This is a genomic window from Vibrio sp. TRT 1302 (assembly GCF_050113875.1).
In the GTDB taxonomy this organism is placed as follows: domain Bacteria; phylum Pseudomonadota; class Gammaproteobacteria; order Enterobacterales; family Vibrionaceae; genus Vibrio.
Genome location: NZ_JBNJOF010000001.1, coordinates 461,372 through 519,042, shown reverse-complemented (window position 1 = coordinate 519,042; position 57,671 = coordinate 461,372). Strand labels below are relative to the sequence as shown.

At 45.8% G+C, this 57,671-nt stretch carries 51 protein-coding genes, 1 tRNA gene and 2 pseudogenes (2 of these 54 running past the window's edge); 35 read left to right on the top strand and 19 right to left on the bottom strand.

Annotated features, from left to right (window positions below; all coding sequences use genetic code 11):
* Positions 1-995 carry the final stretch of a trimethylamine-N-oxide reductase TorA gene (gene torA / locus ACQEXP_RS02430; protein ID WP_269377199.1) on the top strand. 1,468 nt of this gene lie to the left of the window's left edge, so the window shows 995 of its 2,463 coding nt (coding positions 1,469-2,463); its start codon lies beyond the left edge, outside the window; its stop codon occupies positions 993-995.
* Positions 996-1,058: 63 nt separating this feature from the next.
* Here the strand turns inward: torA and ACQEXP_RS02425 are convergent, their stop codons facing one another.
* Positions 1,059-1,805, bottom strand: coding sequence for a substrate-binding periplasmic protein (locus ACQEXP_RS02425; protein ID WP_426967936.1), 747 nt, complete (start codon positions 1,803-1,805; stop codon positions 1,059-1,061).
* A gap of 373 nt (positions 1,806-2,178) precedes the next feature.
* Here ACQEXP_RS02425 and ACQEXP_RS02420 point away from each other — a divergent pair, with 373 nt between their 5' ends.
* Positions 2,179-3,189 carry a porin gene (locus ACQEXP_RS02420; RefSeq protein WP_426967934.1) on the top strand — a complete coding sequence of 337 codons (1,011 nt, stop codon included), beginning with the start codon at positions 2,179-2,181 and terminating at the stop codon, positions 3,187-3,189.
* A gap of 133 nt (positions 3,190-3,322) precedes the next feature.
* Here ACQEXP_RS02420 and ACQEXP_RS02415 read toward each other — a convergent pair whose 3' ends face one another.
* The gene (locus ACQEXP_RS02415; protein ID WP_426967932.1) at positions 3,323-4,201 is read right to left on the bottom strand and encodes a sulfotransferase family protein; all 879 of its coding nucleotides are present in this window, start codon (positions 4,199-4,201) and stop codon (positions 3,323-3,325) included.
* Positions 4,202-4,451: 250 nt separating this feature from the next.
* Here ACQEXP_RS02415 and ACQEXP_RS02410 point away from each other — a divergent pair, with 250 nt between their 5' ends.
* The 18 genes from ACQEXP_RS02410 to ACQEXP_RS02325 all read left to right on the top strand — a co-directional run bounded on the left by ACQEXP_RS02410 (position 4,452) and on the right by ACQEXP_RS02325 (position 21,538).
* Positions 4,452-6,191, top strand: a complete 1,740-nt coding sequence (locus ACQEXP_RS02410) for a glycoside hydrolase family 36 protein (RefSeq protein WP_426967930.1) — start codon at positions 4,452-4,454, stop codon at positions 6,189-6,191.
* Positions 6,192-6,248: 57 nt separating this feature from the next.
* Entirely contained in the window at positions 6,249-6,770 is a 522-nt protein-coding gene (ruvC, locus tag ACQEXP_RS02405) for a crossover junction endodeoxyribonuclease RuvC (RefSeq protein ID WP_269377204.1), read from the top strand.
* 136 nt (positions 6,771-6,906) lie between these two features.
* A complete protein-coding gene (locus ACQEXP_RS02400; RefSeq protein ID WP_426967929.1) occupies positions 6,907-8,358 on the top strand; it encodes a methyl-accepting chemotaxis protein in 1,452 nt (483 codons plus the stop codon).
* Positions 8,359-8,435: 77 nt separating this feature from the next.
* Entirely contained in the window at positions 8,436-9,053 is a 618-nt protein-coding gene (ruvA, locus tag ACQEXP_RS02395) for a Holliday junction branch migration protein RuvA (protein WP_426967927.1), read from the top strand.
* Between the two features lie 12 nt (positions 9,054-9,065).
* Entirely contained in the window at positions 9,066-10,070 is a 1,005-nt protein-coding gene (gene ruvB / locus ACQEXP_RS02390) for a Holliday junction branch migration DNA helicase RuvB (RefSeq protein WP_269377207.1), read from the top strand.
* A 458-nt stretch (positions 10,071-10,528) separates the two neighbouring features.
* Positions 10,529-12,115, top strand: coding sequence for a cytochrome ubiquinol oxidase subunit I (gene cydA / locus ACQEXP_RS02385; protein WP_269377208.1), 1,587 nt, complete (start codon positions 10,529-10,531; stop codon positions 12,113-12,115).
* Positions 12,116-12,130: 15 nt separating this feature from the next.
* On the top strand, positions 12,131-13,267 hold the full coding sequence (gene cydB / locus ACQEXP_RS02380; RefSeq protein WP_426967925.1) for a cytochrome d ubiquinol oxidase subunit II: 1,137 nt from the start codon (positions 12,131-12,133) through the stop codon (positions 13,265-13,267).
* 12 nt (positions 13,268-13,279) lie between these two features.
* Positions 13,280-13,387 carry a cytochrome bd-I oxidase subunit CydX gene (cydX, locus tag ACQEXP_RS02375; RefSeq protein ID WP_000270284.1) on the top strand — a complete coding sequence of 36 codons (108 nt, stop codon included), beginning with the start codon at positions 13,280-13,282 and terminating at the stop codon, positions 13,385-13,387.
* A complete protein-coding gene (gene ybgE / locus ACQEXP_RS02370) occupies positions 13,380-13,682 on the top strand; it encodes a cyd operon protein YbgE (RefSeq protein WP_426967923.1) in 303 nt (100 codons plus the stop codon). Before cydX ends, ybgE begins: the two co-directional genes overlap by 8 nt.
* 168 nt (positions 13,683-13,850) lie before the next feature.
* Positions 13,851-14,270, top strand: a complete 420-nt coding sequence (gene ybgC / locus ACQEXP_RS02365; protein WP_269377212.1) for a tol-pal system-associated acyl-CoA thioesterase — start codon at positions 13,851-13,853, stop codon at positions 14,268-14,270.
* The gene (gene tolQ / locus ACQEXP_RS02360; RefSeq protein ID WP_269377213.1) at positions 14,260-14,955 is read left to right on the top strand and encodes a protein TolQ; all 696 of its coding nucleotides are present in this window, start codon (positions 14,260-14,262) and stop codon (positions 14,953-14,955) included. Before ybgC ends, tolQ begins: the two co-directional genes overlap by 11 nt.
* A gap of 5 nt (positions 14,956-14,960) precedes the next feature.
* Entirely contained in the window at positions 14,961-15,404 is a 444-nt protein-coding gene (locus ACQEXP_RS02355) for an ExbD/TolR family protein (RefSeq protein WP_269377214.1), read from the top strand.
* A gap of 12 nt (positions 15,405-15,416) precedes the next feature.
* Positions 15,417-16,484: a cell envelope integrity protein TolA gene (gene tolA / locus ACQEXP_RS02350; protein WP_269377351.1), complete on the top strand. Its 1,068-nt coding sequence runs from the start codon at positions 15,417-15,419 to the stop codon at positions 16,482-16,484.
* A 52-nt stretch (positions 16,485-16,536) separates the two neighbouring features.
* A complete protein-coding gene (tolB, locus tag ACQEXP_RS02345; protein WP_419723650.1) occupies positions 16,537-17,850 on the top strand; it encodes a Tol-Pal system beta propeller repeat protein TolB in 1,314 nt (437 codons plus the stop codon).
* A 34-nt stretch (positions 17,851-17,884) separates the two neighbouring features.
* Entirely contained in the window at positions 17,885-18,412 is a 528-nt protein-coding gene (pal, locus tag ACQEXP_RS02340; RefSeq protein ID WP_269377217.1) for a peptidoglycan-associated lipoprotein Pal, read from the top strand.
* Between the two features lie 14 nt (positions 18,413-18,426).
* Entirely contained in the window at positions 18,427-19,200 is a 774-nt protein-coding gene (ybgF, locus tag ACQEXP_RS02335) for a tol-pal system protein YbgF (RefSeq protein ID WP_426967920.1), read from the top strand.
* Between the two features lie 136 nt (positions 19,201-19,336).
* A complete protein-coding gene (gene nadA / locus ACQEXP_RS02330) occupies positions 19,337-20,398 on the top strand; it encodes a quinolinate synthase NadA (protein ID WP_426967918.1) in 1,062 nt (353 codons plus the stop codon).
* Between the two features lie 105 nt (positions 20,399-20,503).
* The gene (locus tag ACQEXP_RS02325; RefSeq protein WP_426967916.1) at positions 20,504-21,538 is read left to right on the top strand and encodes a potassium channel family protein; all 1,035 of its coding nucleotides are present in this window, start codon (positions 20,504-20,506) and stop codon (positions 21,536-21,538) included.
* Positions 21,539-21,582: 44 nt separating this feature from the next.
* Here ACQEXP_RS02325 and ACQEXP_RS02320 read toward each other — a convergent pair whose 3' ends face one another.
* The gene (locus tag ACQEXP_RS02320; RefSeq protein ID WP_269377223.1) at positions 21,583-22,152 is read right to left on the bottom strand and encodes a UPF0149 family protein; all 570 of its coding nucleotides are present in this window, start codon (positions 22,150-22,152) and stop codon (positions 21,583-21,585) included.
* A gap of 127 nt (positions 22,153-22,279) precedes the next feature.
* Between ACQEXP_RS02320 and ACQEXP_RS02315 the strand changes: the two genes are divergently transcribed.
* Positions 22,280-24,712: an ATP-binding protein gene (locus tag ACQEXP_RS02315; RefSeq protein ID WP_426967914.1), complete on the top strand. Its 2,433-nt coding sequence runs from the start codon at positions 22,280-22,282 to the stop codon at positions 24,710-24,712.
* A gap of 228 nt (positions 24,713-24,940) precedes the next feature.
* Positions 24,941-25,390 (top strand): L-alanine exporter AlaE, encoded by a 450-nt coding sequence (locus ACQEXP_RS02310; protein ID WP_269377225.1) that lies wholly within the window; start codon positions 24,941-24,943, stop codon positions 25,388-25,390.
* Positions 25,391-25,436: 46 nt separating this feature from the next.
* Here ACQEXP_RS02310 and ACQEXP_RS02305 read toward each other — a convergent pair whose 3' ends face one another.
* Both ACQEXP_RS02305 and ACQEXP_RS02300 read right to left on the bottom strand, forming a co-directional pair.
* Positions 25,437-25,850 carry a hypothetical protein gene (locus ACQEXP_RS02305; protein ID WP_426967912.1) on the bottom strand — a complete coding sequence of 138 codons (414 nt, stop codon included), beginning with the start codon at positions 25,848-25,850 and terminating at the stop codon, positions 25,437-25,439.
* Positions 25,847-26,986: a PAAR domain-containing protein gene (locus tag ACQEXP_RS02300; RefSeq protein ID WP_426967910.1), complete on the bottom strand. Its 1,140-nt coding sequence runs from the start codon at positions 26,984-26,986 to the stop codon at positions 25,847-25,849. The genes ACQEXP_RS02305 and ACQEXP_RS02300 overlap by 4 nt, the downstream gene beginning before the upstream one ends.
* A gap of 477 nt (positions 26,987-27,463) precedes the next feature.
* Between ACQEXP_RS02300 and ACQEXP_RS02295 the strand changes: the two genes are divergently transcribed.
* Positions 27,464-27,551 (top strand) — tRNA-Ser (locus ACQEXP_RS02295).
* Positions 27,552-27,599: 48 nt separating this feature from the next.
* Here the strand turns inward: ACQEXP_RS02295 and ACQEXP_RS02290 are convergent.
* Entirely contained in the window at positions 27,600-28,562 is a 963-nt protein-coding gene (locus tag ACQEXP_RS02290) for a nuclease-related domain-containing protein (RefSeq protein ID WP_426967908.1), read from the bottom strand.
* A 250-nt stretch (positions 28,563-28,812) separates the two neighbouring features.
* Between ACQEXP_RS02290 and ACQEXP_RS02285 the strand changes: the two genes are divergently transcribed.
* The 4 genes from ACQEXP_RS02285 to ACQEXP_RS02270 are packed head-to-tail and all read left to right on the top strand — an operon-like array spanning position 28,813 to position 33,702.
* Positions 28,813-30,522: a methyltransferase domain-containing protein gene (locus ACQEXP_RS02285; RefSeq protein ID WP_426967906.1), complete on the top strand. Its 1,710-nt coding sequence runs from the start codon at positions 28,813-28,815 to the stop codon at positions 30,520-30,522.
* 40 nt (positions 30,523-30,562) lie between these two features.
* Positions 30,563-31,402 carry an HNH endonuclease gene (locus ACQEXP_RS02280; RefSeq protein WP_426967904.1) on the top strand — a complete coding sequence of 280 codons (840 nt, stop codon included), beginning with the start codon at positions 30,563-30,565 and terminating at the stop codon, positions 31,400-31,402.
* Positions 31,399-31,800 carry a (deoxy)nucleoside triphosphate pyrophosphohydrolase gene (locus tag ACQEXP_RS02275; protein ID WP_426967902.1) on the top strand — a complete coding sequence of 134 codons (402 nt, stop codon included), beginning with the start codon at positions 31,399-31,401 and terminating at the stop codon, positions 31,798-31,800. Before ACQEXP_RS02280 ends, ACQEXP_RS02275 begins: the two co-directional genes overlap by 4 nt.
* Before the next feature lie 12 nt (positions 31,801-31,812).
* Entirely contained in the window at positions 31,813-33,702 is a 1,890-nt protein-coding gene (locus tag ACQEXP_RS02270) for a DNA/RNA helicase domain-containing protein (protein WP_426967900.1), read from the top strand.
* Positions 33,703-34,101: 399 nt separating this feature from the next.
* Here ACQEXP_RS02270 and ACQEXP_RS02265 read toward each other — a convergent pair whose 3' ends face one another.
* Positions 34,102-35,295 carry an MFS transporter gene (locus ACQEXP_RS02265; RefSeq protein ID WP_426967898.1) on the bottom strand — a complete coding sequence of 398 codons (1,194 nt, stop codon included), beginning with the start codon at positions 35,293-35,295 and terminating at the stop codon, positions 34,102-34,104.
* 74 nt (positions 35,296-35,369) lie between these two features.
* Positions 35,370-36,038: an SDR family oxidoreductase gene (locus ACQEXP_RS02260; protein ID WP_426967896.1), complete on the bottom strand. Its 669-nt coding sequence runs from the start codon at positions 36,036-36,038 to the stop codon at positions 35,370-35,372.
* Positions 36,039-36,156: 118 nt separating this feature from the next.
* Here ACQEXP_RS02260 and ACQEXP_RS02255 point away from each other — a divergent pair, with 118 nt between their 5' ends.
* Both ACQEXP_RS02255 and ACQEXP_RS02250 read left to right on the top strand, forming a co-directional pair.
* The gene (locus ACQEXP_RS02255) at positions 36,157-37,080 is read left to right on the top strand and encodes a LysR family transcriptional regulator (RefSeq protein WP_269377238.1); all 924 of its coding nucleotides are present in this window, start codon (positions 36,157-36,159) and stop codon (positions 37,078-37,080) included.
* Positions 37,081-37,304: 224 nt separating this feature from the next.
* The gene (locus ACQEXP_RS02250) at positions 37,305-39,041 is read left to right on the top strand and encodes a methyl-accepting chemotaxis protein (protein WP_426967894.1); all 1,737 of its coding nucleotides are present in this window, start codon (positions 37,305-37,307) and stop codon (positions 39,039-39,041) included.
* A 66-nt stretch (positions 39,042-39,107) separates the two neighbouring features.
* Here the strand turns inward: ACQEXP_RS02250 and ACQEXP_RS02245 are convergent, their stop codons facing one another.
* From ACQEXP_RS02245 to ACQEXP_RS02225, 5 genes are all read right to left on the bottom strand, one after another.
* Positions 39,108-40,727 (bottom strand): methyl-accepting chemotaxis protein, encoded by a 1,620-nt coding sequence (locus tag ACQEXP_RS02245; protein WP_426967892.1) that lies wholly within the window; start codon positions 40,725-40,727, stop codon positions 39,108-39,110.
* A gap of 259 nt (positions 40,728-40,986) precedes the next feature.
* On the bottom strand, positions 40,987-42,387 hold the full coding sequence (locus ACQEXP_RS02240) for a fructose-specific PTS transporter subunit EIIC (protein ID WP_426967890.1): 1,401 nt from the start codon (positions 42,385-42,387) through the stop codon (positions 40,987-40,989).
* Positions 42,388-42,399: 12 nt separating this feature from the next.
* On the bottom strand, positions 42,400-42,840 hold the full coding sequence (locus ACQEXP_RS02235) for a PTS sugar transporter subunit IIA (RefSeq protein WP_269377243.1): 441 nt from the start codon (positions 42,838-42,840) through the stop codon (positions 42,400-42,402).
* A 257-nt stretch (positions 42,841-43,097) separates the two neighbouring features.
* Positions 43,098-44,315: a mannose-6-phosphate isomerase, class I gene (gene manA / locus ACQEXP_RS02230; RefSeq protein ID WP_426967888.1), complete on the bottom strand. Its 1,218-nt coding sequence runs from the start codon at positions 44,313-44,315 to the stop codon at positions 43,098-43,100.
* Between the two features lie 66 nt (positions 44,316-44,381).
* The gene (locus tag ACQEXP_RS02225; protein WP_426967886.1) at positions 44,382-46,283 is read right to left on the bottom strand and encodes a PTS fructose transporter subunit IIABC; all 1,902 of its coding nucleotides are present in this window, start codon (positions 46,281-46,283) and stop codon (positions 44,382-44,384) included.
* Positions 46,284-46,650: 367 nt separating this feature from the next.
* Between ACQEXP_RS02225 and ACQEXP_RS02220 the strand changes: the two genes are divergently transcribed.
* Complete coding sequence (locus ACQEXP_RS02220) at positions 46,651-47,490, top strand: AraC family transcriptional regulator (protein ID WP_331415937.1); 840 nt, start codon at positions 46,651-46,653, stop codon at positions 47,488-47,490.
* A gap of 3 nt (positions 47,491-47,493) precedes the next feature.
* Here the strand turns inward: ACQEXP_RS02220 and ACQEXP_RS02215 are convergent, their stop codons facing one another.
* Complete coding sequence (locus ACQEXP_RS02215) at positions 47,494-48,276, bottom strand: PTS sugar transporter subunit IIA (RefSeq protein ID WP_426967884.1); 783 nt, start codon at positions 48,274-48,276, stop codon at positions 47,494-47,496.
* 8 nt (positions 48,277-48,284) lie between these two features.
* Positions 48,285-48,587, bottom strand: coding sequence for a PTS fructose transporter subunit IIB (locus ACQEXP_RS02210; protein WP_138970272.1), 303 nt, complete (start codon positions 48,585-48,587; stop codon positions 48,285-48,287).
* 200 nt (positions 48,588-48,787) lie between these two features.
* On the opposite strand from ACQEXP_RS02210, the pseudogene ACQEXP_RS02205 reads away from it, so the two are divergent.
* A pseudogene (locus tag ACQEXP_RS02205) lies at positions 48,788-49,229 on the top strand (PTS sugar transporter subunit IIA); the annotation flags it as partial.
* A 74-nt stretch (positions 49,230-49,303) separates the two neighbouring features.
* Positions 49,304-50,656: pseudogene (locus tag ACQEXP_RS02200) on the top strand (fructose-specific PTS transporter subunit EIIC); the annotation flags it as partial.
* A gap of 67 nt (positions 50,657-50,723) precedes the next feature.
* Here ACQEXP_RS02200 and ACQEXP_RS02195 read toward each other — a convergent pair.
* The 3 genes from ACQEXP_RS02195 to ACQEXP_RS02185 are packed head-to-tail and all read right to left on the bottom strand — an operon-like array spanning position 50,724 to position 52,363.
* Positions 50,724-51,131, bottom strand: coding sequence for a PPC domain-containing DNA-binding protein (locus ACQEXP_RS02195; RefSeq protein WP_426967882.1), 408 nt, complete (start codon positions 51,129-51,131; stop codon positions 50,724-50,726).
* A gap of 9 nt (positions 51,132-51,140) precedes the next feature.
* The gene (locus tag ACQEXP_RS02190; RefSeq protein WP_426967880.1) at positions 51,141-51,455 is read right to left on the bottom strand and encodes a DUF1496 domain-containing protein; all 315 of its coding nucleotides are present in this window, start codon (positions 51,453-51,455) and stop codon (positions 51,141-51,143) included.
* Entirely contained in the window at positions 51,452-52,363 is a 912-nt protein-coding gene (locus ACQEXP_RS02185; protein ID WP_426967878.1) for a 1-aminocyclopropane-1-carboxylate deaminase/D-cysteine desulfhydrase, read from the bottom strand. Before ACQEXP_RS02185 ends, ACQEXP_RS02190 begins: the two co-directional genes overlap by 4 nt.
* 492 nt (positions 52,364-52,855) lie before the next feature.
* Between ACQEXP_RS02185 and ACQEXP_RS02180 the strand changes: the two genes are divergently transcribed.
* The 3 genes from ACQEXP_RS02180 to fabV all read left to right on the top strand — a co-directional run bounded on the left by ACQEXP_RS02180 (position 52,856) and on the right by fabV (position 57,240).
* Complete coding sequence (locus ACQEXP_RS02180; RefSeq protein WP_171052106.1) at positions 52,856-53,482, top strand: TetR/AcrR family transcriptional regulator; 627 nt, start codon at positions 52,856-52,858, stop codon at positions 53,480-53,482.
* 60 nt (positions 53,483-53,542) lie between these two features.
* Positions 53,543-55,834, top strand: coding sequence for an acyl-CoA dehydrogenase (locus ACQEXP_RS02175; protein ID WP_269377253.1), 2,292 nt, complete (start codon positions 53,543-53,545; stop codon positions 55,832-55,834).
* Positions 55,835-56,037: 203 nt separating this feature from the next.
* Complete coding sequence (gene fabV, locus ACQEXP_RS02170; protein ID WP_269377254.1) at positions 56,038-57,240, top strand: enoyl-ACP reductase FabV; 1,203 nt, start codon at positions 56,038-56,040, stop codon at positions 57,238-57,240.
* Positions 57,241-57,308: 68 nt separating this feature from the next.
* Here fabV and xthA read toward each other — a convergent pair whose 3' ends face one another.
* On the bottom strand, positions 57,309-57,671 hold the final stretch of the coding sequence (xthA, locus tag ACQEXP_RS02165) for an exodeoxyribonuclease III (RefSeq protein WP_426967875.1). 444 nt of this gene lie beyond the right edge of the window; only the last 363 of its 807 coding nucleotides appear in the window; the start codon falls outside the window, past its right edge — the gene reads right to left on this strand; the stop codon is at positions 57,309-57,311.

The window sequence follows — 57,671 nt, the reverse complement described above, 5'->3', positions numbered from 1 at the left end:
AAAAGCTTCAAACTGTGGTCACGATTGAGTTTGCTTGGACAGCAACGTGTCGTTTCTCAGATATCGTACTGCCTGCTTGTACGCAGTGGGAACGTAACGACATCGACGTGTACGGTTCTTACTCAAGCAAAGGTCTGATTGCTATGCACCGCTTAGTGGATCCTCTGTTCCAATCTAAGCCTGACTTCCAAATCATGAGTGAGCTGACTCAACGTTTTGGTCGCCGTGACGAGTACACTCGTGGCATGAGCGAAATGGAGTGGATTGAGAGCCTTTACAACGATTGTCGTGATGCCAACAAAGGTAAGTTCGAAATGCCAGAATTTGCAGAGTTCTGGGAGAAGAGCGTACTAGACTTTGGTGAAGGCCAGCCTTGGGTTCGCCACGCAGACTTCCGTAAAGATCCGGAGATTAACCCGCTAGGTACTCCATCAGGTTTCCTAGAGATTACTTCTCGTAAGATCGGTCGTTACGGCTATGAACACTGTCAAGAGCACCCAATGTGGTTCGAGAAGACAGAGCGTTCTCACGGTGGTCCTGGTTCAGACAAACACCCGTACTGGCTACAATCGTGTCACCCAGATAAGCGTCTTCACTCTCAGATGTGTGAATCGGAAGAGTTCCGTGCGACTTACGCGGTTCAAGGCCGTGAACCTATCTACATCAACCCTGCTGATGCGAAAGCAAAAGGCATTAAAGATGGCGATTTAGTTCGTGTATTCAACGACCGTGGCCAACTTTTAGCGGGTGCAGTTGTTACAGATAGCTACCCTCGTGGTGTTGTTCGTATCGAAGAAGGTGCTTGGTATGGTCCTCTGAACGAGAAAGAGGGCGCAATCTGTACTTACGGCGATCCAAACACATTGACTATGGACATCGGCTCATCTGAGCTTGCTCAGGCAACATCTGCGAACACATGTATCGTAGACTTTGAGAAGTTCACTGGCAAAGTACCGCCAGTAACCTCATTCGGTGGTCCAATCGAAGTGGCTTAATCACGTCGAACAGATAAAAATACCAGCCAATAGGCTGGTATTTTTTTGCTCGTTTTTTGACATTTAACGTTTATTGTTCAGCCCATAGCGTGTTTTTAGGCTCTGTAATTCTTGTGCGGCCTGTCGGTCGAAGTATTTGTTTAGTGCCTCGACAATTTGTTCTGCTTGTGGGTGGCTCTTGCGTACCGCAGCGTACAAGGGCGTCGAGTCGAGGTAAACGTCGCTAAAAGCGAGTTGTTCTCTATCTATCCCCATTTCTTTAATCGTCCATTCTCCTACCACTTCATCGGTAACCAAAGCATCAGCTCTTTCAGTGAGGACAAGGCGAATGCTGTTCGGAAGGTCGATCGATATAACTGGCTCCATTTGGTCATACTCAAGTAGATTTCCCGCATAGGCGTAACCGTTAATCAGAGCAACGCGCTTATCTTTAAAGCTCTCTAAGGACTTGAACTTGAAGTTGCTCTTTCGCAACGAAACAACGGCCATTTGGCTATACATGTAAGGCTGCGTAAACAGAAAGGTCTTTTCTCGCTCCTCCGTTTTCCATATTGCGATAATGACGTCGTTTTTGCCTTTGATGGTCTCTTTGAGAATTCTTGCCCAAGGCTTCTCGGTAAATTGAACTTTGTAACCTGAAGAGGTGAGAGCCGTAACGACCATGTCATGGGCGATGCCTTTGCCGATGGGAGAATCCATGATAAACGGAGGCCAAGCTGTTTGGGCTGCATGTAAGGTTTCTGCAGCAGTGGAGCTTGCCCATAGACTCAATGTGATGCAAACGGTGAGCTTAAGACGGCTTGTAAACAAAAGGGTTACTCTTTATTGACTGTACTTTTGAGTTTAGTCGACACGTGTGAAGCGAAAGAGTTTTTCTTGATTGTCTCATTGGCTGAGAAAATGAATTAATTATTTTTGAACTTTACTAACCCATTAGTTTTTAAAATGTTTAGATAAAAACTTACAATTATTGTGATCTTTATCTAAATTTATCGCCGTTAATGACTAAAAGGTGCACTATTTTTAGCTTTTGTTAGATTTTTAACGATTGCGCATTATGATTTCTTAGTTCTTTTTCGATTGTTTTATTTGTTAATTATCAGCAGGGCGAATAGTTTCTGCCATCAGAGCGAGCAGATGGTGTATGACGCTCATAAATAAAAATATATAGGAACAAATAAAAATGAAAAAGACAGTATTAGCAGTAGCACTTTCTCTTGTTGCTGGTTCAGCGTTCGCTAACGATGTAAACCAAGATGTATCTGAGCGTGCACGTGAATCAATTATCGACCTTATCCTATCTGGTGACGAGTTCTCTGTAGGTGGTCAAGTGGCAGTTGGTGGTTATTACCAAGAAGGTCGTTACGAGAAAGACGAGAATGGTAACAAAACTGATAAAAAGCAAGAATTCTATAACGGTGGCGTAACGGGTTTTGACCTATTCGTAAACTACCAGAAAGGTAACGTTCTTGGTCAATTCGCGGGTGAATTTGACCTAGCTGATGACTATTCTTCTATGGACGCAAACTTCACTGTGATCGACGCTTGGGTTGGTTACAAGACTGGTTTTGGTGTTGCGACTATCGGTTACGCAAATGATTCTGCGCTAGATGCAGTTGACGGTGCAGCAGACCTAACAATTGAATTCGGCGCTTCAGCTTCTGATGCTTCAGATGTAAACCAAGTGGTTAAGTTTGAAGGTATCAAAGAAGGCTTCAAATACGCGATTTCTTACTACGGTGACCGCGAAGCAGACGCGACTGGCCAAAAAGGTTTCAACGGTTACGTTGGTTACCAAAATGACAAGTTCCAAGTTAACGCTGGTTACGAAAACAACGACGAGAAAAACAGCAAAGACGGCATCGAGCAAATCATGCTAGTTAATGGTGTGGTTAACTTTGGTGATATCGCGATTGGTGCAAACGTTGCTCAACATGAAAAATTCAACGGCGACGACTCAATGCTGTACAGCGCATCTGCTGGCTACACTATGGATAAACTGTACCTAGCAATCGGCTACGCACACCAAGAAGGTTACGCTGCGAATGACTTCGATACGCAGTACACTAACTTCGGTGCGTCTTACCAAATCACTAACAAGCTTTCTACGCTAGTAGATTTCAAAGTTGACCTAACTGACGAAAACGGCAACGATGATCTAGAAGCGTTCTTCAAAGTTGCTTACGACTTCTAATCAAGTTTAGGCTCTTATTTTTACGGCCTGCATTGCAGGCCGTTTGTTATAAAGCAGGAAGCTTTGCGCAATAATCCACTGCCTTTTTGCCCTCCGGAGATGGAGGGCTGTTTCGTTTCTACCGATAAAATAGTTAGCTTGGACACCATTGCCGTACTTTGTTTGTTAGCGCGAGATTTTGGCATGTTTGCTGATTGCGATTAATCACCTGACAGGTATTGAGTCTCTGCGCGACACGACTGTCATTGCTTAAATGACAGAAGCCTAAAATCTTACGGGTGGTATAGACGGGATTGGCGATAAAGTCTTCATAATGGATCGTTAGCGCATTGACCCCACAATATTCCATTTCCCTTCGGGTCGTTTCCAATACCTTATTAAGTTGAAAAGCAGTACCTGCAACGGGATCGTGACGGATCTGTTGGTACGTTTTTAACTCCTCACTTGAGTAAGCCCCTTCCCACCATAGCTGTTTGGCTCCCTGTTGCTGCCAAAAAGGCACATTCAGCAGTGAATTCACTGTTGCACAAGGATCTCTCACGACGTTGATAAAATACGCATCGGGAAACAGGCTGTGCAGATATTCAATTCGTCCAGGGCCGGTCAATTTCAAGCCGAGACGAGGCTTTCCTTGCAGCATCAGCAACCGGGCGAAGGCACGATGAATATTTTGTCTCTCACGACTTGTAGCGCGTTTGTTGATAAGAAAGTTGCGGCTAAAATCGATGTCTGATCGAGTCTGTTTTTGCCAGAAAGACCAAGCTTCCGCGGGACGTGGAATTAAATGGTTGAATGGCATTGTCTTATTCAATTGGGCTTTAACACCATGAATAAGCCAATAGTCGTTATTAACGCATCGAGACAGTAGCGCCAATACAGGAAGTGATGGATACCACTCTGTGTAGTTACTTGGCCCGCCGAGTTGTCGATGCGCTAGAACAACTTCAGAGATAATGGTTGAGCCCGAGCGACCAGGGCCAATAAATATAATTGGGTTCGCAATTGATTTCATGAGCCTGTCCTAAAAGTGATCTGTTTTCCATATCAAGCAAGTGTTAGACCATAGAATTAATCTCGTTATATCAGTTAGATATGTAAAATTTATTGCTGTGTTTTTAAAATGCATATCAATTTGAAACTTGGACTGAAGCGATAAAAATCCGAAACGTGATGAGAGTACGCTTTTGTACTGTTGATGAAATGGACAATAAAATAGGCGAGTGCTGTAATGGACGGGTTCCAGTTTTCTTCAGAGTATTGATATGGCCCAGCAGTTAGAACTTGCCAATGGTCGCAAAGTCCTAGTCCCAAGTTACCAAATTCAAATCACCCAAAATCAAAATCAGCTTTCATTCTCTTTCCAGGGTCTGAGCAATGACAAGTTTGATGAACGGTTCTTACTGTGCCAGACGGAATTCAATTTTGAGCGCAGCGCTGTATTGCTGGGGGATGGCTTTCAAATGCTGGCGCAAACCACGGGGACAGTGGATGAGCCAATCGACATTGGGCGTTGTCCTGATAATAGCCTGAGCTACCGTATCTACCCGAGCAGTGCCAATAAACGTTATTACAACTATTTGGTGATTGAAGATTCTCAGGGCTACAACTTGTTTGGCTTTACGTCATGCCACCGCTTTGCGGGCTATTTTGAGATTGAAGAGTCTGAATGCGGTCTGATGATCAATGCGTATTTGGATGGAGAAAACACTTATCCACTGGATTGGGCGACCAACCAGTTAGAGTCTCTTGTCTGCTTACAAGGCGAGTCACTGTCTCGTCTATATAGTGACTTTACTGATTTGATTGCACAGCATCACACACCAAGGGCTGGCGTGACAAAACCTTCGCCTATCGGCTGGTGTTCTTGGTATGCCTATTATGCGGAAGTGAACCAACAAAATATCTACGACAATCTAGAAAAGATGCAGGGCAAACTTGGTCAACTAGATTACGTTTTGCTTGATGATGGGTATCAGGCTTTTATGGGAGATTGGCTAACCCCTTCTGACAAGTTTCCGTCGGGAATTAAAAACGTTATTGCTCGGATTAAATCGGCTGGGAAAAAACCAGCAATCTGGTTAGCGCCTTTTATTGCTCAGCCAGAGTCAGAGGTTTTCAAAAACCACCCTGATTGGTTTGTACGTCATCAAGATAATAGCCTGCTCAAAGCCGATGATGTAACCTATGCTGGTTGGCGATGTACGCCTTGGTACATTCTCGATACGACTCACCCAGAGGTTCAGGCTCACTTGACCCATGTTGTTAAAGTGATGAGAGAAGAATGGGGAGTGGAACTGTTTAAGCTTGATGCAAACTATTGGGGCACGCTCAAAGGCAAAAGAAGCCAGAGCGGAGTAACTGGCGTGGAAGCCTATCGTCTTGGGATGGAAGCGATCGCAGAAGGTGTGGGTGATGGTTTGATCTTAGGCTGCAATGCGCCGATGTGGCCATCTATTGGTCTGGTGGACGCGATGCGGGTCTCTGATGATGTTGAGAGGAACGAACGTCGCTTCGAACAGATCGCCAAAGAGACTTTCTATCGCAGTTGGCAGCACCGTAAGCTTTGGCAGTGCGATCCAGATTGTGCCACGTTTGTTTCTCTTGCTAATCAAGCCGCAGAAAGACAAAGTTACGAGTTCCACCGTGACGTTTTACTCGCCTCTGGCGGCCTATTACTATCAGGCGATCCGTTAACCGAACTGACCCCTTTTGCTCAACGTTCGTTAAGTAAACTGATGCTAAGGCACAAACACTGTCAGGAAGCGGCGCGCTTTACTGCGTTAAATCTCCATCACGCTTATTTACCTCTGACAGATAGAAACGAATTACACTGTCTGTTTAATTATCAGCAAGCGGCACGTGACATCACTCTAACGGCGGATCAACCTGTCTATTGGTACGACTACTGGAGCGGAGAGAAGTTGGTGGTAGAGCCAACCCCCGTCATTGAAGTGAGTCTTGAGTCAGGCTTATCAAGCCGAGCGATAATTACCTCGATATAGCACAAAGAGTGCTTTAACATGTGTCACTGAACAAAAAAACATATCGATTAGGTATCAATGTCAGTAATACTTGGTATTGACCCTGGCTCTCGAATCACGGGATACGGGGTCATACGTCAAAATGGTCGCCACCTCCAATATCTTGGTAGTGGATGTATACGCACCTCAGAAAAAGAACTTCCGGGGCGATTGAAGCAGATTTACGCCGGAGTTTCAGAAATCATCACTCAGTTTCAACCGGACGTTTTTGCCATTGAGCAAGTCTTTATGGCACGAAACGCTGATTCAGCATTAAAGCTTGGTCAAGCTCGTGGTAGCGCTATTGTGGCTGCGGTTAATGCTGAACTGCCCGTTTATGAATACGCGGCAAGATTGATCAAACAAGCGGTGACAGGAACGGGCGGGGCAGACAAAGAGCAGGTTCAGCATATGGTACAACAGATGTTGAAGTTACCTGGTCGTCCGCAAGCCGATGCTGCCGATGCTTTGGGCGTGGCAATTTGTCATGCCAATACCAATAAAACCCTGATTGCGATGGCAGGAAAGGCAAGCAGTGCCCGTCGAGGTCGTTATCGATAGACCTCGCACTGAGTGATGGTCATTGCATTAAAACTGAGACATATCGAGCAGTTCTGATTATTCGATTTGTTATCAAAATGTTGCGTCAATATAGTGGTCAGAGGTCTAATAAGTATTCGATCAGGGAAGATTGAACATGAACCCCACTTTACTGTGGCGTCGCATCTGCATGCCAAATGAAACTCAATGGAACAAAGCTCAACAACGCCAAGCTGATACGCTGGCACTTTTCACCTTTATTGCCTTTCTTGTCGGGCTATACAGTCTGTTCAAATGGTCAAAGCATGGCCATGATAGCCTGATTACGACCTCGTTGTTGCTGATCGGATTTGAATTGACCGCCGCCTTATGCCTACGATTTTTCAAGCATCCGATAATGGCTTTAAACCTCGGTTTTGTGGGTATGGCGATACATGCGCTCAATATCATCTATCAGAGTGGTGGGGTGGTCGATTCATCACAAACCTATTGGGTACCTCTGCTTATCGTGGCGTTCTTCCTCTCTGGTACACGGGTTATGGCCGTGACCTGGAGTGGTGTTGTTATTCTGCTTTCCGCAATCATGACTTACATGCACGTATCTGGTCAGGCGTTTCCAGTGCTGGAGCTGAGCGCATCGGCGCAGAGAGTTGAAATCTGGTCTGGTACGGTATTACCACTCGTGGTTATCTGCATTGCACAGGCATTTACGGCGAGTCAACGAGACAAAGCGATAGAGATTGCGGAGCGAGCAAAAGGCGACAGTGAAGCGATTGCACAACAGGCTTTGCTTGGTGAAAAAAATCTAAGCCATGTCCTCGAACAGGCAAACCAAAATTCTCTCCAGCTTAAAGATGTGTCCAAAGTACTTGAAGAACAGTCGGTCACTTTAGACGAGCAAGTGTCGAGTCTAAACATCAATTGTGAATCCCAAGCCAGCGCTGCGGAGCAGATGAGTGAACAAGTTCATCAACTGGCAGATGGTATTGAAGATTCAACCCGCTTTGTGGATGAGTTGCGACAGCGCAGCGATGCGGTGCATCAACAGGCTCAAACGAGCTCGCAGCTGCTAGAAGACTCCACGGCAGCAATCAGCCAGATTATCGGTAGTCACGAACAAATTATGAAGGTGGCGGATCTGATCACTTCTGTTGCAGAGCAAACCAATCTTTTGGCGTTAAATGCAGCCATAGAAGCAGCTAGGGCAGGGGAACAGGGGCGAGGCTTTGCGGTGGTGGCCGAACAGGTACGAGAACTTTCGGCAAAGAGCAGCCATTCTGCTGTTGAAATCAGAAACCTTCTCGACCGAAGTGAACAAGAGGTCAAACACGGTCAAGACGTTGTTAATTCCAGCGCTGAAAAGATGAAGCAGATGATCGAACAAGTGTCGGCGATATCTCAGGACGTAAAAGGGCTGGCGAGCAATATGGCAAATCAAATGCTGGCACTCAAGGAGCTTGATCAAGTCAGCAGTGAGGTCGCCAATAGCGTGGTTGCGACTAAATCCATTTCGGCGAGTGTGGCGCAAAATGGTGCCGAGCTCAACCTACAGGTCGATGCAGTCCGCACACTGACCTCTCAACTTGATCAAGTTGTCTCAAAAATCTAGTCAATGATGATAAAGGACTGGATGTCTATCCAGTTCTTTATTATCCTGTCGCAAATTCATTTCTAAGAGTATCCACTGTGATTGGACGTCTGCGCGGCATTCTAATTGAAAAACAACCACCTGAATTATTGATTGAAGTTAATGGTATTGGCTACGAAGTTCAGATGCCGATGAGCTGTTTCTATGAGCTACCAAATGTTGGTGAAGAAGCCATCATCTATACTCACTTCGTGGTACGTGAAGATGCGCAGCTACTCTACGGTTTTAATACAGTCAAAGAACGTGCGTTGTTTAGAGAAGTGATTAAAGCAAATGGCGTTGGTCCTAAACTGGGTCTGGGCATATTATCGGGCATGACGGCGAGCCAGTTTGTTGCCAGCGTCGAAAGAGAAGATATCTCGACACTGGTGAAGCTACCTGGGGTGGGTAAAAAGACAGCTGAGCGACTTGTGGTTGAGATGAAAGACCGTCTCAAGGGATGGAGTGCTGGTGATCTCTTTACACCTTACACTGATGCTGCACCAATTGACTCAGTGCCAGACGCTGCTCAGTCGAGCGTAGAAGAAGAGGCGATCAGTGCACTGCTCGCGCTGGGGTACAAACCCGTTCAAGCCTCAAAAGTGGTTTCTCAGGTAATGAAACCAGAGATGAGCAGTGAGCAATTGATTCGTGAAGCCCTGAAGTCGATGGTTTAAAAGGTATCAGTCATGATTGAAGCGGATCGCTTAATAGCACCAGACAATACGATCTACAAAGAAGAAGATGTTATCGACCGTGCGATACGCCCTAAGAAGTTAGAGGACTACAAAGGGCAAGATCACGTCCGTAACCAGATGGAAATCTTCATTAAAGCGGCTCAGTTGAGAAATGAAGCACTGGATCATCTGCTGATATTTGGTCCTCCAGGTTTGGGTAAGACGACCTTGGCGAATATTGTCGCGAATGAAATGAACGTAAACATCCGTACAACTTCTGGCCCTGTGTTGGAGAAAGCGGGTGATTTGGCCGCCTTACTGACCAACCTTGAAGAGAACGACGTGCTCTTCATCGATGAAATTCACCGCCTGAGCCCAATGGTGGAAGAGGTGCTCTACCCAGCGATGGAAGATTATCAATTAGACATCATGATTGGTGAAGGCCCTGCGGCTCGCTCGATTAAAATCGACTTACCACCGTTCACGTTAATCGGGGCGACGACGCGTGCTGGCTCTCTGACCTCTCCTCTGCGAGACCGTTTTGGTATTACGCAGCGTCTTGAGTATTACAAGATCCCAGATCTACAGAACATTGTTCAACGCAGTGCGGATTGTCTCGGTCTTTCGATGGAAGCTGAAGGTGCTCTAGAGGTTGCGCGTCGCGCTCGTGGGACACCGCGTATTGCTAACCGCTTGCTTAGACGTGTACGTGACTACGCGGAAGTGAAGGGGAACGGTCACATTTGTGCTGAAGTGGCAGACAAAGCGCTCAACATGCTTGACGTGGATGCTCAAGGGTTCGACTACATGGATAGGAAACTGCTATTAGCCATTATGGAAAAATTTGGCGGTGGTCCCGTTGGGCTTGATAACATGGCCGCAGCGATCGGCGAAGAAAAAGATACCATTGAAGATGTTCTTGAGCCTTATCTTATTCAACAAGGTTATCTGCAACGAACACCGCGAGGCAGGATTGCCACCGATAGAGCCTATCTTCATTTCGGAATTGAAAAATAAGTTTTCACTGCCAGCAAATTCTTGCTGGCTTTTTATTATTAGTGATCGAAATCACATTAAACCAAATTACCTACCACTAAATAGGTAATGCAAATGAGTGAGTTGTTAACCACTTGTTTTGCATAAATAGTAATTTACTAGCTGTGAGCAACCCTCCTTTAACAAATGGGTTTCAAAACGCTTGATCCAGATCAAAATGCCGCTTTTTTAATCAAAAATGCCGCACAAAAGTTGATACAAATCAAAGCGAACTCTGTCTATAAACCTTTTGAAACAACCTGTTTTTAGCAGTAATATTAGCCCCAGCTATATTAGCTGATGCTTAACAATTAACTAACCATTACGGTACATTTTTGCAACACATTGCCTATAACTGGTAACACGAGTTAAGTTCGTTCAACGATTAATAACAATGCATTAATGGAAAGAGTGTCTTCAGCCGACACATAGGAGTAAACATGATTGACGTAGTTGATCTGTCGCGATTGCAATTTGCACTGACAGCGATGTATCACTTCCTCTTCGTACCACTGACTCTAGGTATGGCCTTCCTATTAGCCATCATGGAATCTCTGTACGTAATGACGGACAAGCAAATCTACAAGGACATGACAAAGTTCTGGGGTAAGCTTTTCGGTATTAACTTCGCTCTAGGCGTGGCTACCGGCCTAACCATGGAGTTCCAGTTTGGTACCAACTGGTCTTACTATTCACATTACGTAGGTGATATTTTCGGTGCACCTTTGGCGATCGAAGCACTAGTAGCCTTTTTCCTAGAATCGACATTTGTTGGTCTGTTCTTTTTTGGCTGGGATCGCTTATCAAAACGTCAACACTTAGCCGTGACTTGGCTAGTAGCGCTTGGTTCTAACTTCTCTGCACTTTGGATTCTTGTGGCAAATGGCTGGATGCAAAACCCAGTTGGCGCGGAATTTAACTTTGAAACCATGCGTATGGAGATGGTGAGCTTTGCCGAGGTTGTTCTAAACCCAGTGGCTCAGGTTAAATTCGTTCATACGGTTGCTTCTGGTTACACGACTGGCGCAATGTTTATTCTAGGCATCAGCTCATACTACCTATTAAAAGGTCGTGACATCGCGTTCGCACGTCGTTCATTTGCTATCGCTGCCTCTTTCGGTATGGCTGCCATCCTATCAGTTATCGTCCTAGGTGATGAATCTGGTTACGAGCTTGGTGAAGTTCAGAAAGTGAAACTTGCTGCGGTAGAAGCAGAGTGGCACACAGAACCTGCTCCAGCAGCATTCACTCTGTTTGGTCTACCAAACCAAGAGACAATGCACACGGACTACGCCATTAAGATCCCTTACGTGATGGGTATCATTGCGACTCGTTCATTCGATGAGCAAGTGACAGGTCTACGTGATCTACGTGACGAGCACGTTGAGCGTATCCGTACTGGTATGTACGCGTACGAGTTGCTAGAGAAACTGCGTGCTGGCGACAAGACTCCAGAAAACATGGCAGCGTTTGATGAAGTGAAAGGTGACCTTGGTTACGGCCTACTTCTGAAACGTTACACAGACGAAGTTGTTGATGCGACAGAAGAACAAATCCAAGCGGCAGCGGATGATTCTATCCCTAAAGTTTGGCCACTATTCTGGTCATTCCGTATCATGGTGGCTTGTGGCTTCATTATGTTGTTCGTATTTGGCGCGGCGTTTGTACAAACATGTCGTCAGAAGATCGAACAAAAACCTTGGATCCTTAAAGCGGCACTGTTCAGCATTCCTCTACCTTGGATTGCGATCGAAGCAGGTTGGTTTGTTGCAGAGTACGGTCGTCAACCATGGGCTGTTGGTGAAATCTTACCGACCCACGTTGCCGCCTCTGCGCTAACACTTGCTGAGCTATGGACGTCACTGTTCGCTATTCTAGCGCTATACACAGTGTTCCTAATCGCTGAAGTTTACCTAATGGTTAAGTTCGCGCGTAAAGGCCCGAGCAGCCTAAAAACAGGTCGCTACCACTTTGAACAAAACGCTAACTCTGTTGAAGACAAAGTCGGCCGTTCAGTCGAAGTTTAAGTGAGGGATTATTAAATGTTTGATTACGAAATCTTACGACTTATCTGGTGGATCCTAATCGGTGTATTACTGGTAGGCTTCGCGGTAACTGATGGTTTTGATATGGGTGTTGCTTCGCTTTCACCTGTTATCGGTAAAAGCGACACTGAACGTCGTATTATGCTAAACACGATTGCTCCTCACTGGGATGGCAACCAAGTTTGGTTAATCACCGCTGGTGGTGCGCTATTTGCGGCGTGGCCATTAGTGTATGCAACGTCGTTCTCTGGTTTCTACCTAGCAATGTATGTCACTCTAGCTGCGCTTTGGTTACGTCCACTTGCTCTTGATTACCGTTCAAAGATCGAAGATCCAAAATGGCGTAAAGCTTGGGACTACGCACTTTGCTTTAGCGGCACAGTACCACCAATCATCTTTGGTGTGGCATTTGGTAACCTGCTACAAGGCGTACCATTTGAGTTGAACTACCTACTTATGTCTGAGTACAAAGGTACCTTCTTCGCACTGCTAAACCCATTCGCTCTGCTATGTGGTGTGTTAAGCCTGATGCTATTTGTCCTCCAAGGTGCAACATGGCTACAGATGAAAACCACTGAAGCGCTACATGAGCGTGCACGCAACGTTGCACAAATCGCAGGCCTTGTTGCAGTCGCACTATTTGTTGCTGGTGGCTTCTGGGTTCAAAACATCGAAGGTTACGTGTTAACGAGCACAATCGATACGTTTGCAGACTCTAACCCACTAAACAAAGAAGTGGCTCTGCAAGTCGGTGCTTGGATGACCAACTTCGAAACTTACCCTGCAATGTGGATTGCGCCAGCTCTTGGTGTATTCATGCCACTGCTAGCGGTAGTAGCGTCTCGTTTTGAGCGTGGTGGCTTTGCTTTCCTATTCTCAAGCTTGTCTAACGCGGGTGTTATTCTTACTGCTGGTTTTGCAATGTTCCCATTTGTCATGCCTTCAAGTTTGGTACCAAACCACAGCTTAACAATGTGGGATTCAACTGCGAGTGAACTTACTCTAGGTCTGATGACTGCGGTTGCAGCGGTAATGGTTCCTGTGATTCTTGGCTACACGACTTGGACTTACTACAAAATGTTCGGTCGTCTAGATAAGAAACATATCGAAGACAACGACGTTTCAGCTTACTAAGGAGCATTGACTATGTGGTATTTTGCATGGATTTTAGGTGTACTACTTGCGTGTGCATTCGGAATCATCAACGCTCTTTGGTTAGAGCACTCAGAAATGATGGACAAAGACAGTGAGTGATCTCGCTGCGCAGGTCGCTAAGTTACATGCACCTGTCGATAAGACTCTGTTTAGAGTCTTATCCCTAGTTCTAGGTTTCTATCATGTTGCTATGGTGATGTGGGATCCAGAACTCTATTCCGCCTCAATTGGTGGCTTTAATCCAATTATCTCTCCACTGATGATCTGGGCGATCTGCTCTAGCATGGTGTTTGGAGTAGGATTTAAACCACGCAATTGGTACTGGCAGCTTTTGTTCAGTCCATATTGCTCACTGACGATACTGATTTACTTAACGGTTATTCGTCTGCTGTAGTGAGGTGGGGTTAAACTCCATACATTTTGTATAAAAAAAGCGCGACTCATTGAAGGGGTTGCGCTTTTTTTTGTTTCAAGCTTTGAAAACACTCAATTACGCTTGCACAGGTAGTGACGAGTTGCGTTATAGTATCCCTTTAGCAAAAACCAAGTTGTGGACACAAACGTGCAGGATACCAACACAAAGTTTGAGTGGCCGGTGACGGTTTATTATGAAGATACCGATGCGGGAGGAGTGGTTTACCATTCTAACTATTTAAAGTTTTTTGAACGTGCTCGCACTGAGCTGCTTCGCACAATTGGTGTCTCGCAACAACTGTTATTGGAACAAAATCTCGGCTTTGTAGTCCGACACATGGACATCGATTTTTTACAAGGTGCTCGTCTTGACGATCACCTGACGGTAACAACTCAAATTGCTGACCTTAAAAAAGCATCCTTAACCTTCTGTCAGGAGATCGTTAATCCTGACGGTAAAATATTGTGTAAGGCAATGGTTAAGGTAGCATGTATCGATAATAAGAAAATGAGGCCAAAAGCTATGCCTCAATCAATAGTTATGGAGTTAACTGATAGTGACCGCTGATATCTCGATGCTAGACCTTTTCTTACAGGCCAGCCTGTTAGTAAAAATGGTTATGCTGATTTTGTTAGGCATGTCGATCGTCTCTTGGGCGATGATCATCAAGCGTAGTAAAGTACTTTCTCAAGCTTCTAAAGAAGCAGAAACGTTTGAAGACAAATTCTGGTCTGGTACTGATCTCTCGATCTTGTACCAGAACGCAAAGAAGCGTAAGGACGAACTGGCGGGTACAGAAGAGATTTTCTATTCTGGCTTTACCGAGTTTGCTCGTCTACGCAAATCCAATGCAGATTCTCCTGACTTCATTATGGAAGGAACAGGGCGTGCAATGCGCGTTGCGGTTTCTCGCGAAGTGGATGAACTTGAAACTAATCTGCCGTTTCTTGCAACGGTAGGCTCAATCAGCCCGTATATCGGTCTTTTTGGTACGGTATGGGGTATCATGCATGCCTTCATCGCTCTTGGTGAAGTGAAGCAAGCCACGCTCGCTATGGTTGCTCCGGGTATCGCAGAAGCACTGGTTGCAACGGCAATGGGTCTATTTGCTGCTATTCCGGCAGTTATGGCGTACAACCGTCTAAGCAACAAAGTGGGTAAGTTAGAACATAACTACGCGACCTTCTCAGAAGAGTTCCACAGCATCCTACACCGTCAGGCTATGGCGGGCAGAGAATCGGGTAAGGAATAACTGCGATGGCTGGTTACCAACCCAAAAAGCGCAAAATGACTGCCGAAATCAACGTGGTACCGTACATCGATGTGATGTTAGTACTGTTGATTATTTTTATGGTGACGTCACCTTTTGTTACCCAAGGCGTTGATGTTGAATTGCCAAAAACAGCAACCGCACAGCCCGCTTCAGAATTAGCTGGCGATAGTGATGCGAGCTTTATCATTGTCGAAATCGACAAAGAAGGTAACTTGGGCTTGAGCGTGAATGATGAAGAGGTTATGCGTGGTATCTCACTGCAAGATCTTATTGTCCGTGTCAAAGCGGAACTGTCACTCAAACCCGATTCGCCTGTTGCCGTAGGTGGTGACGCTGCAACGCCATATGCTGACGTTGTTTTGGTACTGGATGAACTAAGCCGTGCTGGTATTCCTAAGGTTGGATTGCTAACGGACATAAAGGAATAGCTTTCGTTGTCCATGAAAGAAACTAAATCTAAACAGAACGACTACAAGAAGCCGATAGCGATATCGGCGGCTTTGCACGCACTCTTAATCGTCGCTTTGATCTGGGGGACTGATTTTACTATGTCGAAACCTGAGCCAACGGGCAATATGGTACAGGCTGTGGTAATTGACCCAAGCCTTGTTAGGCAGCAAGCGCAGCAAATTCGTAGTCAGCGTGAAGAAGCGGCGAAAAAAGAGCAAGACCGTTTGGATAAGCTTCGCCGTGAAAGCGAGCAGTTAGAAAAGAACCGCAAAGCTGAAGAAGAGCGGATCCGTAAGCTAAAAGAGCAGCAAGCGAAAGAAGCGAAAGCGGCTCGTGAGGCTGAAAAACAACGTATTGCTAAAGAGAAAGAGCGCAAAGCGGAAGAGCAACGTGCACGTGAAGAGAAGCAACGTGTCGCTAAGCTCGAAGAAGAGCGCAAAGCAAAAGAGCAAGCGATCAAGAAAGCGGAACAAGAACGATTAGCCAAAGAAGCGGCGATTGCCAAAGCTGAGCAAGAGCGAATCGAACGTGAAAAAGCGGCCAAAGCGGCTGAAGAGAAAGCACGTCGTGAGCGCGAAGCTGCTGAAAAAGCGGAACAAGATCGCATAGCCAAAGAAAAAGCAGCGAAAGAAGCCGCAGAGAAAGCTCGCCAAGAGAAAGAACGTTTAGAGCGAATTGAACGTGAGCGTAAAGAGCAAGAAGCGGCACTTAACGATATCTTTGCTGGCTTAGAGACGGAGGCTGAAGCCAATACTTCAGCTCGATCAAGCCACGTGGCAAACGAAGCGCAGCGCTATGGGGCGATCTATACCCAACTTATTCAGCAAAACCTCCTACTGGAGGACAGCTTTAGGGGAAAGTCTTGTCGAGTTAACTTGCGTCTGATCCCTACCGGAGCAGACGCAATATTGGGTAATTTGTCGGTTTTAGGCGGAGACAGCCGTTTGTGCGCAGCTACGAAGCGCGCGGTGGCACAGGTGAACAGTTTCCCGCTGCCTAAAGACCCTGACATTATCGAAAAAGTTAAGAATATCAATTTAACCGTAGTACCTGAGTAATAAGGAAAAGCTTGTGTTAAAGCGACTAGTATTAGGATGTATGCTCACCGTGATGAGCGCGTTTCAAGTAGCCAATGCGGCACTGGAACTTGTGATTACAGATGGTATCGATTCGGCTCGTCCAATCGCTATTGTCCCGTTTAAATGGGAAGGCAGTACTAAGTTGCCTGAAGATGTCTCTGCGGTGATCGCATCGGATCTTCAACGCAGTGGTAAATTTAGCCCAGTGGCGACCAGCAAAATGCCACAAACCCCCTACAGCGATGCTGAAGTAGACTTTAATGCTTGGACTGGTTTAGGTGTGGATGCCTTAGTTACCGGCTCAATCTCGCAAGACGCCAAAGGCGACTATGTGATTAACTACCAACTTGTTGATGTGGTTCGTGGTCAACTGACTCAAGGTCAAAGCAAGGCGCTTAGTGATGATGGTCAGTTGGTGCTATCGAAAGATCATGTGCTATTTAACAAGCGAGCGACGGTACCGGGTAAACGCATGAGAGAGTACGCTCACCGTATCTCTGATCTGGTTTATGAGGCACTTACTGGTGAGAAGGGCGCGTTCCTGACTCGTATCGCCTATGTCGTGGTGAATGATAAAGATCAGTTCCCGTACCAGTTACGCGTTTCTGATTATGACGGCTACAACGAGCGCCTTGTGCTTCGTTCAAAACAACCTTTGATGTCACCAGCATGGTCACCAGATGGTAAAAAGCTGGCTTATGTTAGCTTCCAAAATGGCCAAGCTGAAATCTTCATCATGAACATCTACACAGGTGAACGTGAGAAAGTTACGTCATACCCTCGTCACAATGGTGCGCCAAGATTCTCTCCGGACGGTTCTCAGCTTGCACTCGTGTTGTCGAAAACAGGCAGCTTGCAGGTTTACACGCTTGACCTGAATACTCGTAAATTGACTCAAATTACCAGCGGTCGAGCGAACAATACTGAACCGTTTTGGCATCCAGATGGTAAATCTCTCATCTTTACTTCGGATCGGGGTGGAAAACCTCAGATTTATCAAGTAGATTTGGCAGGCGGATCAACCAAACGTATTACATGGCAAGGGAGCCAGAATCTAGGTGGTCAAATTACCCCTGATGGTCGCTTCCTGGTAATGGTCAATCGTAGCAACACAGGTTTCAACCTAGCCAAGCTAGATCTTGAAACGGGCGCTATGCAGACGTTGACTAAAACGTTGCTAGATGAGTCACCAAGCATCGCTCCGAATGGTGGCATGGTGATTTACAGCTCTATCTACAACAAAACAAATGTTCTTTCTATGGTGTCTATTGACGGACGCTTTAAAGCAAGGTTACCGGCAACAAATGGTCGAGTTCGTGCTCCAGCATGGTCACCGTTTTTGTAGCAAGTAAGTATCAATAATAAAGGAAACTATAACAATGCAACTAAACAAAGTTCTTAAAGGGCTTCTAATTGCGCTACCAGTTCTAGCGGTTACAGCATGTAGCTCAAGTGATGATGCGGCAAATGCTTCTGGTTCTACTGAGACAAACCAAACTCAAACTGTAGACAACACAGTTGTTTCACCAATCGACCAAAACGGTCTATTGTCTGAGCAAGAGCTAAAAGAGCAAGCACTACGCGAAACTCAAACTATCTACTTTGCTTTCGACAACGCAACTATCGCGGGTGATTACGAAGAAATGCTAGCAGCACACGCAGCATACCTAAGCAAAAACCCAGCTCTAAAAGTAACTATCGAAGGTCACGCGGATGAGCGTGGTACTCCTGAGTACAACATCGCACTAGGCGAGCGTCGTGCAAACGCAGTTGCTAAATACCTAGAAGCTCTTGGTGTTCAAGCTGACCAAATCTCTATCGTAAGCTACGGTGAAGAGAAACCACTTCTTCTAGGTCAATCAGAAGATGTATACGCTAAGAACCGCCGTGCAGTTCTAGTGTACTAATTGAGGAAAACCTCATGTTCAGTAACCTTAAGCGCATTGTTACGCTAACGTTACTGGCAAGTGCAGCGAGTACTGTTCTCGCTGCACCAGCTCCAGTATCCGACCTAAGCGGTAGCAATTCTGCCACTTCTTCGTCTTCAGTTCGTAGCAACGAAACTGATGTTCAGCGCTTAGAGCGCCTATTGGAAAACCGCAATCGTGTTCAGTTGCAAATGCAGCAACAATTAGACGATATGGCTAATGAAATCAGCGATTTGCGTGGCCAGCTTGAAAAAAGTACCTATGACATGCAGCAGATGTTGCAGCGTCAGCGAGAGTTATTTATTGAACTCGATAAAGTACGATCTCAAGCGGTAGCCCCTGTAGCTAAGACTGAACAGACAGATTCAGCGGCTAACACTGGTGGTACATTTAGCTCTGATGTCGATGAGCAAACAGCGTATCAAAACGCAGTAGACTTGATTCTTAAGAAACGAGACTACACGGGTGCGATTGCTGCTTTCCAGCAGTTCCAGAAAGACTATCCAGATTCGAGCTTCACGCCAAACTCTCACTATTGGCTTGGCCAACTTTACTTTGCTAAGAAGCAAGATAAAGACGCAGTGAAGAGCTTTGCTGCTGTGGTGACTTACAAAGATTCAAACAAGCGTGCGGATGCACTGGTTAAACTTGGTGAAATCGCCGAGCGAAACAACAATGCTGCGCAAGCGAAAAAATACTTCCAACAAGTGGTTGATGAGTACCCGAACAGTGCTTCGGCTAAGCTAGCGAACACCCGCTTGAATTAGTAAAAATTGCCATGAAAAGGAGCGCTGGTCGCTCCTTTTTTCTTTCCTGTCTATCTTATTACTAGGGAAACTGGAATAGACGCGCTTGTTGAGGTTACAATACGCGGATTACCGGAAGTTGCGTAGAGCAAGAGCAATGAGCCACATATTAGATACGATTGAAACAGTTTACCCTTTCCCTCCAAAGCCAGTACCGCTGACATCTGAACAAAAACAAGCGCACGTTGAAAACATCAAAGCGCTGCTTAAAGAAAAAGATGCGGTCCTAATTGCCCACTATTACACTGACCCTGAAATTCAGGCGTTAGCAGAAGAGACGGGTGGTTTTGTTGGCGACTCTCTTGAAATGGCTAAGTTTGGTAACCGCCACCCAGCGAGTACCCTAATCATCGCTGGTGTTCGCTTTATGGGGGAATCTGCCAAGATTCTTACGCCTGAAAAACGTATTTTGATGCCGACCTTAGAAGCCGAGTGTTCACTTGACCTTGGTTGTCCGGCGGATAAGTTTACTGAATTCTGCGATGCACACCCTGACCACACTGTTGTGGTTTACGCCAACACTTCGGCGGCGGTGAAAGCACGTGCTGACTGGGTTGTTACATCAAGTATCGCGCTAGAGATTGTTGAGCACTTAGATTCTGAAGACAAGCCAATTATCTGGGGTCCAGATCGCCATTTAGGTTCTTATATCGCGAATAAAACTGGCGCAGACATGTTGCTTTGGCAAGGTGAGTGTGTGGTTCACGATGAGTTTTCCGCCGACGCTTTGCGCAAGATGAAAGGTCTTTACCCAGAAGCCGCGATTTTGGTTCACCCTGAGTCTCCGGCAAGTGTTGTTGAACTTGCAGACGCAGTGGGTTCAACCAGCCAGCTAATCAAAGCCGCAAAAGAGCTGCCACAGCAGAAGATGATCGTTGCAACGGATAAAGGTATCTTCTTCAAGATGCAACAGTTGGTTCCTGAGAAAGAACTGATTGAAGCTCCAACAGCAGGGGCGGGCGCAACATGTCGTAGCTGTGCACATTGTCCTTGGATGGCGATGAACGGCCTGAAAGCGATCGAATCGGCGCTACGTGATAGTGGTAAAGAGCATGAAATCTTTGTTGATGAAGACGTTCGTGTGAAGTCACTGATCCCATTGAACCGTATGCTCGACTTCGCTGAGCAACTTAATATGCAAGTGAAAGGCAACGCGTAAACGCCGAGTGTTGTCACAGATATAAAAACCAGCTTTCGTGGCTGGTTTTTTTATACTTGTGCTTGGGTTTAAATAACCATTCGTGAGGTAGAGGTAAGGAGCACCATGTCCCTTTGGTTAACGTTTAAAAAATGGTTGAATTCCAACCTGTTTAATCTGAGCAATCGCAACCTTGCGCTCTTGGTTGTTGCCTATATTGTTGTTTCTTGGACGCTACTTAGCCTGAGTGGTGAGCATGCGCTCACTTCAGAACCTTCGACCTTTATCTATTTTTTGATGGTGACGGCGTCGACGGTGGGGTATGGCGACCATTCACCACAAACCTCGCTCGGTAAGTGGATTGTCGTGTTGCTTGTTATTCCGGGTGGATTAACCCTGTTTGCGGCTTTAATTGGACGCTTAGCAGCCGGCGCTGTGGATTATTGGCGTGCAGGTGTATTAGGAAAACGGAGAGTTGGTGTGGAAAATCATATATTGCTTTTAGGATGGAATGGACAACGCACCATTCACCTGATTCGAATGCTGCAACATGAAGAAGAGGGAAAGCGCCCGATTGTGTTGTGTAGTCGTTCGGATATTGAAAACCCACTTCCTGGTGAAATTGGATTCGTTAAAGTGACCAGTTACACCGACACACAAGAGATGGAAAAGGCCGCCATTGATAAGGCTGGCTGTATTGTTGTCGATAATTTGGAAGACGATATAACTCTTTCGGCCGCTCTCTACAGTGCCAATGTCAATCCGAGTGCGCATCTACTGGCCTATTTTAAAGATGAGGCGTTGAGTCGACTGTTAAGCCAGCACTGCCCCAATGCAGAGTGTATTCCAGCAGTTGGTGCAGAGATGCTTGCAAAGGCAGCGGTTGACCCAGGTTCGAGTGCGCTTCATCAAGAGCTGTTAGCGTCTACTCGAGGTATGACGCAATATTCCACCGTCTATCCGCAATCTATGTCACCGATTAAGGTTGAATTGGCCTTCGACTATATGAAGCGCCACTTCCACTCAACGTTGATTGCTTTAGATGTAGGAAAAGGAATAGAACTCAATCCGGATCTGGAACGTGAGATTGTCGCTGGATCCAAGATTTTTTATATCGCTGACGAGCGAATAGAGAATTTTGAGTGGGAAAAACTAAGCTAGTATCAATGGCCGTTCGACTTAGCGAGCGGCCACTTTCAATAGTGTTACTCTTGCTCAGCCAGCATTGAGCCACGCATAGCAAGTCCGCATAGCATGGTTGGAATCGCGTTGAAGATCTCTTCAAACTGTTCTAAACCTTCAATCCCTTGCTCAGACAATGTCGCGATTGAGGTCTCTGGATCGTAAAGCATACTTAGCGATAACAGCACACCGCCCAGTAAGGCGTTGTCTTCGCTGTCTTCTGGCATAATGGTTTCCCAATCATCACGAGAAAGCTGCCAGCCCTGCAATACGCCTTCACAGAAGTCGCGGGTTGCCTCAGTGACGATATCTTCTTCATCTAGTGCGCAGTTTTCTGGCCACTGCCACTGGTTCGACAGCAGAGCAGGGCGGTATGCATTCCATAACGCGATAATCTGCTCAACGTAGCTCTCTAGCTGCTCACCGTCACTAAAAGGCGCGACTTCTTCACCACCCCATAGGAAAGGTAGCCATTCATGGGGAGTAAGAATATGAGGCGCGGCTGCCATAGCGGTAATAAAACCATGGGTCTTGGCTTCGTTGATGAGCTTACCTTCAAGCTCTGGTAATGCGAGCAGTTGTTGTAGAGTCAATTTAGACACCCTATTAAAATCAGGACATGTGATATGGCAATGGTAACAGCCCAGACTTGGGAGAAAAAGGTTGCTGTAACGATATATTCGCTATAATTTTTTATAAACAGTCAAAATTCAAAGATTTATGGATATACGTTCATCACTGAAACGGAAGAGCATCGTCGCCCTAGCGCTTTACCTCGCTATGGTGAGCGCCTTAATTGGTACCATCAGCTATTTGGTGGTAGAGCCTCCTACGCGTGAACAACTAGAAATGAATCTTGATTTGCGAACTCAGCTTATCTCGTCGCAGATTGAGGAGCCCATTAACAGCTCTCTGGGGATCTTGCAGGGAATTGTGAGTTTGGGCAGTAACACAGATGCTCAAGAGCATCAGGCCGCGATGCTATATAACCTCTTCTCTCTTATTGATGGCGTTACCGTTAGCGGCGGTTTGTGGCCAGTGCCTTACTCCATAGATAAGGATACGGGGTTTAAAAGCCTTTTCTTTAATCGAGCCAATGACGGGCAAGTGGATAGGGTTTTGTCGTGGGATAACCCTGAATCCGGTGGATACGATCAGGAATCGTGGTACACCTCTGTTGTCGAAAAACCGATTGGTACCGTTTCTTGGTCCCCGGTTTATATTGACCCTTTTACCCATGTTCAGATGATTACCGCCTCTTCACCTTACTACGTCAATGATCTCTTTGCTGGCGTGGCGACGGTAGATATCTCACTAGAAACACTCGTTGAATTTGTTCGCTTACATGCTGAGGAGTATGACTTAGGGGTTATCCTGAGGGACGGCTACGGTGACGTGATCACGGAATATAACTTTCAGCTCGCAGATGGTATCTATATTAGCCAGCATCAGTTCGGGGATTTCAACTGGAGCGTCGATGTGGTCAATGCTAAACGCTTAGTGGACGAACAGGTTTATGATCTAGTGTCTAAGGTTGAAGCGGCGATCGTACCGATCATGCTTGCTTGTGTCATGTTAGGTTACTTCCTTATCAACCGTTTCCTCATTACGCCAATCAGTGTCATCGCCCGCAGTGTTGATATGTCTAAAGAGGGCGGTAGCATCGACATCCGCTACAACAGCAATGATGAGATTAAGTATTTGATCGATTCGTTCAACCAAAAAACGGTTTACTTAGAAGCAGAAAAAATCAAGGCTCAAGCCTCTACAAAAGCGAAAAGTGCTTTCCTTGCGACCCTGTCTCATGAGATTCGAACTCCAATGAATGGAGTGCTGGGTACCGCGCAGATCTTACAGAAGACAGAACTCAACCAAGAGCAGCGAAAACACCTAAAAACACTTTATGAGTCAGGGGAGCACATGATGACCCTGCTCAATGAGATCCTCGATTTTTCTAAAGTAGAGCAAGGGCACCTCGAGCTTGAGTATCATCCATTCCCGTTGGAATCGATCATCGGCAGCGTAAACAGCGTTTACTACACCTTGTGTGCAGAGAAGGGACTGCAATTTAAAGTCTATTCTGAAGTTCCGACAACGCGTTGGTATAAAGGTGACAAAGCTCGTTTGAGGCAGATTTTATTCAACCTGCTCAACAATGCGGTTAAGTTTACCTCACGAGGCTACGTTGAAGTCTATTTTAAAGAAGAACAGCGCAACGCTCGAAATTACCTACTGATCCGAGTGAGAGATACCGGCATCGGCATTGCCAAAGATGCCCAGCAAAAAGTATTTAAGCCGTTTGAACAGGCAGAATCTTCGACCACTAGGCGCTTTGGTGGTACAGGACTTGGTCTAGCGATCGTAAAACAGCTGTGTGAATTGATGGAGGGCGAAGTACGGCTTACCAGTGAGTTAGGGATTGGTTCGAGCTTTGAAGTTTCACTCTGTATTGAGCAGTGCCAGCCAGTGTTCTCTGAGTTGATTGAACATCGCAAGCTGGATTACAACGGCTTAAAAGTGCTGATTGTTGAAGATAATCGAACCAATGCAATCATCCTTAATACCTTTATGACCAACAAAGGGTTTACTTGTGAGTGTGTAGAGAATGGTGAACTGGCGGTACATGCTATTGCAACAGGTAGCTATGACTTGGTGCTTATGGATAACCATATGCCCGTCATGGATGGCGTGGAAGCAACTTCGGCAATCAGAAGCCTAGCAGGCTCTCAGAGTGAGATCTTAATCTTCGGATGTACTGCCGATGTGTTTAAAGATACGCGTGAACGAATGTTTGGTGCAGGGGTGAACTACATTGTTTCTAAACCGATAGACGAAACTGAGCTGGATGATGCCCTGCTAAGCCACTCAGATAAATTATATCAATTCAAATCAGAGCTATTTCGCCGCTCAAAGGAAAATACAGCGCTCAAGCTTGAAGAGCCTTTGATGATGTTTTTTATGGCGATTGAAAATCAAGATCTTGCCGAGGCGCAGGAACGTTTAGGCTCAATAAAACAGCAGCTTGAAGGCGTGGCTGTCTCTTTGCTTCAGGAAAATCTCGATACCATTTCATCCTGTTTGGCCGCAGGAGAACTCCCCAACCAAGATGATTTAGATGTCCTTGCTGTACAAATGAAAGACTACTGTAACTAAATTACACTAAGTTGAGTATTTTTTAATCTAAAGTTCAATAGGTAGCGAATTTATCTAACTTTATCACCAAAAGTGGTTGTTTATTTACCACTTAAGTTTAACTTCAGCATCCAATTCTGAATAATTAGTGCTCTAATAGCGACATAAACCAGTGTGCTTTCTGGTTGTGGTTTAAAGTTTTATTGTGTCGTTGTTTTTGTAGTAATTTATGTTGAGGTAAGGGTAAAAATGAAAGCTCGTGGGCCTTTTTGCATTCGTAACGCGGCTGCAGATACGTTTGCAATGGTAGTGTTCTGTTTTGTATCTGGAATGATCATTGAGATCTTTATTTCAGGAATGACTTTTGAGCAGTCGCTGGCATCAAGAACGCTTTCTATTCCTGTAAATATCGCCATTGCGTGGCCATATGGTCTTTTCCGTGACTTTATGCTTCGTCAGGGCCGACGCATTTCAGAATCTGGTGTGGCTAAAAACCTAGCTGACCTCATCGCTTATGTTCTGTTCCAGTCTCCAGTTTATGCTGCCATCCTATTCACGGTAGGTGCCTCAACGGATCAAATTATTACGGCCGTGACGTCTAACGCTATTGTCTCTTGTGGTATGGGCGTACTGTACGGCTACTTCCTTGATATGTGCCGCAAGTGGTTCCGAGTACCGGGCTACTATCAACAAGCCTAGATGATAAGCCGTAACCGCTTCATTCTAAGATCGATAAATAAAGACGCTAACGAGCGTCTTTATTTTTGAGCGCCAAACACAGTTCTTCAGTCTGCACATAGGTGCGGCTAGAGTAGCGGCTAGAAAGCTTACGCTCACTCTTGCACTCGATGTAATCAGCCACATTGGTTTTGGATTGAACGTAGGTTCCGATGGCCAAGAGCGGAGCGATAATTGCCCCCATAACTAAAAGTACTCGATTTATTTCGCCAATCGGAAATCTCAGCGCAAGTTGTTTTTTCGCTGCATCTAAAGCCAAATATGGACACATCAACAGCATGGCGTAACTGGCCCATATATTTAATAGACCATCGACTACAATTTTACTTTCGTCAGATAGAGCACTTGTAATCTGCTGGTTGACTTGAAAATACGCACCAGTAGTGACTAAAAGACTAAGCAGTATTCGAATGCAATTCACTTGAGATATGCCTCAATTTTGTTAATAAGATCATTAGAAAAGCCATAGTGTTCGTCTACTGTGTCGATTTTTTCTCCCAAGTAAAATGAAATACCAGCATAAAACATCCCAGTTATCATAACGCCTACTGATGCAGGAAAAATTGCGCTAGTTATTAGGGCTGCGCCCCCCAATGCCATTACCCCTTTAACCAAATCACCTGCTGAGTTGCCGACAAATTCTGCCAGCGTTGCTTCATCTCTGAGAATAAAATCTGCCGTATTAACACCCATAGAGAAGGCAATCTCGATACCGGCATTAAATCTGACAAAACGAGTCGCCCCTTTAAGATTATTTAGCCCTAAACCCGCTTGAACCACTCTTGGGTTGTTGGCGCTCCATTTATTGCCCTTCATCAGGGTTTGCTGGTGGCGACGAAAATCGCGAATAATGATCCACTCTTTGCCATTGATGATCTTGGTTGTCGCTTTGACACCAAGCCCTCCCAAACCTTTTGCTGTCACATAAGCTTCAGAGATGCCTTTGCTCAATCCTGAATAGTCCCTAACATTGTCAATCAACTCCTTGCCACCTGCTGAGGCATACATCTCTTGAGCCTCTTCTAAAGACAATACCGCTATGCTGGTAATAGGGGTGATGTATTCCACCTCTAGTTGCTTTTCTCCTTCTTGGGCGAGTGGATTGTAAGGAGGCCAATAGGCGTTGTTTGCGTGTAATTTGACTCGACTGGATTCATTTGAGCTTGATGCAAGGAAAGCTTGCTGACTTTGTGCCTTCCTCGCGGCTGCATCTCTTTGTGCGGATTGAATCTGCGCTTGTGTTTTTGCTTCTAGGGTAGGGTCCGGATAGACTCCAATATGTAAACTGTGGTCTGGTTCGAGAATGTAGTTATCGTCGCAGCCGCAAAGAATTCTATCACCGTGAACGCACGCCTGATGTCCATCGGGTAAGTTTACGTTGTTCTTGCCACTGACTGGCACGATCATACCAACGCCTTTACACTCAGGTCGCCCTGAACGACAAGAGCCCATTTGATAGATGGAAGTTCCTGGCTTACCAGCGACAAGAACCGATTCATGGCCTTCAAGAACGACACCACCGGTTGAGGTGGGCGTTCCTTTCATTACAAACTTCATATCTCGTTCCCTACACGCAGATTGATGAGTAAATTTGGGCCGATAAAGCGATAAATGTTTTTTCAATTCAGCGACGTATGCCGCAAGGATCGTGCTATTACTTTTTTGGATAAGTTAAAAAGAGGGACTTATTCACAAAGGTTTGTAAATGGAAAAGATGCGTACTTTTTAGTGGGCAGAAGGTCTCTGCGGGTAAGTATCAAAATTGCATCAAAAAATCGAATAGCTGCCATCTGTGAAAGCGATTTGTGGCGACAAGATGAATTCTGAAAGGAGAATTTGAAGCGAGTATTGGCAACAGAAAATGGCAATACTCAGCTGATAGCAACAGCCTAAATTGGAGTAATCATGAACGAATTAGCCAGTAAGTGAGCAAACAGGCCAACAACAGCGCTTTTTTTAGGGATTGGGCTTGACCTAACTTAATAGAATCATTAAATTAGCGCCTCGTTGGTTAACGAAACCAACCTACAATACGGTGAGTTGTCCGAGTGGCTGAAGGAGCACGCCTGGAAAGTGTGTATACGGCAACGTATCGAGAGTTCGAATCTCTCACTCACCGCCACATTCTAAGAGGTCTGATTTATCAGGCCTTTTTTCATATCTGAAGGTTCTACAAGATAGCAGCAGTGTACACAAATTGAGTTTGATGGCCGCAATCGCAACTTACTGTGTAGATCTGTTTTCGTTTAGACACCCTTGTATTTCTGTTACCACACCGCTGGCAAGAGAGCTTCATTGAAGTGTTTGCATTGCAATCACAGCAGTTAACGTAATACCCGAATTTCCCATATTTGGGGATTGTGTTTGCGCTTGAACATTGTTTGCAGGTAACACCAAAATGGGCAGAGGAACTTGTATTTTCTTGAGGTGGATGGGTGTATTGTTTTGATGGCTGAGAACATGCATCGGGTACCAATCCCAATTTGCTCATGTCACTTTTGACTGCTGGCTTATGTGCAGCAATCAAAAAATACTTTATGTTGTTTAGCTCGTTATCTGTGAATGATGGATTGGTATTAAAAAGTCTACCGTTGCTAGAGATTAACTCTTCGACGCGTACCGAGACCCCTTCTGCTTTCACTATCTGTTTCGAAAGTTTGGACGGGATATGGGCTCGGTCAATGATCGCATCATTCGATGCTGCGAATAGGGTGTTCCAGCAGCGCCCGCCAAAATAGCCTTGTAGCCCAAGCACTTTAGCTAGTAACAATTTGGCATTGTCATTCAACAAACTTTTAAGCAGTTTAGCTTGCAGTGAAGCTTGAGTAATTGGAGAAGGCATACCCACCCATTGTCCGCGGACAGTCCTCTGCCATTCTAACTGCTCGTTGACTGTAACAGTGCCTTTGATGGACTTTGACTCAATGATAATAAAGCCTTTTCTGTAGACGACTAAGTGGTCTATCTGGGCGACTTCTCCCTTATGTTCGAAACGAAAATCATGGAAGATCAGTACTTTACTCTGCTCTGAAAATTGACGTTTTAAATAAAAAGCGACGTTATTCTCAACCTCATCACCGATTCTTTTCTTATAGTTATTTGGAGTAGAGAGGTCTTTATCTTTAACTATCATTGCTAAGCCTTTATTTTTCTTTTTATGCTACCACGCTCGTATCGGTAGTGGAGTTATTCGAGAGCAACATATGCTTGATTTGTGATCAGAGTAGGCGCTTAAACATCACACTAGATTTACGGCGTTCAGAGTTCTGCGAATGGCCTTGGTATAAGATTTTCATCACAGAATCTAATTCATTTCTAATACTTTATCGCCTTATGCAACCGAGCCGTATATCATACAGGGACAGTGATGCATGGTTTGATATATGTCCGCAACTATTTCTTTTTACGACAAAAATGCCACAAAGCTAGCTCAACAATACGATTCCCTAGAATTTGAATCTGTCCACCAGTCTTGGACTGAATATTGGCCTAAATCGGGTGATGTAGTTTTGGATGTTGGCGCTGGATCTGGAAGAGATGCAAGGTGGATGAGTGACCGAGGCTGTGAAGTGTTTGCTGTTGAGCCTAATGATGCATTACGTCAAATCGGTAAGAACGGTACAACTTCAGAAGTCACTTGGCTAAACGACTCATTGCCCACAATGAGCAAAGTTGAAAGCCTCGGGATACGTTTTGACGTTATCCTCGTCAGTGCTGTCTGGATGCATCTGGCTCCCTCTGCACGTGAGAGAGCCTTTCGCAAGCTATCTAATCTGTTGTCTCCAAATGGAAAGCTAGTGATTAGCTTACGTCATGGCTCGTTTACAGACAGTCGTGTAGGTTATCCGGTTTCTGCGGTAGAACTGGAAAAGTTATCAAAAGATTACTCGTTAACTCCCGTACTTGTATCAGATAGTGATGATGGCCTTCAAAGGGCAGATGTCTCATGGCAGACCGTGGTGATGAGTTCACCTGATGATAGTTCAGGTAGTCTGAATACGGTTCGCCGTATCATTGTTAATGACAGTAAATCAGCGACCTATAAGCTGGCTTTGTTAAGAACAATGCTCCGTATCGCTGATGCACATCCTGGCGCCGTTTTGGATAGAACAGATGGCAAAGTCAGTATTTCTGCCGGCCTTGTTGCCTTGTATTGGGTAAGGCAATTTAAGCGTCTTATCGACGTTGATATTGCAGGGGCAGGAATTCAACAAAACTCCAATTCGAACAAGGGATTACGCTTTGTCAAAGACGATGGCTGGAATAGGCTCAAGCACCTTTCTGCCGACGATCTAGCTATTGGTTCACTCTTTATCGGAGAAGAGGCCATTGCAATTCAGAAACTGTTTACTCAGACGTTAAGCACTATCAAAGCTGGGCCCGTGACCTTTATCTATCAAGGCGATAAGAACAATAAGCTGTTTCAAATAGAGCCAGAAAAAAAGCGTAGAAAATCTTCTGATGCGATTGTATTAGATAGCGAGTTTTTTGCCGGGTTCGGTCAGTTCGTTTTAGACGAAAAGCTTTGGGATTGTTTCAGGCTTTATTGCGCTTGGATAGAGCCTTTGGTGGTCAACCAATGGATAAAGGAAATGCAACGTTTTAAACTGAATCGAGAGCGAAACATTTCCCTACAGACTTACCATGATTGCCTTGTTTGGTTCGATTCATCACGTGACACGCGCGAAGTCCGTAAACGTGTTGATGAGCTGCGAGCACAAGGCACTGAGATTCCAAATGTTTGGGATAGTACTCCGCTAATGCGCCAATACGATGTGGATCACTGTCTACCTTTTACTTACTGGCCGAACAACGACAAGTGGAACCTCCTTCCTACTACCTCAAAACAAAATCGAAGTAAAAGCGATCGCGTTCCAAAGGCTCAACGCTTAGTGGAATCTCGCGAACGAATCTTGCAGTGGTGGCAGATTGCGTGGGGCAGTAATTCTCTATACCAACAACGATTTTTTAATCAAGCGATCCTCTCTTTACCAAACCTGCCTCCCCATTGTGATGACTTTGAAGAAGTGTTTGAAGCAATGGGCTTGCAAGTGAAAGGGGTGAAAGCCCGCTTGTTGGTTTCGGAATGGTAATGGTTGCTAGGACACTAACAACGGTACAGAACAGAAATATATGATGGTTGAAATGCCACTACCCGCCCTAGGCACAAAATTAGACAACATCGAGTTGTGCGAAACATTCGGTTGCAGCCCACAAGGTGGTATGCGTCGTGCGCATAAAACTAATACGTTGGTCATTGTCTCGAATCACATCAAGTCGATCTATGACGATCGATGGGTTGATGGTGTTCTCCACTATACAGGCATGGGGACTAAGGGGGATCAAAGCCTAACGTTCCAGCAAAACAAAACCTTGGCCGAATCGAGAACGAATGGCGTCTCTGTTCACTTGTTTGAGGTATTTAAGGACCAAGAATACACCTATGTTGGCGAAGTCGTTCTTGGCGGTGAACCGTACTCGGAAATACAAGATGATGAACAAGGTAATCCAAGAAAGGCATATATCTTCCCTCTAAAACTTGTTACGGGTGAGCGCCAGGTTAGAAAAGAGGATAGAGATAGCGTTGAGGTCGTCCGAACTCGCAAGGCCAAGAGGATGACGCTTGAGGAATTGCGGTCTTTGGCGGAGAAAGGTGGAAAAACCGCGACACGGTACCAACAGCAATCCACCAACTATGAGCGAAATATTTGGGTAGCAGAATTGGCTAAACGCCTAGCTAAAGGCCAATGCCAACTTTGTTTACAACCGGCGCCATTCAAAAACGCTAAAGGCGAGCCTTATCTCGAGACTCATCATATCGTTTGGCTTTCCAAAGGTGGTGAAGATACGGCGAAAAACACAGTCGCATTGTGCCCCAATTGCCACAAGAAAATGCACATCGTCGATAACGTAAAGGATGTCCAAGCCTTACAGGCCCGCATCAATAAATTATTAGAAGAGCAAACTCAGTGATCAAGAAACACATTGAAGTCGTCGCGGCTGTATTGAGAAACAAAGGTGATTTTCTAGCCGTACAAAGAGCGCCATCGAAGCTGAATTATGTTAGTGAAAAATGGGAGTTCCCTGGCGGTAAGGTAGAAGCAGGCGAAACGCTCGTTACAGCGATTACAAGGGAGCTAGACGAAGAGTTAAGAATTGCCGTTACTGAACCACAGTTTTTGTTGACGATTGAGCATAGCTACCCTGATTTTGATATCACCATGCATTGTTTTCTTATCGAGGTACCAACGCGCGAACTTGAACTTACGGAACATATTGACTCTCGCTGGTTATCCAAAGACCAACTTTGGGATGTTGATTGGGCTGCGGCTGATATACCGGCCGTTGAAAAACTACAGTCTACGTTCTGAAGGATTACCAAAATGAACCTAAAAGCAGGCTGGGATGGGACTTGGCAAGACTTTCTTTCTACAGACAAAGCTAGTTTTCTAGAGTCGTTAGTATCTTTCCATCGTGGTTTGAGTTGGACGCAAGAGCTCGATCCTGCGCAACGCTACGCATGGAAAACTGAATACGATGTAATGACGACTACCCTTAATCACGTTATTGCAGAAACTCAAGTAGAACCAGACAAATGCTGGATAGCCTTTGAACAAGAATTGATTGGTGAAGGCGGAAAACGAGCGGCGGATGTTAACCTAGTTACTCCAACTGGCGAATTGTTTGTAGTCGAGTTCAAACACAAGCAAGAAGCCTCTGAATACGAAATTCTTCGAGCAAACTCTGATTTGCAAACAATGCGACGCTATCACAGTGAATCTATCGACCTAGTCGGTCATGGCTTTGTTGTTCTCACCAAACCTGGTGCCAAGCCGTTCCAACACCCAAACGTTGTGTGTGACATCGCAGATGATGGTCTGGCTCCCCAGTTAGCTTCACAGCTTATAACGTCATTAAGTAAACCTAGTTACTATAATGTACTCCAGTGGGCAAAAGGTGAGTTTTATCGCCAGCCAAGCATATTGCATGGCACTGCTCAGGTCTTTTTCGATGCTAAAATACCTACGCTAAAAACCTCGGCTGGTGAAAATATTGACCAGGCACGTGCGGCACTGTTAAAGCTTTATCAGCATGCTAGGAATAAGCAGCAAAGATATGTTGTTGTCGTTCATGGGCGCCCTGGTGCCGGTAAGACTCTACTGGGCATTAGTTCTGTTGCGGAAATTGCGCGTAGCGATAGTGCAAAAAAGAGTGAACCTATTTTTCTTTCCGGTAATAAACCTTTAGTTCAGGTTCTGCAACATACACTAGATTACAGTGGCAAAGAGGTAGGTAAACAGATTTCAGATCAGATTATTGATGGTCGAATCATGATTGAGAACTTGTACGTTTTTAAGAATGCCATCAAAGAGTCTGTTTACTCTCGACAAGAAACCTTTGTCGTATTTGATGAAGCACAACGAGCTTGGGGGCAAGTTTCGAAGGATAAATCGGATTTGAGGCTATGTTGTGATTGGCTAGCTAATCAGCAGTTTGGGGTTCTAGTACTACTAGTTGGTGATGGACAAGCTATCCACAACAAAGAAATGCAGCTAGATCAAATGTTAGCCGATCTAGACTATGCGGTGAGGGAGCAAAACGGCAAAGTCGTCCCCATTATGCCATCGCTTCACGCCGGTAAAATGCGGCTCATTACGCCACTCAAGAAAGATGTGTATAACCTTAAAACACCTATTCGGCAAGCCTATACGGAAAGTTTAGATAAGTGGATTGAAGCGGTCCTATCTAACAATCCTGACCAAGCACAAAAAGTTGCTTTAGAAATTCAGGCTAACTACCCATTGCGACTGACTCAAAACCAGCAAACTGCTGAAAATTATGCTCTGGGTGTACAACAAACTATGCACGAAGGAAACAAGCTTCAAGATGCCTTTAGAACAGGCTGGTTGATGTCTAGCCAAGGTGGCAAGTTTATTGAGGAAGTCCAGAAAGACAAATTCAAGCCAGGCAAACATATTGGACCTTGGTACGTTGAGCCGCCGAGCTCTGAAAATTCATGTTGCCGATTTGATGCGGCTTGCACTGAGTTTAGTTGTCAAGGTTTAGAACTATCACTTGCTCTGTTTAACTGGGGGCAGGATATGGTCTATCGCAACGGAAAACTGGTGGTGGCTGATCAGCGTCAGTACGAACATTACACAGAGGGTAGCTATAGAGTGTTACTTAGCCGTGGACGTAGTGGGTTAGTGATTAAATGTGATGATCAGGAAACATATGGATATTTGAAGTCTTGTGGCATGAAAATTTTATAACATAATCACCACCAGCAGAAGCTGGTGGTGATTGTCTTTTTACTCATCCAAACCCTAGTATCTCTAAAGCTCTGTCAGATTTCTTATTCCAAATTGGGTACTTGTTAGGATAGTACCAACCATTAAATTCTTTGATAGCAGAATCCCCGAGGCCGAATAAAGAGAAGCTACTTCTATGCTCAGTCTAAGCCGAAGAACTCTAAAATGGTATGCCACTAGTTTAAGGGAGGTTTACACAATGAGCTTTGACGGGGCTGTCCCAAACCGAGTTTGTGGCTCCAACTGATGTGGGAAGCCGTTATCATGTAACAACAAAAACCGATACAGATTCGATCTGGCTTCCACATCAAAGGCCTGTGAGAACAGGCCTTTGTGATTTAAAGACAGCCGCTAGGCCTCTTATTGCTGGCGACCCAACCTTAGCGCTAGCTCAGCTGACTCGTTTTCTTTACGGTTGGCTTTGGCAATAAACAGCAAACCAATCACAGGAACAAAGATGGCGGCGTATGGGATCATGCTGGCACCCATATGGCTGTCGAGAACCATACCCCCTAAGAAACCACCAAAAGCATTGGCTAAGTTAAAGGCAGAGATATTGGCGGTTGCGGCCAGTTCTTGTCCCTCGCCACCATGATTCATTACTCTAAGTTGCATCGCTGGGACATTGGCAAAAGATGCGATACCAAATACAAAGGTCGCGATGACGAACAGCACCTTGTTATCTAAGGTCAGTCCCACAAGTAGCAGGGTAACAATCATAGCGATGGCCCAAAACATTGATGCTTTTTGTAGGTTTTTATCAGATGAGCGTCCACCCATTGTGTTACCAATAATTAGACCAACACCAATAACGACCAGAATCCAAGTCACTGCATTGTCGCCAAAACCCGTAATGTGTGTGGCGATTGGTGCGATGTAGCCATACAAAGTCATAAAGCCCGACCACGCAAATACCGTAATGGCTAAGCTAATCAATAGCATTGGATTTTTGAATGCAGTTAGCTGCGCTTTCACATCTTTGGCTTCGCCGTGGCCGCTTGATTGAATCACAGAGGTAATAAACACCAGTGCGATAATGCCAAATGCAGCAACGGTCAAAAATGTGGTGTGCCAGCCGAATTGTAAGCCAATCCAAGTGCCGCCAGGTACGCCCAATACGTTAGCTAACGTTAAGCCTGCAAACATTTGTCCTACTGCGCGCCCAGCCATTTTTTCACTAACCAAATTGGTCGCCACCACAGCGCCAATGCCATAAAAAGGCCCCTGAACTAAGCCCGTAATCACTCGGCTAACCATCAGCACAAAGTAGTTAGGTGCAAAAGCAGACATCAAGTTACCAAGGATAAACAACACCATTAACCCAGCCAGCACAGATTTTTTATTAAAGCGCGCTAAGTAAATCGTTAGTACAGGGCCACCAAACACAATCGCCAGTGCGTAAGCACTGATTAAGTAGCCCGCTTGCCCCTCGGTGATATCAAGTGAGTAGGCGAGTTGAGGAAGAATACCAGCAATGACAAATTCAGCAGTGCCAATGGCAAAAGCGGCAAGTGTCAAAATCCATACCTGAAGCGGCATTTTTTCATTTTTCATCGGAGAACCTATTTAAATAGAGTTGGAAGCGACTGACGTCGAGCGAAGAGCAAGACGCCAGTGGTCATAAAGGGTTAGCCAAGCAGTGCGCCGCCATCGACGTCAACCACAGTGCCGGTCATGTAGGTGTTTTCAATGACCAAACGGTATGCTTTTGCTATGTCACTGGCTTCGCCAACTTTGCCAGTAGGCAGGCTGCTTTGGTTGCGTTCGTACATGGCATTTCTGTCAGCTTCGTTCATACCACTGTAGGCATCGGTTTTGGTTAGCCCAGGGCTGATAGCATTGACTCGTATCGGAGCCAATTCTTTCGCCATGACTTTTGTTGTCGCTTCGATGGCTGCATTAATGGCGGCTTTGACATAGGTGTTAGCGACAACCTTTCGTGACAACATGCCCGATGTCAGTGTGATTGAGCCGCCTTTCTTGATGTAGCGAGCACCGTGTTTAGCGGCGTTGATCGCGCCCCAAAATTTGGTGTCGAAAGCGTACTTAGCTTGTGAAATTTCGACATCAATAACTTTGCCTGCTGGAGCATATGAGCCAGCGGTGACGATAAGGTGGTCTATAGCACCAATAGACTCGAAATAGTGGTAGACCGATTGCTCGTCACTGATATCGAGCCCAGTCTTGCGACTAGCAGTGTGAACGATGCTGTTCTCGTTCTCTAACTGTTGAGCCAGTTCGGCTCCAATACCGGATGTTCCGCCAAGCACAACATAAACCGTTTTTTCGTTTTTCATGGTTATTCTCCAATCTGATTTCGATGGAGCCAGTATATTGCTTGGAATGAATTTGATAATTGGCTAGTATTTGAATTGATTATTCGGTTTTTATGAATAATGAAGTTAAGGAGCATGCGTGGATAAGTTTACTGATATGACCTTGTTTATCAGCATCGTTAAGAATCAAGGGTTGGCAGCCGCGGGAAGAGAGCTGGGGTTATCTCCAGCTACGGTAACAGCAAGGTTGCAGTCTCTTGAAGATAGATATGGCGTAAAGCTGATCAATCGTACTACAAGGCACATTTCGTTGACGGATTCCGGCGCGCTTTATCACAAAGCTTGTCTGGACATTATCGACAGCGTTAAAGAGACGGAAAATCTACTTCAAACCGGAACAACAGAGGTACGTGGCACGCTAAAAATCTCTGCGCCTCGCGATATAGGTAAACAATACATATCGCCAATCTTGTCGGAGTTTAGTGAGCTATACCCAGAAGTGATTCCTTATCTTTATCTCAACGATAACTTATCTAACATTGCTGAGTCTGGGCTCGATATTGTTATCCGTTATGGGGCATTAGCAGATAGCTCGCTCATCTCGCGTAAGCTCGCTTCTAGTCGACGAGTTCTATGTGCGTCACCACAGTATTTGGCCAAGCGAGGGACACCGATAACGCCACAGGATCTGGCTCAACATGATTGTCTCGCCTTGGTTCGGAGCAGCGAAGAGCTCAAAACATGGCATTTCCAAGACGACCAGCAGCATAACGTTGTCACCGTGGTACCAAAACGATTTTCTGATGATGGGGAGGTGATTCGTCAATGGGCATTGGATGGCGCCGGAATTGCCCTGAAATCGATTCTTGATGTGCAAGAAGATATCAAACATCAGCGTTTAGTGACGCTGCTTAATGGATATATGAAGAACTTCAATACCTCGATATCACAAGCAGGCGCGGACTTAAACGTCATCTATCAGAGTCGTCAGTATCAACCTAAGCGCTTACGCCTGTTTATCGATTTCTTGATTGAACGATTCCATCGTCAGTTTCCCCAATAGCGGCTTAACTGAGGGCGGTTAGTGTTGCAAAAGACGTCTTTTTGATGCTGATCACCTCAATGGTTTTGTTCAGTGACTTTACTTCCAAATCATTAGCTTAATCCTTCAGCGTCTCTATTTTTAGCGGATTGTGTTCACTTTAGACTAATAACTCTTTACAATTTGTTTCAGTATTGCAGGAGTGTAGTACTTTCTCGTAATCACTTTTAAGGATGTAAAGTGTTATGACTAATCTGTCATTCAAGAACAAAATTATTGCGCTTATCGTGGCAATAATCACCCTCACTATTGCTACTTCGTACTTCAGTGTAAACCACTTTATCAGTCGCTATATTCAAGAGTCTGATAGCCAAAATATCACCCACAATGTTGATTTGATCAAAACCAAACTTGAGACCGAGTTAGCCAATAAGCTTTCACTCGCTTCGAGCCTCAATTTCAGCATGATGGACATTGCCGAAGCCAAAGAAAACAGTGGTTTTGCTCGAGTGGTGAAAGTCGTTAATGGCTACGCCTTCGATGATACGGGTAATATGAGTGATGAAGAGGCACAAGTATTTATCGATCTTGCTGATTCCCAAGGCGAGGAGATGACCATCAGCCCAGTGACTGAAAGTGATTCTGGTTATGTGATGGTTTTCTCGGTGAAACGTGCCGATGACTCGGTTGACTTCTTCACCCTACAGCTTAACGATTTTGGCAGCATTATTTCTCAATATGCAGCGAAGGGGAGCTTTGCTGAGTTGATCGCCGGCAATGTGACGGTGTTCAGCAACAAACAGGGCGACAATATCACTCCTGTTCAGCGCTCGGTTGAGTTCTCAGGCCAATCTTGGCAACTGATCGGTTACATCGATTTAGATAATATTCAGAGTAATACTGACAAGCTCAATTGGCTGATCACCTTGGCACTGCTGGTGTGCGCAGCGATCATTATTGTCGTTAGCGTGGTGTTGATTAACTACTCGTTCAAGCCACTGCAACGTTTACAACTTGTCGTCGCAGACTTGTCGCAAGGCAATGGCGATTTAACCCAGCGCTTAACCGTTGAGCGAAATGACGAAATAGGTGTTATCTCGCAGTCAATCAATCAGTTTATTGAAAAGCTTCAGCACATGTTCGTCGATGTGTCTCAATCAGCCAAAGAGATCGATAGTGCGGTACACAACATTGCTGAACAATCGGCGTCGAACGCGGCAACTTTAGATCAACATACGCAGGAAACGGAACAGGCAATAACAGCAATAGAAGAGTTGAGTGCCACCGCCAGATCGATTTCAGAGAGTGCCGATAATGCCGCGAAGCTGACCGAAAGCACGAATCAGTTCGCCGAGCAGTCTAAGCAAACCGTCAACAATGCTGTTAGTAGTGTGAATGCGCTGGTTGATCAAGTATCGGCTATGTCGCAAGTAACCAGCACCATGAGTGAAGACACCAAACAAATCAGCAGTGTATTACAGGTTATTGGTGAGATTGCTGAGCAGACGAATTTGCTTGCGCTGAATGCCGCTATCGAGGCTGCACGAGCTGGAGATCAGGGGAGAGGCTTTGCAGTTGTGGCCGATGAGGTCAGAGCGTTGGCCGCTCGAACTCAAGACAGTACATCCCAGATCAACGAAATGCTGGCGAAACTGCGTGATACCACGGATAGCGTTGTGAGTGAAATGGATGCAACCCGTCATAGCTGTGAGCAGACCGCCTCGAATACCACTCAAGTGATGGTGTCACTTAATCAAGTGACAAACGCGGTTGTTGAGATGAATGATCTGAATACCTTGATTGCCACCTCTGCAATGGAGCAGAGTCAGGTGACAGGGGAGGTCAGTACCAATATGGCAGCGATTCAAGAGATCGTTCGTCAACTGAACAGCAATGCGGGTCAGACCCACTCGGTGTGTGAAGAGTTGCGTGATACGTCGGTTGATTTATCCCAGTTGGTGGGGCGATTCAAAGTACAGTAGCGGCAAGTGAAAAATAAATACGCCATCCAATCGGATGGCGTATTTGTATCTGTTACTGTCTACTTATCAAACCTTAAAGTATCTCAGTTGCGCGGTAAGGTGCTCAGCGGTATTCGCCATTAACTGACTATCTTCCGCAAGCGACTGAGAGGCTTGCAATACTTCGTTGGCAGCCAAGTGGATACCAGTGACGTTTTCATTCATTTCGGTCGCAACAGCGCTTTGCTGTTCTGAGGCCGCCGCAATTTGAGCCACCATATCATTGGCGTTTTGCATTTCATCAACGATTAAATCAAGTTGCTTGCGTGTATCCTCTGAAGCTCGAACACTCTCCTCAACGTTCTCATTACTGGTTTGCATCGCAGCGAAGGTTTTCTCTGCTTGGCGTGTGAGTTTTTCGATGGTCTGTTGCACTTCGTTGGTTGAGTTTTGCGTGCGGCTGGCGAGGTTACGGACTTCATCAGCCACAACTGCAAATCCACGACCTTGTTCACCCGCTCGTGCGGCTTCAATTGCAGCGTTAAGTGCTAGAAGGTTAGTTTGCTCAGACACCTCTCGAATCACACCGACCACATTACTGATCTCTTCGACGCCAGATTGCAGGTCGCGCACCAGCTCGTTCGCGACAGAGATATTATCAGACACATGTGCAATTGACTCTGAAGTGCGCTTCATTGTCTCGTCGTTGTTGTGTGCATGGTCGACGACTTTGTTGGTGCTCGCTGCGGTGTTTTCAGCATTGGTCGCAACATCAGAGATGGTGGCGCTCATTTCTGTCATCGCGGTCGAGAGCAACTCGAGTTGAGCGTGTTGCGAATTGACACTGGTCGCGGCTTCTTCACTAGCCTGAGCAATTTGGCATGCCATGGTGCTAGATTGAGCCGCAGACTCATTCGCAGTACGTAATGTTGACTGGAGTTTGTCCATCATTTTATCTATCTGGCTACTCATATCGCCAAGTTCGTCTTTACGCTTCATGTTCATACGAACTCGTAAATCACCATCGGCAATCAAGTGCGTGTGATCAATCAGTCGGTGCAGAGGGATCAAAATGTTGTTGGAAATCATATATCCCATGCCGAACAGTAACGCAGATAAGAGAAGGGCAACAATCGCTTCTTTAATCGCCAAGGCATAAAACGCTTCTTGAATGTCGGCAACCATGATTCCGGAGCCGATAATCCAGTTCCACTCAGGAAACAGTTGTACGTAAGAGATTTTATCTTTTAGCTCTCCGTCTGGGCTTTTCCACTGATACTCGAGAAAACCTTTTTGTGCGGGTGTTTTAGAAATCGACACCATCTCACGCCAATGAAATTTACCATCTCCGTCTTGAAAGTTTTCCGCACTTTTGCCATTGAGTTCAGGTTTGAGTGGGTGGAGTACGACAGTAAGATTTTGGTTTAGGATCCAAAAGTAGTTGTTGTCGTCATACCTTAGCGATTCAATAGCGGAAAGCGCTTGTTGTTTAGCCACATCATTGCCGAGCACTTGACGTTGTTGGTAATAGTGCTGAGCTAAACTGACTACGGCTTCCACTTGAGCCCCGAGTTTACTTTCGCGCTCTTGCAACGAAGAGTTACGCTGTTGAATGAGGTTGTACGCACAAGCCATTGCGATAAGGATTGCAGACAATACCACTATCGATGCGAGCTTAGATTTGATTGAAAGATTACTGAGTTTCATGACGAACCCTTTAAATAATGAGCCTTTTGACTGACGTAGGTGTCGAAGTGACTGTAACAATTTTGTATCAACTGAGGCTGTTTGACCTCATAGTTTTGCAGACTACATTACGTTGCATATCAATAAGGTGCATTAGATCAAACTAACACTAAAGAGTTAGGAGTTTGGGGCTGGATATTTGTATCACTCATAGCGACAGATGCCGTATATGAAAAGGCCCCAGCAGATTGCTAGGGCGCTCGATTTAGAGGGATATGGATTAGTGTTGAATCAGTTGTGCGGCTTTCTTCATCGCTTCTTTCGTTGAGCATTCAATCACGTTGGCGTTAACGAAGCGTTGCGCGTCTTTAACTTGAATGTCGTGGGCTAAGATAACCAATTTTGCGTTAGCGACATCTAGGTCAGTGATACGGTTCTGAATACCATTTTGTCCTTGTGTCTCTACTTTAATCTTGATGCCAGCTGCGGCGCCTGCTTTTTCTAGCGCTTTAGCAGCCATAAAGGTATGCGCTACGCCTGATGGGCAACATGTGACGGCTACGATGTCGTATTCGCCTTCACCCGCGACAGGAGCTACTTGTGCTTGTGCAGGAGTTGCTTCAACGGCTGTCTCTTCCGCCTCTTCTTCAGCGACAGGTTTCCAGAAGCCAACAATAAGAGCAGTCGTTAGTGAGCCCAGCGCAATACCGACCACGTACATTGGAATGTTGCTTGAGACTGGCGCAGTAATCAGACCGCCCCATGGTGCATGCAGCAGTACGTCAGTGAGGAAGCCAAACACACAACCTACGATACCGCCAGCAACGATGGATGGTAAAACGCGCATTGGGTCGTTTGCTGCGAATGGGATAGCACCTTCAGAGATACCAATTGAACCCATGATAGCGGCTGCTTTACCTGCTTCTTGCTCTTGCTTAGTGAACTTCTTCTTGAATAGGAAAGTAGCCAGTGCCATACCTAGTGGAGGAGTACAGATTGCGATACCTACACCGCCCATTAGCCACGGTTGTGTGTCTACTTGAGTTTGAGCGAACAGCGTTGCTACTTTGTTGATTGGGCCACCCATATCGAACGCTGTCATACCACCAAGAATGGTACCTAGCACTACTTTAGAAGCGCCGGCCATAGAGGCCAAGAACTCGTTCATTGACGCCATAAAGATCTTAATTGGCTCACCGATACCCCATAGTACGATGCCAGCAGAAACCAGCGTACCAATCAGAGGGTAAATAAAGTAAGCACCTAGCGCGGTCATGTTGGCTGAAAGAGGGATCTTTTTAAGTTGGAACACCACACCACCGGCGATAAAGCCTGCCACGATACAGCCTAGGAAGCCGCCGCCCATATCCGCCATGATGCCAGAAGAGATCATCGCTGGTGCAAGGGCTGGTTTGTCAGCAATGGAGTAGCCGATAAAGCCACCAAGGATGATAGGGAAAAGTACTAAGCCTTTAATACCGATGTTTGAGATATCTGCCAGTAAGCCGTCAGCAGGAACCGCACCTTTACCTGATGCCATCACCGCCAGTGCCAGCAATACACCACCGGCAACGATAAACGGAAGCATGTGAGAGGTACCAAATAAAAGGTGACCTTTCATGGTACTAAGTAGTTTTTTTAAATCGCTATTGTTTGTAGCTTGAGCTGTTAGGGTACTCATAATTACTACGCCTTATGAATTGATTAAAATATCTAGGATTTGTTGTTGATCTTTTGCGTTGTGAATATCTTGAATAAATTCATCACTGAATTTTCCAAATAATTCTTGTAGAACGTAAATATGATGGTCAGCACCGTTATCCGGTGAGGCGATCATAAAAAATACGGTAGGTTTGATGCCGTCTTCGTCGCCGTAATCGATACCTTCGCGCTTTACGCCAACAGCGATCGCTGGTTCTGTCACTGCTTGACTTTTAGCGTGTGGATAGGCGATGCCGTCCATTGACGTAATGCTTTGTGACTCGCGATTATGGATATCATCTAAGAACGCTTGTTTGTTATTGATACGCTGGTCGCTTAATAGCATTTGCGCCAACTCTTCAAACACTTGTTGTTTATTATTTGCTTGAAGGTTGTCGTTAATTAGGCTGACGTTAGTTAGTTTTGTGATCATGTATTTAACTCAATCTTTATTGAACTTCTGAGTTGAAAATTAATGGATTGTGGTCAGTGGCGAAATAGTAAAAAAAAGCCTTTCACTGTACATTTGTATCCAGCAAATCTAACTGTGATTAGCGTCATTATTCGCGAATGAGATTCTTGTGATGTTAGTCATAAATATTAATAGATTCAGTGCCTTGTGAGAGGAGAAAAACAAAAATGCCCCGCGGTCGCGAGGCATTTTAAAGTGGTGCAGAGTGATATATTTACTTAGCTGTACGCGCGTGCTACACGTCCATTACAGTCAACGATGTAACTGTTGGCATAGGCTGGAATAAATACCGACTGGCCTTTGTCAATGACGCAGCTTTCACCGCACTGGTGGGTTAGTGTCATAGCCTCATCCAGCGGCAGCAGAATCTCCGCGCCTTCGGTTTTAATCTCGCGCTGGTGGGAGTTGCTAAGGATGGCAAACTTAAAGTCTTCAACCGGGATCGGATATTCCATCACACCATCTTGTTCAAGGGGTTGCAGTAGCAGCCTGTCGATGGGTTTTTCATTGAATTTAGTACAGGAGACCAACTCCTCCACATCCATATATTTTGGCGTCAGACCTGCACGCAATACGTTGTCTGAATTGGCCATGATCTCAAGCCCAGTCCCTTTGATGTATGCGTGGGGCGTTTCTGCATCCAAGTACATCGCTTGACCTGGTTTTAGCGCAATCACATTAAGGATTAATGGCGCGAAAAGACCAACATCACCAGGATATTGCTCTTCAAGCTCACTGATCAGGTTAAACAGCGGGGTCGGTGATAATTTGGCTTTCATGATTAGCATCATCAACGCTATTTCTTTCTGCTCACCTTGCAGTGACAATAAACCTGAGAAAAAGCTCGCTAAACCATTCGGTGTTTGATCGCCAGCTAAGTCGTTAACCAGTGACGTGAGTTCAGGAATATCCAGGTAGTTAAAATGGGCAAGGATCTCGCTAATCGGTCTAAAACCATTCATTGCCGTGTAGTCGGTCAGCGCGTAGACCAGCTCTGGTTTGTGGTTAGGATCTTTGTAATTGCGGTTGCCGGCTGTGAGCGGTACCCCTTGCTGCTCTTCAAACTGATAGCCACGTTCCGCTTGTTGTTTGTTTGGATGAACCTGAATCGACAAGGCTTTTTCTGCTGCGAGCACTTTAAACAGGTAGGGTAGCTCACCAAAGCGTTTGGCAATTTTTTCACTGAGAAACAGGCTTAAATTTTGTGAGATTAGGCTGGAGAGTTTTGTCTCCTCACCCGCGGTGTTCACGGTAGAACAACCATTGGGATGGGCACCCATCCAGATTTCCGCTTGGGGTTCTCCACTCTGGTTGGAGATACCAAACAGCTGAGCAAAAGAAGAACGGCTACCCCATGCGTAATTCTGGATAACGTTAGTCATAGGGTAGAAGACGTGTCGAATAAGAGAGTCATTCGCGATAGAAAAATCAGACATAGAAGTCACCATGAAATAAACATGGCTTGAGGGTGAAACCACTCAAGCCATAAGGGGGAGAGTGGTTTAAGCGGTTGCAGTGGTTAGCTTCGCTTTACGCAGATTTTTAAGCGCAATACATGTTATTGCAGTAACACCTGCGCCAGTTGCCATCGATAGCAGAGCAAGCATCGGGAAGTTCATCGCCCCAAGCAGTGCGACAACAGGACCACCATGCGCCACGCTGTTGGTGATGCCAAATGAGAACGCCATCACTGCCGCCACCATTGAGCCAAGTACGTTGGCTGGGATAACTGACATCGGATCCTGAGCGGCAAACGGAATAGCACCTTCAGAAATGCCCACAAGCCCCATTGCGCCAGCGGCTTTACCGGCCTCGATTTCAGAGGATTCAAACAGGTCGAACTTACGACCAACTGCGGTTGCGATCGCCATACCAAGTGGAGCCACAGGGATTGCACACGCCATTGCGCCCATAAATTGAGTTTGACCGCTGGCAATCATGCCGACAGAGAATAGGAATGCCACTTTGTTGAATGGACCACCCATATCAAAGCCAGCCATACCACCGAGGACGATGCCGAGTAGAATGACGTTACCTGTGCTCATGCTGGTTAGCATTGCTGTCAGGCCATCCATCAGCCCTGCGATTGGTGCGCCAATAACAAAGATGAACAGACCAGCGATAAACAGTGAGCCTGTGATCGGAGCGATCATGATAGGCACAAGTGGCTGGATGAATTTGTGGTAGTTGATTGAAGTAATGAGTTTAACGAAGTAACCCACAAGTAGACCGGCTACGATAGCACCGATAAAACCAGTCCCAGCGTCAGCACCGTAGAATGAGCCGTTATTTGCAATCCAGCCACCAATCAGACCCGGAGCTAGGGCAGGACGGTCAGCAATCGCATAAGCAATGTAACCCGCTAAGATCGGGATCATTAGAGTGAAAGCGACCACGCCCACTTCAAGGATTTGGTTCCACATGCTGCCTGCAGGAATTGCCATGCCCGATTCACTCGGCTCACCACCAATGGCTAGGGCAAGAGCGATCAATAGACCGCCCGTTACGACAAACGGGATCATGTGTGATACGCCGTTCATCAGGTAACGGTAGAGATCGGAACGAGCTTGTGAGGCTTTGTCTGCGACAGACTGGGTCGATTGTGCTTGTTCGGCTTGGTAAATTGGTGCGGATAGTGCTTGTTGAATCAGTCCTTCGGCATCGCGTATAGGCGCTTTAACGTTAGTTTTGATCACGCGTTTACCAGCAAAGCGAGCCATATCGACTTGTTTGTCGCAGGCAACGACGACCGCTTCCGCTTGTGCGATCTCTTCTTCGCTTGGACTATTTTTGACCCCGATCGACCCGTTCGTTTCAACTTTGATTTCGTATCCTAACTTTGCCGCACCTTTTTCTAGTGCTTCTGCGGCTAGGTAAGTGTGGGCAACACCCGCAGGACAACCGGTCACACCGATAATTAAGCCTTTGGTAGGTGCTTGGTTCGATGCCGTTTCAGGTTGTTTCGTCAGTAAAAGTTCCAGCGCGGCATGGTTATCTTGGGAATCGAGAAATTGTTCAATAAAGCCCGGCTCGATCAGCTTAGAAGAGAGTTCAGCCAGAACTTCAATGTGGTGATTGTCTCCGCCGTCTGGTGAAGCAATCATAAAGAACAGGTTCGAAGGAAGCCCATCTTCTGCGCCGTAGTCGATGCCTGTTTTATGTACACCGATAACCACCGCGGGCTCGATGACGGCAGAACTCTTAGCATGCGGCAGTGCGACGCCTTGTTCAAAACCTGTATTGCCAAGTTCTTCACGCGCTTTGATATCAGCAAGAAACTGTTCTTTGTCTGAAATACGACCCTGTGCGTACAGGATGTCGATTAGCTCGTTAAAAACCTCTTCTTTGGACTGCGCATTAAGATTGAGCGCAATCAAATTCTCATTGATGAGTTTGGTGATCATTAGGAACCCCTATCATTTTATTGTTTTACTAGGGGTATTGTGAAAGGCGAGGCGAAAGTCCTGTAGTGAAGAAAAAATGCATTTACTAGACGATTGTAACTGTATTTTCGTGATGTGATTTAGATCGTTGTTGAATGCCGTTGCGTTATGGAATTGTTGATTTTAAATGTTTTAAAACATGGGCTTATGGTGTAACTGGTTGTCTTTTTGTTTGTTGTTTTATGATTGTTTAACTATAAAATTATTGCTTTTACTGGACTTTTGTATCATCAATATGGAAGTGTGACTTTGCTCAGTAGCGCCTTGATTCAACACGGGGTATACCTGTGCGCGTAGTAGAGATATATGTCCTGTTGAGGGGCCAAAGATGATGTTCCAAGATTTAATTTGTGCGGTACTTAATGAACGTAAACCAATCCACAATATTTGGTTTGCGGGTGACTTTCATACTCCACCAGAGTGCAGTTATCAGGTTAACTTTCCACGTTTGGAATTGGTGCTTGAAGGTGAGTACATCAATGAGATGGAAGATCATCAACGTAAGGTCAGTCAGATCGTTGCACAGGCAGGCGATGCGATTTTTATTCCGCCAAACTGTTGGAACAAGCCAGATTGGGACACCAACTGTTCTGTGCTAAGCATTCTCTTTGGCCGTCGACAATTAGGGCTTAGCTTAGTGAGTAAGCGAAAAGGGGAAGAGAGTTTCTATGATATTCAGAAGCATAGCTTACAAACCCGTTCGGGCTTTGCTATCGACAATATCCTAGAAGCCCTGAGTTCGCTGGCGAGAGAAAGCATCAAACAACCGATGGATGAGTTATTACTTCAAGCATTGCTTCAATACTGCAATACCATGCTTGATGCGCCAGAAGAGAAATCACATAACCGTGTTCAGGATCTCTATCAGGGGATTTGTATCTATATTCAGGAAAATTTCCATCGACAGATCACTCGAGATAGCATTGCGGAACGCTTTAGCATCTCGTCCAATCACTTATCAAGGCTGTTCCGTCAACAGGGTCATATGACCTTGGCCGATTACATTACTTGGGTACGGATAGATCGAGCGAAATTCATGCTCAAGAAATACAACTTTAAACTGAATGAAGTGTCGGTTCGTTGTGGATTTAAGGATGTAAACTACTTTTGTCGGGTGTTTAAAAATCGCACGGGCAGAACCCCTTCCGATTATCGAGGCTCAATTTAACCGCTATCCAATCAGTCGCGACATTGAATACATCAACAAGGCTTGCAGTTCGATGCTGCTTTTCGTCGCTAACAAACGTTCAGCCAACTGCCCAGAGAGCAGATTACGGGTTAGGTTGGTCGCGGTGACAATCTGATCGCGAGTTGGCGAGCAAGGCATCACCAGTGCTATTGCAAGATGAATTTGACCCACTTGAGAAGCCCAGTCTATTGGCGTTTCACTACTGATAACCGCAATAGAAATATGATTGATACTTTTGTTTTCGAACATCACATGGGGCAGGGCAATACCAGCGGTGATGCAGGTAGAAGAGCGCTCTTCACGTTTGATAAATGCCAGAATAAGCTCATCAGGATTTATCGGGTGGATCAGCTGCGCGAGGCCTTTGAGACACTCAAATTTGGTCAAAGCGGTGTGTGCTTTGGCGTAGTGCCACTCCACAGGGCTTGGCGCATTTAGCTGCGGCAGACGCTTGGCAAGTTGGCTAGAGAACTCGTGGTTGATTTGCGCCCCAACCAGATCATAGTGTTCCGCGACCACATCTTTAATCACGAAGCATGCCAGTTCAGCATCAATGCCAAAGGCAGTGATCTGGCACAGATCCCCTTCAACTAGACCTGCCTGAAGCAGAGCCACTGACTTGGTCAAATCGGCACTTCGATTACGAGTGATGTTGATGATTCGAATCGAACTTTTAAACTTTTTTGCCAATCTACGGAGTGGCTGAGCGACGTGAGCCGAGGCGCTAGTGTTACTGACAAGAAACGTTATCTGGTATTCAGTCATGGGTGGGGTTATGCGCGGCAGTGAGTGATGAAAACTTTATCCACATTGAGCAGCACTTCTTCTATCGAGAGTCGGATACACGGAATGCTATCAAAGCGTGCAGCTTGCTCAATTTCAATGTCGGATACGATTAACACTTTGTCTGCTTGAGCGATGTCGTGCGGCGTCAGAAGATTCTCGATACCCATTGCACCTTGGGTCTCTACTTTTATCTGAACAGAGTATTTCGGCGCAGCTTTGTTTAACGCATCTGCTGCCATATAGGTATGTGCAATGCCTGTTGGGCAGGCAGTGACAGCAATAATTTTCATAGTCAATCTCTGTGGGTATTTTGGCGGATATTAGCACAGCGAATTGAGATTTCATTGGCACCGAACAACAAATTCACTGATACACTTCACACTTTGATATCAGTGTTACAATAATCCAGTTAATGCGGTTTTAGTCCTATATCTCTGACAGATAGGGCTGATTAATCTATGTTCGAGCGCGGGTACGGCAGGTAGAGACAATGGACATAACAAACCTAATCCAATCGGAAACTCTCTGTTTGGAGCTAACAGCGACCACTAAGCAGCAAGTTTTCGAAGAGTTGGTTGGTATGTTAGATAAGGCGGGAAAACTTGCCGATAAAGAGCAGTTTCTGGCTGATCTATGGGCGCGTGAAAACATTGGAAATACAGGGTTTGAAGAGGGGATTGCCATTCCCCACGCAAAGAGCTGTGCGGTAGCGAAACCTGCGGTTGCGATCGGCATTAGTCGCTCGGGTATTGACTACGGCGCTGAAGATGGCGAGCTGTCGGATGTCTTTTTTATGCTAGCTTCGCCGGACGGTGATGATCATCATCACATCGAAGTATTAGCACAGCTATCGAGTAAGTTAATTGAACCAGAATTTATTGAGCAGCTTAAACAAGCTCAGAGCGTTGAGCAGGCCCTTGCGCTGATCATTGACGAACAGATTGATGAACAGTTACAGCATCAACACCTGTTGCAAGAATCCCATTTCCAGCCACAAAGCCTAGTAGCGCATCAACTTGCTCGGATTAAAGAGCATCTGTTGTTTGGCACGTCACACATGATTCCATTTATCGTCGCGGGTGGCGTTCTATTGTCACTGTCGGTAATGATCTCAGGACATGGTGCGGTGCCAGAGAAAGGGATGCTTGCGGATATGGCGCAGATGGGCATTGCAGGCCTGACACTATTTACTGCAGTGCTTGGTGGATATATCGCGTACTCCATTGCTGACAAGCCAGGACTCGCACCAGGTATGATTGGTTCTTGGGTCGCCGTTGACCAATACCACACGGGTTTTCTCGGCGCGATAGTGGTTGGCTTTTTCGCTGGCTATGTGGTGTGGTTATTGAAGAAAATCAGATTGCCGGAAAGCATGATTTCGCTCGGCAGTATTTTTATCTATCCGTTGGTGGGCACATTTGTCACCTGCGGCGCAGTAATGTGGGTGATTGGAGTTCCTATCTCATCAACCATGAATTCGCTTAACACCCTACTGACGGATATGGCTGGTTCAGGCAAGATCGTGTTAGGTATGGTGCTGGGTGCCATGACCGCTTTTGATATGGGTGGTCCTATTAATAAAGTCGCTACTCTGTTTGCTCAAACTCAAGTGAATACCCAGCCTTGGTTAATGGGAGGGGTTGGCATCGCAATCTGTACCCCACCTCTTGGGTTGGCACTTGCAACGCTACTATCGCCACAGAAGTTCAAACGTGACGAGCGTGAAGCAGGCAAGGCCGCTGGGATCATGGGCATGATTGGCATCAGTGAAGGGGCAATTCCTTTTGCGGCAGCCGATCCTGCGCGTGTGCTACCTGCAATTGTGGTGGGGGGTATTGTAGGTAACGTGATTGGCTTTATGTTCCACGTACTCAATCATGCGCCATGGGGTGGTTGGATAGTTTTGCCTGTCGTCGATGGGAAGCTCGGTTATATCTTTGGTACGATCGTTGGCTCGTTAACTACCGCCTGTATCGTCATCCTACTAAAGAAAAATGTTAAAGACGAAGATGAATACGGCTCGTTGAAACGTGTGTATTCTTCAGTTCAGGGAGAAGGTGAGGCGGATGTGCTGGCGGTAACATCATGTCCGTCTGGGGTGGCGCATACCTTTCTGGCGGCTAAGTCATTGGAGAAAGCGGCCAATGCCGTTGGGGTGAGAATCAAGGTAGAAACCCAAGGTGCCGATGGGATTAATAATCGCATTACCGAGCGCGATATTGCACGCGCTAAGTTGGTGATCTTTGCTCATGACGTGGCGATTAAAGAGCCTGAAAGGTTTAAGAACATTGCCATTATAGACGTGAGCACCAAAGACGCGATGCACAATGCAGCAGCCCTGATTCAGTCAAAACGTTAAGGAATTTAGTCAAATAGTTCCCCCGAACTATTTATGCTCCTGGCTCCATGTTTCATGGAGCCTTTTTTCATTTGCTCGAAGCGTCGAGGCACAACTCAGTATAGCCAGTCTGAGGGTCGTATTCTCGACTGAAATTAAGCTCATGGTATTGGAGAACAATCAGCTCAGCAGTGGTATCAATCAGGCAACCTTCCATTAGGTGTCCACCAACAACTGAGCCATCTGCACGTGAGACGGAAAGATGAACGTGTTGGTGGTCTGGTGTCAGTGTACCCATAACGGAAACAATCTCTAGCGGCTCATTAAGTTGCAGTGTCTCAGTCGCGCCGGCTAAGCGCAGTTTGAGATGAGTAAAGCAGCCGACGCAAGAGGCGATGCTTCCAGCGCGAATTTGGTGCTGAGTGACCAGTCGTTGAAGGGCAAGTTTTAAGTCGTCACCTTTGGTGAGACGCACAGCAATCGGTGTGATCAACATGAGTCCTTATTAGTTGGTAGAGTAGCGTTTGACCGCTTTCGCCTTAGGTTTATCTTCGCTCTCAGGAGTCTCGCTGTGTTCCGCTAAAGGGGACCATTTTAGTGCGCCATTTGTCTCGAAATCGTTAGCTGCCGAGCAGATCATGTAATGTTCACCAACCTGAAGGATAGCGCCGTCAGAATAGGCTTGATCCTGATAGTAACAAACGCGTTTTCCAATCTCGCTGGCATTCACTGCGACGATGGGTTTTGCTGTGGTACTAATCGTATTAGCTTGTGTTGAAAATGGCATTACAACGAGTAGCAGCGGTAGGTACGACTTCATAGACTCTCTCCCAAATCAGGACCATATTTACGTTCGTAACGAGGTAGCATACTTTCGTTTCCAAGTAAGCCGCCTTGGTGGACATAGATGATGGTTTTATCTTGATTCTCTTTATACCATGATTGTAGACACTGCCACATCATAGGGTCGTAGAGGAGATCGAATTCGATAGCGGTATCTTCGAGAAGCTGCTTCCAAATTAGATAATCTTGTCGATAGAGTTTGCCAAAATGGTGCTTGTGGTCGAGTTCCAGAATGTGTGGGAAGTCGCTCTCACCAAGTTGTTCAAATTGTTTGATTAAATACTCTTTCCCACCTACACAAGGGCAGGTGATAACTGGTATGGAATGCGGCTTAAGGAACTTGTGCAAGTATAGTGCGGTTGTCCCAGTCCCCGCTGGTAAAGCTACAACAAACTGATTGTGAGGTTCAAAGCGAGTCCAAGAGAGTATCTCTCGTGCCAATTGTTCAATACCTGAACGAGCCAGAGTCGAGCGTCCCCCTTCTGGTATCACAAGGCAACTGCTATCCGGTTGCCGCATTTGCTCAATAAAGTCTTTGGGATGAAGGTGATATTCGGAGGTGGCAATCACCTTAGCCCCGAGCTCTAGAGCACCACGATAGTTACCCGTCGGCCTATCGATTAACCACTGCGGTAAATGGTCAACGTAAAATTCTAACGTCCAGCCTTTGATTGACGCTAAGGCCGCCAGAGAGTAGAGCGAGTTTGCTTGTGCGCTACCATAGCTGATCAAGGTTCGAGTTGAAGGGTAATCTTGCTCCAATACGGCCATAAATTTTCGCGCTTTATTACCACTGAAATGAGTGTGGAGTTGATCATCACGCTTAAGGAAAAAAGGAATGTCATCAAATTGATGTTGAGTAATAGGCGTATTGGCGAGTTTCATCGATGGAAGTAGTGAACCAAAAGGGCGACCATATTAACGGATCACTATTGTGCTGTACCAATCTAGATCAAAATTTTATGGGGCGGGTCATCAAGAGTATCGGGGTTAGTGATGTCCCAAGTGGTGGTTGAAAACGCACTAAATAAAAAAAGCCCAGAGCAAAGGCGCTCTGGGCGGATACAATTAAACATAGGAGTTAATAAGAAAAAGCAGCGTAAATTAGTAGTTTCAGTAAGAAAACAAGTTTGACGGCCTGTAAACTTATCGGGTTGTTTAACCCTCGAACACTCTGCTAACTACACCTATTCAGACCGAGCAAATTCAAAACAGTTCCCAATTTTTTTAATTTTATTTTATTCCCGTCATTTCAGCCTGTTACCACCGTCTTTTGAGTGCTGGTCAGACCAATGCTAAAAAGTGTGATGTTAATAACTTGTTGCTTTTGTGTTTCGGCTGTATATTTCAAACAGTTGTTTAATACGAGTGATTGAAATGCCAGCGAGAAACTCAACCAAAGAGAAAATCCTTGATGTAGCGGAAGCCTTGTTTGCAGAACACGGTTTTAAAGATACCTCTTTACGAACAATCACCAGTAAAGCTGGCGTTAACTTAGCCTCGGTGAACTATCACTTTGGCGATAAGAAAACTTTGGTACGAGCGGTATTGAATCGTTATTTAGAGGCGTTTATGCCAGCGGTTCAAGATGCTCTCATCAACCTTAACCTTAATGACAGCTATGAGATGGCTGACGTGTTTGAGTCTTTACGCTCTCCATTACGTAACTTAAATGACGTAAGACCGAATGGAACCAGTCGCTTTATGTTGTTAATTGGTCGTGGTTACACTGATGTTCAGGGACACTTGCGTTGGTTTATCACCACTCGTTATCAAGACACATTGTCTTTATTTACCGAATCGGTAATGAAGGCGAATCCAAAACTAACTCAGGAAGAGTTGTTCTGGCGTTTGCACTTTACCTTAGGTACTTGCGTATTCACCATGGCTTCAAGTCAAGCCTTACTGGAAATCGCAGAAAATGATTACGGTAAAGCGATGGATGCAAAATCTGTCGTTGACCAACTGATTCCATATTTAGCAGCAGGCGTCGCTGCGGAATAAACTGATTAAACAAATAACAAAAATATTGGACCACCCTACAGTGAACAAAAGGATCTGATTATGAGCTCTCTAAGACAAAAATGGGTAAGTGACCCAGCTTTCAAAATGTTTAAAAAAGTGCTGCCTCCGTTGTCTAGCACTGAGAAAGAAGCAATGGAAGCGGGTAGCGTATGGTGGGACGGAGAGCTGTTCTCTGGTCGACCAGACTTTAATAAGTTGCATCAGTACCCGAAACCTACGCTGACGTCAGAAGAGCAGTCGTTCATGAACAATGAGCTCGAAACGCTGTTGGCGATGCTCGACGATCATAAAATTGTGAAAGAAGATCGCGACCTACCAGCAGAAGTGTGGGAATACCTACGCAAAGAGCGTTTCTTCTCTCTGATCATCTCTAAAGAGTACGGTGGTCGCCAGTTTTCGTCTTTAGCGAACTCAACTATCGTATCTCGCATCGCGACACGCAGTATCAGTGCGGCCGTATCCGTTATGGTGCCGAACTCGTTAGGTCCTGGTGAACTTCTTTCTCACTACGGTACTCAAGAGCAGAAAGATTACTGGCTACCGCGTCTAGCTGACGGTACAGATATTCCTTGTTTTGCGTTGACTGGTCCAGAAGCGGGTTCAGATGCTGGTGGTATTCCTGATGACGGTATTGTCTGTTACGGCAAACATGAAGGCAAAGAAGTTCTAGGTATTCGCCTGAACTGGAACAAGCGTTACATCACGCTAGCGCCGGTTGCGACAGTGCTTGGTCTTGCGTTCAAAATGTACGATCCAGACGGTTTAATGGGAGACAAAAAAGAGCTGGGTATTACGTGTGCTCTTATCCCTGCAAACCACAAAGGTGTTGAGATCGGCGAGCGTCATGATCCACTCGGTCTCGCATTTATGAATGGCCCAACGCGCGGCAAAGATGTCTTTATTCCGATGGAGTGGCTAATTGGTGGTCAAGATTATGCGGGTAAAGGCTGGCGTATGTTGGTTGAGTGTTTGTCTGCAGGCCGTGGTATTTCACTGCCAGCGCTAGGCACGGCAATGGGACACCTAACTGCTCGCACCACGGGTGCTTATGCGTACGTTCGTAAGCAGTTCGGTATGTCGATTGGTAAGTTTGAAGGTGTGGCAGAAGCGTTAGGCCGTATCGGTGGTTTAACTTACCTTCTTGAAGCAAGCCGAACACTGACGACAACGTCGCTTGATTTGAAAGAGAAGCCGGGAATCGTTACCGCGATTGCTAAATACCACATGACAGAAATTGCGCGTAAGATCCTAGATGACTCGATGGATATCCATTCAGGTCGTGCGATTCAAGATGGCCCAATGAACTATTTGGCAGCGCCATACCTCGGTATCCCAGTCGCGATTACGGTAGAAGGTGCTAACATTCTGACTCGTAACTTAATGATCTTTGGTCAAGGTGCGACACGTTGTCACCCTTACGTACTCAAAGAGATGGAAGCGGCGGCTAACCCAGATGAGAAGCAAGGCGCGAAAGAGTTCGACGATCTGCTATTCAAGCATATTGGTCATGCGATGAAGAACACCTTTGGCGCGTTTGGTGCGGCACTGACTGGTTCACGCTTTATTAAAGCCAGCATGAGTGGTCCGACTCAAAAGTACTACAAAGAGATGACGCGTTTAAGCCGTGCGTTGGCAGTGAGTGCTGATATCGCGATGGCAACCTTAGGCGGTGATTTGAAGCGCAAAGAGATGATTTCTGCTCGCTTGGGTGATGTTTTAGCCTACTTGTACTTAGCATCAGCAGCACTCAAGAAATACGAAGATGAAGGTCGTCAGCAACAAGACCTAGATTATGTTCACTATGCTGTGCAGCACTGTCTGTACCATGCTGCTCAGTCTCTACAGGAAGCGTTTACTAACTACCCTCAAAAGGCCGTTGGTCGCTTGCTGAAAGGCTTAGTCTTCCCGTTGGGCAACCACTACCAGAAACCAAGCGACAACCTAACGGTTCGATTGGCTGAAAGTTTAATGACTCCTGGCGCTCATCGTGACCGATTGACTCACCTTTGCTACATAGGCAAAGATGAAAACGACAGCGTGGGTCTGATGGAGAATGCATTCCTCGCGATGTACGGTGTGAAGGGGCTGGAGCGTAAACTGATGCGCGCAGCGAAAGAGGGTAAAGTGGCTCGTAAAGGCTTACTGAAAGACCGTCTGGCACAAGCGCTTGAAGCTGATGTGTTAACTCAGGAAGAAGTTGATCAAATTCTGGCAGCAGACCAATTGCGTTACAAAGCGATTCAAGTTGATCACTTTAGCCATGATTTCAGCGAAGTTCGCACTCATGGTGAGACAAAAAAGTCAAAAGCAAAGCTTGATAGTGCAGCGTGATCTAGACGATTTCGTCTACTCTAGATAAAAACTTGCTCATTTTTAAAGGCACCTCCAGTAGGTGCCTTTATTTTGTGCACAATTTAAGAATCCTGACTGAAAGTGCTCCAACCACTTGCATTTTACCGACATTTTTACAGAAATTAGATGCGAACTGCGGGTGAAACTTTTATCCTAGCGGGGTTTTGTTAAGGAAGTTGAATATGATCATCAAACCTAGAATTCGCGGATTTATCTGTACTACTACGCACCCAATGGGCTGTGAAGCTAACGTAAAAGAACAAATTGCTTACACTAAAGCACAAGGCCCAATCAAAGATGCACCTAAACGTGTACTTGTTGTTGGTGCTTCAAGTGGCTACGGCCTATCTTCTCGTATCGCTGCGGCATTTGGTGGCGGTGCTTCTACTATTGGTGTTTTCTTCGAGAAAGAAGGTTCGGAGAAGAAGCCTGGCACAGCGGGTTTTTACAACTCAGTTGCTTTTGAAAAGTTTGCGCGTGAAGAAGGTCTTTATGCAAAAAGCTTAAATGGTGATGCTTTCTCAAACGAAGCTAAGCAGAAAACGATCGATCTGATTAAAGAAGACTTAGGTCAGATTGATATGGTGGTTTACTCACTGGCTTCTCCAGTGCGTAAGATGCCAGAAACGGGTGAAGTGATCCGTTCATCTCTAAAACCTATCGGTGATACGTACACATCTACTGCGGTAGATACAAACAAAGACGTGATCATTGAAGCGAGCGTAGAGCCTGCAACTGAGCAAGAGATCAAAGACACTGTTACGGTTATGGGCGGTGAAGATTGGGAATTGTGGATCAATGCTCTTTCTGAAGCGGGTGTTCTAGCAGACGGTTGTAAGACAGTGGCGTACAGCTACATCGGTACTGAATTGACTTGGCCGATCTACTGGGATGGTGCACTAGGTAAAGCAAAAATGGACCTAGACCGCGCTGCTGCAGCTCTTAACGAGAAACTTGCAGCTCAAGGCGGAACTGCAAACGTAGCGGTTCTTAAGTCTGTCGTCACTCAAGCAAGTTCTGCAATTCCGGTAATGCCTCTTTACATCGCGATGGTGTTTAAGAAAATGCGTGAAGAGGGCGTGCATGAAGGTTGTATGGAACAGATCTTCCGCATGTTCAGCCAGCGTCTTTACAAAGAAGATGGTTCAGCACCTGAGGTAGATGACAAGAACCGTCTGCGTCTGGATGACTGGGAACTACGTGATGACATCCAACAGCATTGTCGTGACCTATGGCCACAAATCACATCAGAGAATCTAAAAGAGCTTACTGACTACGTTGAGTACAAAGAAGAGTTCTTGAAACTGTTTGGTTTCGGTGTTGAAGGTGTTGATTACGACGCGGATGTGAATCCAGCGGTAGAAGCAGACTTCATCGAGATTTAATCTGAAGTTAATTGTTTGTAATGTAAAATAAAGGGTTGGACTCAGTGCCAACCCTTTAATTTTTCTTGCTACTTAAACGTCGACCAAATCGGCGCGTGATCAGAAGGTTTATCAATCCCGCGTAGTTCATAGTCAATGTCTGACTCGATACATTTCTCTGCCAGTTTAGGCGTTGCTAGCACCACATCAATACGTAGGCCGCGGTTATCTGGGAAACCTTTTGAACGGTAATCAAACCACGAGAAGCGGTCGTCTGCGTCGGGGTGGATCTGACGGAAGGTGTCAACAAAGCCCCAATCAAGTAATGTCTTAAGCCATTGGCGCTCTTCGGGTTGGAATGAACACTTACCCGTTTGTAGCCAACGTTTACGGTTAGGCTCGCCAATACCAATATCGGCATCAATTGGACTGATGTTGATATCGCCCATCAC

Excerpts from the sequence above, each read along its gene's own strand:
- ACQEXP_RS02420 (WP_426967934.1), top strand. The coding sequence starts at position 2,179 with ATGAAAAAGACAGTATTAGCAGTAGCACTTTCTCTTGTTGCTGGTTCA.
- ACQEXP_RS02415 (WP_426967932.1), bottom strand. The coding sequence starts at position 4,201 with ATGAAATCAATTGCGAACCCAATTATATTTATTGGCCCTGGTCGCTCG.
- ACQEXP_RS02410 (WP_426967930.1), top strand. The coding sequence starts at position 4,452 with ATGGCCCAGCAGTTAGAACTTGCCAATGGTCGCAAAGTCCTAGTCCCA.
- ruvC (WP_269377204.1), top strand. The coding sequence starts at position 6,249 with ATGTCAGTAATACTTGGTATTGACCCTGGCTCTCGAATCACGGGATAC.
- ACQEXP_RS02400 (WP_426967929.1), top strand. The coding sequence starts at position 6,907 with ATGAACCCCACTTTACTGTGGCGTCGCATCTGCATGCCAAATGAAACT.
- ruvB (WP_269377207.1), top strand. The coding sequence starts at position 9,066 with ATGATTGAAGCGGATCGCTTAATAGCACCAGACAATACGATCTACAAA.
- cydA (WP_269377208.1), top strand. The coding sequence starts at position 10,529 with ATGATTGACGTAGTTGATCTGTCGCGATTGCAATTTGCACTGACAGCG.
- cydB (WP_426967925.1), top strand. The coding sequence starts at position 12,131 with ATGTTTGATTACGAAATCTTACGACTTATCTGGTGGATCCTAATCGGT.
- cydX (WP_000270284.1), top strand. The coding sequence starts at position 13,280 with ATGTGGTATTTTGCATGGATTTTAGGTGTACTACTTGCGTGTGCATTC.
- ACQEXP_RS02355 (WP_269377214.1), top strand. The coding sequence starts at position 14,961 with ATGGCTGGTTACCAACCCAAAAAGCGCAAAATGACTGCCGAAATCAAC.
- tolA (WP_269377351.1), top strand. The coding sequence starts at position 15,417 with ATGAAAGAAACTAAATCTAAACAGAACGACTACAAGAAGCCGATAGCG.
- tolB (WP_419723650.1), top strand. The coding sequence starts at position 16,537 with ATGAGCGCGTTTCAAGTAGCCAATGCGGCACTGGAACTTGTGATTACA.
- pal (WP_269377217.1), top strand. The coding sequence starts at position 17,885 with ATGCAACTAAACAAAGTTCTTAAAGGGCTTCTAATTGCGCTACCAGTT.
- ybgF (WP_426967920.1), top strand. The coding sequence starts at position 18,427 with ATGTTCAGTAACCTTAAGCGCATTGTTACGCTAACGTTACTGGCAAGT.
- nadA (WP_426967918.1), top strand. The coding sequence starts at position 19,337 with ATGAGCCACATATTAGATACGATTGAAACAGTTTACCCTTTCCCTCCA.
- ACQEXP_RS02325 (WP_426967916.1), top strand. The coding sequence starts at position 20,504 with ATGTCCCTTTGGTTAACGTTTAAAAAATGGTTGAATTCCAACCTGTTT.
- ACQEXP_RS02315 (WP_426967914.1), top strand. The coding sequence starts at position 22,280 with ATGGATATACGTTCATCACTGAAACGGAAGAGCATCGTCGCCCTAGCG.
- ACQEXP_RS02310 (WP_269377225.1), top strand. The coding sequence starts at position 24,941 with ATGAAAGCTCGTGGGCCTTTTTGCATTCGTAACGCGGCTGCAGATACG.
- ACQEXP_RS02300 (WP_426967910.1), bottom strand. The coding sequence starts at position 26,986 with ATGAAGTTTGTAATGAAAGGAACGCCCACCTCAACCGGTGGTGTCGTT.
- ACQEXP_RS02290 (WP_426967908.1), bottom strand. The coding sequence starts at position 28,562 with ATGATAGTTAAAGATAAAGACCTCTCTACTCCAAATAACTATAAGAAA.
- ACQEXP_RS02285 (WP_426967906.1), top strand. The coding sequence starts at position 28,813 with ATGTCCGCAACTATTTCTTTTTACGACAAAAATGCCACAAAGCTAGCT.
- ACQEXP_RS02280 (WP_426967904.1), top strand. The coding sequence starts at position 30,563 with ATGATGGTTGAAATGCCACTACCCGCCCTAGGCACAAAATTAGACAAC.
- ACQEXP_RS02270 (WP_426967900.1), top strand. The coding sequence starts at position 31,813 with ATGAACCTAAAAGCAGGCTGGGATGGGACTTGGCAAGACTTTCTTTCT.
- ACQEXP_RS02265 (WP_426967898.1), bottom strand. The coding sequence starts at position 35,295 with ATGAAAAATGAAAAAATGCCGCTTCAGGTATGGATTTTGACACTTGCC.
- ACQEXP_RS02260 (WP_426967896.1), bottom strand. The coding sequence starts at position 36,038 with ATGAAAAACGAAAAAACGGTTTATGTTGTGCTTGGCGGAACATCCGGT.
- ACQEXP_RS02250 (WP_426967894.1), top strand. The coding sequence starts at position 37,305 with ATGACTAATCTGTCATTCAAGAACAAAATTATTGCGCTTATCGTGGCA.
- ACQEXP_RS02245 (WP_426967892.1), bottom strand. The coding sequence starts at position 40,727 with ATGAAACTCAGTAATCTTTCAATCAAATCTAAGCTCGCATCGATAGTG.
- ACQEXP_RS02240 (WP_426967890.1), bottom strand. The coding sequence starts at position 42,387 with ATGAGTACCCTAACAGCTCAAGCTACAAACAATAGCGATTTAAAAAAA.
- ACQEXP_RS02235 (WP_269377243.1), bottom strand. The coding sequence starts at position 42,840 with ATGATCACAAAACTAACTAACGTCAGCCTAATTAACGACAACCTTCAA.
- manA (WP_426967888.1), bottom strand. The coding sequence starts at position 44,315 with ATGTCTGATTTTTCTATCGCGAATGACTCTCTTATTCGACACGTCTTC.
- ACQEXP_RS02225 (WP_426967886.1), bottom strand. The coding sequence starts at position 46,283 with ATGATCACCAAACTCATCAATGAGAATTTGATTGCGCTCAATCTTAAT.
- ACQEXP_RS02220 (WP_331415937.1), top strand. The coding sequence starts at position 46,651 with ATGATGTTCCAAGATTTAATTTGTGCGGTACTTAATGAACGTAAACCA.
- ACQEXP_RS02215 (WP_426967884.1), bottom strand. The coding sequence starts at position 48,276 with ATGACTGAATACCAGATAACGTTTCTTGTCAGTAACACTAGCGCCTCG.
- ACQEXP_RS02210 (WP_138970272.1), bottom strand. The coding sequence starts at position 48,587 with ATGAAAATTATTGCTGTCACTGCCTGCCCAACAGGCATTGCACATACC.
- ACQEXP_RS02195 (WP_426967882.1), bottom strand. The coding sequence starts at position 51,131 with ATGTTGATCACACCGATTGCTGTGCGTCTCACCAAAGGTGACGACTTA.
- ACQEXP_RS02190 (WP_426967880.1), bottom strand. The coding sequence starts at position 51,455 with ATGAAGTCGTACCTACCGCTGCTACTCGTTGTAATGCCATTTTCAACA.
- ACQEXP_RS02185 (WP_426967878.1), bottom strand. The coding sequence starts at position 52,363 with ATGAAACTCGCCAATACGCCTATTACTCAACATCAATTTGATGACATT.
- ACQEXP_RS02180 (WP_171052106.1), top strand. The coding sequence starts at position 52,856 with ATGCCAGCGAGAAACTCAACCAAAGAGAAAATCCTTGATGTAGCGGAA.
- ACQEXP_RS02175 (WP_269377253.1), top strand. The coding sequence starts at position 53,543 with ATGAGCTCTCTAAGACAAAAATGGGTAAGTGACCCAGCTTTCAAAATG.
- fabV (WP_269377254.1), top strand. The coding sequence starts at position 56,038 with ATGATCATCAAACCTAGAATTCGCGGATTTATCTGTACTACTACGCAC.